Source organism: Geminocystis herdmanii PCC 6308 (genome assembly GCF_000332235.1).
Taxonomy (GTDB): Bacteria; Cyanobacteriota; Cyanobacteriia; order Cyanobacteriales; family Cyanobacteriaceae; genus Geminocystis; species Geminocystis herdmanii.
In genome coordinates this window covers 2,713-60,383 of record NZ_CM001775.1, presented here as the reverse complement: position 1 = coordinate 60,383, position 57,671 = coordinate 2,713, and the positions used below count along the sequence as shown (strand labels likewise).

The 57,671-nt window shown below is 34.6% G+C and carries 57 protein-coding genes, 1 tRNA gene, 4 pseudogenes and 1 riboswitch (1 of these 63 running past the window's edge); of the genes and pseudogenes, 28 read left to right on the top strand and 34 right to left on the bottom strand.

The genetic code is table 11. From position 1 onward, the window contains the following. Nucleotides 1–588, bottom strand: partial view of a cation:proton antiporter gene (locus tag SYN6308_RS00340; RefSeq protein ID WP_017292432.1) — the 5' portion only. Its footprint begins 1,023 nt before the window's first position; the window shows 588 of its 1,611 coding nt (coding positions 1–588); its start codon is at nt 586–588; its stop codon lies off the left edge, out of view. Between the two features lie 284 nt (nt 589–872). Between SYN6308_RS00340 and SYN6308_RS00335 the strand changes: the two genes are divergently transcribed. Next, complete coding sequence (locus tag SYN6308_RS00335; RefSeq protein WP_026101832.1) at nt 873–1,193, top strand: DUF3155 domain-containing protein; 321 nt, start codon at nt 873–875, stop codon at nt 1,191–1,193. 139 nt (nt 1,194–1,332) lie between these two features. Here the strand turns inward: SYN6308_RS00335 and SYN6308_RS00330 are convergent, their stop codons facing one another. From SYN6308_RS00330 to SYN6308_RS00320, 3 genes are all read right to left on the bottom strand, one after another. Further along, a complete protein-coding gene (locus SYN6308_RS00330; RefSeq protein ID WP_017292430.1) occupies nt 1,333–2,628 on the bottom strand; it encodes an aminopeptidase P N-terminal domain-containing protein in 1,296 nt (431 codons plus the stop codon). Nucleotides 2,629–2,800: 172 nt separating this feature from the next. Continuing rightward, on the bottom strand, nt 2,801–3,148 hold the full coding sequence (locus SYN6308_RS00325) for a carbon dioxide-concentrating mechanism protein CcmK (protein ID WP_017292429.1): 348 nt from the start codon (nt 3,146–3,148) through the stop codon (nt 2,801–2,803). A 65-nt stretch (nt 3,149–3,213) separates the two neighbouring features. Beyond that, the gene (locus SYN6308_RS00320; RefSeq protein WP_017292428.1) at nt 3,214–3,522 is read right to left on the bottom strand and encodes a carbon dioxide-concentrating mechanism protein CcmK; all 309 of its coding nucleotides are present in this window, start codon (nt 3,520–3,522) and stop codon (nt 3,214–3,216) included. 346 nt (nt 3,523–3,868) lie between these two features. On the opposite strand from SYN6308_RS00320, the gene SYN6308_RS00315 reads away from it, so the two are divergent. Further along, nucleotides 3,869–4,450 carry a DUF6272 family protein gene (locus SYN6308_RS00315; RefSeq protein WP_017292427.1) on the top strand — a complete coding sequence of 194 codons (582 nt, stop codon included), beginning with the start codon at nt 3,869–3,871 and terminating at the stop codon, nt 4,448–4,450. A gap of 59 nt (nt 4,451–4,509) precedes the next feature. After that, nucleotides 4,510–4,863 carry a slr1659 superfamily regulator gene (locus tag SYN6308_RS00310; protein ID WP_017292426.1) on the top strand — a complete coding sequence of 118 codons (354 nt, stop codon included), beginning with the start codon at nt 4,510–4,512 and terminating at the stop codon, nt 4,861–4,863. Nucleotides 4,864–4,876: 13 nt separating this feature from the next. Here SYN6308_RS00310 and hypA read toward each other — a convergent pair whose 3' ends face one another. From hypA to queA, 6 genes are all read right to left on the bottom strand, one after another. Continuing rightward, nucleotides 4,877–5,248 (bottom strand): hydrogenase maturation nickel metallochaperone HypA, encoded by a 372-nt coding sequence (hypA, locus tag SYN6308_RS00305; protein WP_017292425.1) that lies wholly within the window; start codon nt 5,246–5,248, stop codon nt 4,877–4,879. A 4-nt stretch (nt 5,249–5,252) separates the two neighbouring features. After that, a complete protein-coding gene (locus SYN6308_RS00300; RefSeq protein ID WP_017292424.1) occupies nt 5,253–5,774 on the bottom strand; it encodes a hydrogenase maturation protease in 522 nt (173 codons plus the stop codon). A 79-nt stretch (nt 5,775–5,853) separates the two neighbouring features. Further along, on the bottom strand, nt 5,854–6,438 hold the full coding sequence (locus SYN6308_RS00295; protein WP_017292423.1) for a PIN domain-containing protein: 585 nt from the start codon (nt 6,436–6,438) through the stop codon (nt 5,854–5,856). A 6-nt stretch (nt 6,439–6,444) separates the two neighbouring features. Continuing rightward, nucleotides 6,445–6,879: a helix-turn-helix domain-containing protein gene (locus SYN6308_RS00290; protein WP_017292422.1), complete on the bottom strand. Its 435-nt coding sequence runs from the start codon at nt 6,877–6,879 to the stop codon at nt 6,445–6,447. 123 nt (nt 6,880–7,002) lie between these two features. Then, a complete protein-coding gene (locus SYN6308_RS00285; RefSeq protein ID WP_017292421.1) occupies nt 7,003–8,295 on the bottom strand; it encodes a Glu/Leu/Phe/Val family dehydrogenase in 1,293 nt (430 codons plus the stop codon). A gap of 110 nt (nt 8,296–8,405) precedes the next feature. Then, a complete protein-coding gene (gene queA, locus SYN6308_RS00280; RefSeq protein ID WP_017292420.1) occupies nt 8,406–9,446 on the bottom strand; it encodes a tRNA preQ1(34) S-adenosylmethionine ribosyltransferase-isomerase QueA in 1,041 nt (346 codons plus the stop codon). Between the two features lie 353 nt (nt 9,447–9,799). Between queA and SYN6308_RS00275 the strand changes: the two genes are divergently transcribed. From SYN6308_RS00275 to SYN6308_RS00255, 5 genes are all read left to right on the top strand, one after another. Then, nucleotides 9,800–10,285, top strand: a complete 486-nt coding sequence (locus SYN6308_RS00275) for an allophycocyanin subunit alpha (protein ID WP_017292419.1) — start codon at nt 9,800–9,802, stop codon at nt 10,283–10,285. 98 nt (nt 10,286–10,383) lie between these two features. Further along, entirely contained in the window at nt 10,384–10,869 is a 486-nt protein-coding gene (gene apcB / locus SYN6308_RS00270; RefSeq protein WP_017292418.1) for an allophycocyanin subunit beta, read from the top strand. A gap of 228 nt (nt 10,870–11,097) precedes the next feature. Continuing rightward, complete coding sequence (locus SYN6308_RS00265) at nt 11,098–11,301, top strand: phycobilisome linker polypeptide (protein ID WP_026101830.1); 204 nt, start codon at nt 11,098–11,100, stop codon at nt 11,299–11,301. A gap of 145 nt (nt 11,302–11,446) precedes the next feature. Further along, the gene (locus tag SYN6308_RS00260; RefSeq protein ID WP_017292416.1) at nt 11,447–11,662 is read left to right on the top strand and encodes a hypothetical protein; all 216 of its coding nucleotides are present in this window, start codon (nt 11,447–11,449) and stop codon (nt 11,660–11,662) included. Beyond that, nucleotides 11,659–11,943 carry a type II toxin-antitoxin system RelE/ParE family toxin gene (locus SYN6308_RS00255; RefSeq protein WP_017292415.1) on the top strand — a complete coding sequence of 95 codons (285 nt, stop codon included), beginning with the start codon at nt 11,659–11,661 and terminating at the stop codon, nt 11,941–11,943. Before SYN6308_RS00260 ends, SYN6308_RS00255 begins: the two co-directional genes overlap by 4 nt. A 5-nt stretch (nt 11,944–11,948) precedes the next feature. On the opposite strand, the gene SYN6308_RS00250 is transcribed toward SYN6308_RS00255, so the two are convergent. After that, nucleotides 11,949–13,073 (bottom strand): THUMP domain-containing class I SAM-dependent RNA methyltransferase, encoded by a 1,125-nt coding sequence (locus tag SYN6308_RS00250; protein ID WP_017292414.1) that lies wholly within the window; start codon nt 13,071–13,073, stop codon nt 11,949–11,951. A 233-nt stretch (nt 13,074–13,306) separates the two neighbouring features. On the opposite strand from SYN6308_RS00250, the gene mreD reads away from it, so the two are divergent. Further along, on the top strand, nt 13,307–13,849 hold the full coding sequence (mreD, locus tag SYN6308_RS00245) for a rod shape-determining protein MreD (RefSeq protein WP_017292413.1): 543 nt from the start codon (nt 13,307–13,309) through the stop codon (nt 13,847–13,849). Here the strand turns inward: mreD and SYN6308_RS25940 are convergent. From SYN6308_RS25940 to SYN6308_RS00235, 3 genes are read right to left on the bottom strand one after another with little or no spacing between them, the layout of a single operon-like run. Next, nucleotides 13,841–13,993 (bottom strand): toxin-antitoxin system TumE family protein, encoded by a 153-nt coding sequence (locus SYN6308_RS25940; RefSeq protein ID WP_390091403.1) that lies wholly within the window; start codon nt 13,991–13,993, stop codon nt 13,841–13,843. The genes mreD and SYN6308_RS25940 overlap by 9 nt on opposite strands. Beyond that, entirely contained in the window at nt 13,993–14,229 is a 237-nt protein-coding gene (locus tag SYN6308_RS25235; RefSeq protein WP_017292412.1) for a hypothetical protein, read from the bottom strand. Before SYN6308_RS25235 ends, SYN6308_RS25940 begins: the two co-directional genes overlap by 1 nt. Then, nucleotides 14,226–14,435: a hypothetical protein gene (locus tag SYN6308_RS00235; RefSeq protein WP_017292411.1), complete on the bottom strand. Its 210-nt coding sequence runs from the start codon at nt 14,433–14,435 to the stop codon at nt 14,226–14,228. The genes SYN6308_RS25235 and SYN6308_RS00235 overlap by 4 nt, the downstream gene beginning before the upstream one ends. Before the next feature lie 389 nt (nt 14,436–14,824). On the opposite strand from SYN6308_RS00235, the gene SYN6308_RS00230 reads away from it, so the two are divergent. Both SYN6308_RS00230 and SYN6308_RS00225 read left to right on the top strand, forming a co-directional pair. Then, nucleotides 14,825–15,310: an allophycocyanin subunit alpha-B gene (locus SYN6308_RS00230; RefSeq protein ID WP_017292410.1), complete on the top strand. Its 486-nt coding sequence runs from the start codon at nt 14,825–14,827 to the stop codon at nt 15,308–15,310. Nucleotides 15,311–15,384: 74 nt separating this feature from the next. Continuing rightward, nucleotides 15,385–15,918 carry a hypothetical protein gene (locus SYN6308_RS00225; protein ID WP_017292409.1) on the top strand — a complete coding sequence of 178 codons (534 nt, stop codon included), beginning with the start codon at nt 15,385–15,387 and terminating at the stop codon, nt 15,916–15,918. Between the two features lie 99 nt (nt 15,919–16,017). Here the strand turns inward: SYN6308_RS00225 and SYN6308_RS00220 are convergent, their stop codons facing one another. The 5 genes from SYN6308_RS00220 to SYN6308_RS25055 form a co-directional block, all read right to left on the bottom strand. After that, a complete protein-coding gene (locus tag SYN6308_RS00220; RefSeq protein WP_017292408.1) occupies nt 16,018–16,548 on the bottom strand; it encodes a DUF4330 domain-containing protein in 531 nt (176 codons plus the stop codon). Between the two features lie 104 nt (nt 16,549–16,652). Then, complete coding sequence (purF, locus tag SYN6308_RS00215; RefSeq protein ID WP_192816143.1) at nt 16,653–18,128, bottom strand: amidophosphoribosyltransferase; 1,476 nt, start codon at nt 18,126–18,128, stop codon at nt 16,653–16,655. Nucleotides 18,129–18,616: 488 nt separating this feature from the next. Then, nucleotides 18,617–20,215 (bottom strand): 2,3-bisphosphoglycerate-independent phosphoglycerate mutase, encoded by a 1,599-nt coding sequence (gene gpmI / locus SYN6308_RS00210; protein WP_017292406.1) that lies wholly within the window; start codon nt 20,213–20,215, stop codon nt 18,617–18,619. A 418-nt stretch (nt 20,216–20,633) separates the two neighbouring features. Next, the gene (gene pirA / locus SYN6308_RS25060) at nt 20,634–20,786 is read right to left on the bottom strand and encodes an arginine synthesis PII-interacting regulator PirA (protein WP_017292405.1); all 153 of its coding nucleotides are present in this window, start codon (nt 20,784–20,786) and stop codon (nt 20,634–20,636) included. Between the two features lie 230 nt (nt 20,787–21,016). Continuing rightward, a complete protein-coding gene (locus SYN6308_RS25055; protein ID WP_017292404.1) occupies nt 21,017–21,154 on the bottom strand; it encodes a hypothetical protein in 138 nt (45 codons plus the stop codon). A 39-nt stretch (nt 21,155–21,193) separates the two neighbouring features. Then, nucleotides 21,194–21,253, bottom strand: a riboswitch (Glutamine riboswitch). Between the two features lie 173 nt (nt 21,254–21,426). Here SYN6308_RS25055 and SYN6308_RS00195 point away from each other — a divergent pair. Then, a complete protein-coding gene (locus tag SYN6308_RS00195; RefSeq protein WP_026101828.1) occupies nt 21,427–22,584 on the top strand; it encodes a glycosyltransferase family 4 protein in 1,158 nt (385 codons plus the stop codon). 256 nt (nt 22,585–22,840) lie between these two features. On the opposite strand, the gene SYN6308_RS00185 is transcribed toward SYN6308_RS00195, so the two are convergent. Beyond that, a complete protein-coding gene (locus tag SYN6308_RS00185) occupies nt 22,841–23,188 on the bottom strand; it encodes a hypothetical protein (protein WP_017292402.1) in 348 nt (115 codons plus the stop codon). Nucleotides 23,189–23,320: 132 nt separating this feature from the next. Then, nucleotides 23,321–25,588 carry a phosphoribosylformylglycinamidine synthase subunit PurL gene (gene purL / locus SYN6308_RS00180; protein ID WP_017292401.1) on the bottom strand — a complete coding sequence of 756 codons (2,268 nt, stop codon included), beginning with the start codon at nt 25,586–25,588 and terminating at the stop codon, nt 23,321–23,323. A gap of 292 nt (nt 25,589–25,880) precedes the next feature. Between purL and SYN6308_RS00175 the strand changes: the two genes are divergently transcribed. Beyond that, nucleotides 25,881–25,954 (top strand) — tRNA-Arg (locus SYN6308_RS00175). 157 nt (nt 25,955–26,111) lie between these two features. Here SYN6308_RS00175 and SYN6308_RS00170 read toward each other — a convergent pair. Further along, a complete protein-coding gene (locus SYN6308_RS00170; RefSeq protein ID WP_017292400.1) occupies nt 26,112–27,308 on the bottom strand; it encodes a VapE domain-containing protein in 1,197 nt (398 codons plus the stop codon). A gap of 225 nt (nt 27,309–27,533) precedes the next feature. Here SYN6308_RS00170 and SYN6308_RS26065 point away from each other — a divergent pair. Continuing rightward, nucleotides 27,534–29,968, top strand: a pseudogene (locus SYN6308_RS26065) (Tn3 family transposase). 91 nt (nt 29,969–30,059) lie between these two features. On the opposite strand, the gene SYN6308_RS23660 reads toward SYN6308_RS26065, so the two are convergent. The 3 genes and pseudogenes from SYN6308_RS23660 to cas12k form a co-directional block, all read right to left on the bottom strand. Next, complete coding sequence (locus SYN6308_RS23660; protein ID WP_083879508.1) at nt 30,060–30,209, bottom strand: tyrosine-type recombinase/integrase; 150 nt, start codon at nt 30,207–30,209, stop codon at nt 30,060–30,062. A gap of 161 nt (nt 30,210–30,370) precedes the next feature. Continuing rightward, nucleotides 30,371–31,654, bottom strand: coding sequence for a site-specific integrase (locus SYN6308_RS00160; RefSeq protein WP_144051360.1), 1,284 nt, complete (start codon nt 31,652–31,654; stop codon nt 30,371–30,373). 823 nt (nt 31,655–32,477) lie between these two features. Then, nucleotides 32,478–34,304 (bottom strand): annotated as a pseudogene (cas12k, locus tag SYN6308_RS00155) (type V CRISPR-associated protein Cas12k). Nucleotides 34,305–34,503: 199 nt separating this feature from the next. On the opposite strand from cas12k, the gene SYN6308_RS00145 reads away from it, so the two are divergent. After that, a complete protein-coding gene (locus SYN6308_RS00145) occupies nt 34,504–37,635 on the top strand; it encodes a type I restriction-modification enzyme R subunit C-terminal domain-containing protein (RefSeq protein ID WP_017292396.1) in 3,132 nt (1,043 codons plus the stop codon). Between the two features lie 29 nt (nt 37,636–37,664). Here SYN6308_RS00145 and SYN6308_RS00140 read toward each other — a convergent pair whose 3' ends face one another. Beyond that, a complete protein-coding gene (locus tag SYN6308_RS00140; protein ID WP_017292395.1) occupies nt 37,665–38,141 on the bottom strand; it encodes a hypothetical protein in 477 nt (158 codons plus the stop codon). Between the two features lie 75 nt (nt 38,142–38,216). On the opposite strand from SYN6308_RS00140, the gene SYN6308_RS00135 reads away from it, so the two are divergent. The 3 genes from SYN6308_RS00135 (at nt 38,217) to SYN6308_RS21275 (ending at nt 42,178) form a co-directional block, all read left to right on the top strand. Beyond that, nucleotides 38,217–39,638, top strand: coding sequence for a class I SAM-dependent DNA methyltransferase (locus SYN6308_RS00135; protein ID WP_017292394.1), 1,422 nt, complete (start codon nt 38,217–38,219; stop codon nt 39,636–39,638). A 172-nt stretch (nt 39,639–39,810) separates the two neighbouring features. Then, on the top strand, nt 39,811–41,322 hold the full coding sequence (locus tag SYN6308_RS23175; protein WP_017292393.1) for a restriction endonuclease subunit S: 1,512 nt from the start codon (nt 39,811–39,813) through the stop codon (nt 41,320–41,322). Nucleotides 41,323–41,530: 208 nt separating this feature from the next. Next, nucleotides 41,531–42,178: a Panacea domain-containing protein gene (locus tag SYN6308_RS21275; RefSeq protein ID WP_017292391.1), complete on the top strand. Its 648-nt coding sequence runs from the start codon at nt 41,531–41,533 to the stop codon at nt 42,176–42,178. On the opposite strand, the gene SYN6308_RS21270 is transcribed toward SYN6308_RS21275, so the two are convergent. The 3 genes and pseudogenes from SYN6308_RS21270 to SYN6308_RS21265 all read right to left on the bottom strand — a co-directional run. Next, nucleotides 42,175–42,468, bottom strand: coding sequence for a hypothetical protein (locus SYN6308_RS21270; protein ID WP_017292390.1), 294 nt, complete (start codon nt 42,466–42,468; stop codon nt 42,175–42,177). The two genes, SYN6308_RS21275 and SYN6308_RS21270, sit on opposite strands and share 4 nt — an antisense overlap. Nucleotides 42,469–42,545: 77 nt before the next feature. Beyond that, nucleotides 42,546–43,037: a TniQ family protein gene (locus SYN6308_RS00115; RefSeq protein WP_017292389.1), complete on the bottom strand. Its 492-nt coding sequence runs from the start codon at nt 43,035–43,037 to the stop codon at nt 42,546–42,548. Between the two features lie 146 nt (nt 43,038–43,183). Then, nucleotides 43,184–43,627 (bottom strand): annotated as a pseudogene (locus SYN6308_RS21265) (TniB family NTP-binding protein); the annotation flags it as partial. 88 nt (nt 43,628–43,715) lie between these two features. Between SYN6308_RS21265 and SYN6308_RS25925 the strand changes: the two are divergent. Next, nucleotides 43,716–44,881 (top strand): annotated as a pseudogene (locus SYN6308_RS25925) (ISKra4 family transposase). Between the two features lie 847 nt (nt 44,882–45,728). Here the strand turns inward: SYN6308_RS25925 and mazG are convergent. After that, complete coding sequence (gene mazG, locus SYN6308_RS00095; RefSeq protein ID WP_026101825.1) at nt 45,729–46,544, bottom strand: nucleoside triphosphate pyrophosphohydrolase; 816 nt, start codon at nt 46,542–46,544, stop codon at nt 45,729–45,731. 253 nt (nt 46,545–46,797) lie between these two features. On the opposite strand from mazG, the gene SYN6308_RS00090 reads away from it, so the two are divergent. Further along, nucleotides 46,798–47,418 carry an SMI1/KNR4 family protein gene (locus SYN6308_RS00090; protein ID WP_017292383.1) on the top strand — a complete coding sequence of 207 codons (621 nt, stop codon included), beginning with the start codon at nt 46,798–46,800 and terminating at the stop codon, nt 47,416–47,418. 30 nt (nt 47,419–47,448) lie between these two features. After that, nucleotides 47,449–48,900, top strand: a complete 1,452-nt coding sequence (locus tag SYN6308_RS00085; RefSeq protein ID WP_017292382.1) for a M16 family metallopeptidase — start codon at nt 47,449–47,451, stop codon at nt 48,898–48,900. A gap of 174 nt (nt 48,901–49,074) precedes the next feature. On the opposite strand, the gene SYN6308_RS00080 is transcribed toward SYN6308_RS00085, so the two are convergent. The 3 genes from SYN6308_RS00080 to SYN6308_RS00070 all read right to left on the bottom strand — a co-directional run bounded on the left by SYN6308_RS00080 (nt 49,075) and on the right by SYN6308_RS00070 (nt 50,825). Next, nucleotides 49,075–49,956: an alpha/beta fold hydrolase gene (locus SYN6308_RS00080; protein ID WP_017292381.1), complete on the bottom strand. Its 882-nt coding sequence runs from the start codon at nt 49,954–49,956 to the stop codon at nt 49,075–49,077. 97 nt (nt 49,957–50,053) lie between these two features. Further along, on the bottom strand, nt 50,054–50,326 hold the full coding sequence (locus SYN6308_RS00075) for a hypothetical protein (RefSeq protein ID WP_017292380.1): 273 nt from the start codon (nt 50,324–50,326) through the stop codon (nt 50,054–50,056). Nucleotides 50,327–50,378: 52 nt separating this feature from the next. Further along, entirely contained in the window at nt 50,379–50,825 is a 447-nt protein-coding gene (locus SYN6308_RS00070) for an SRPBCC family protein (RefSeq protein ID WP_017292379.1), read from the bottom strand. Nucleotides 50,826–51,015: 190 nt separating this feature from the next. Here SYN6308_RS00070 and SYN6308_RS00065 point away from each other — a divergent pair, with 190 nt between their 5' ends. Next, on the top strand, nt 51,016–51,345 hold the full coding sequence (locus SYN6308_RS00065) for a nucleotidyltransferase family protein (protein WP_017292378.1): 330 nt from the start codon (nt 51,016–51,018) through the stop codon (nt 51,343–51,345). Beyond that, complete coding sequence (locus SYN6308_RS00060) at nt 51,329–51,682, top strand: HepT-like ribonuclease domain-containing protein (protein ID WP_017292377.1); 354 nt, start codon at nt 51,329–51,331, stop codon at nt 51,680–51,682. The genes SYN6308_RS00065 and SYN6308_RS00060 overlap by 17 nt, the downstream gene beginning before the upstream one ends. A gap of 61 nt (nt 51,683–51,743) precedes the next feature. Here the strand turns inward: SYN6308_RS00060 and SYN6308_RS00055 are convergent, their stop codons facing one another. Further along, nucleotides 51,744–52,994 carry an RNA-guided endonuclease InsQ/TnpB family protein gene (locus SYN6308_RS00055; RefSeq protein ID WP_017292376.1) on the bottom strand — a complete coding sequence of 417 codons (1,251 nt, stop codon included), beginning with the start codon at nt 52,992–52,994 and terminating at the stop codon, nt 51,744–51,746. 237 nt (nt 52,995–53,231) lie between these two features. On the opposite strand from SYN6308_RS00055, the gene hetL reads away from it, so the two are divergent. From hetL to SYN6308_RS00025, 5 genes are all read left to right on the top strand, one after another. Continuing rightward, on the top strand, nt 53,232–53,927 hold the full coding sequence (gene hetL / locus SYN6308_RS00050; RefSeq protein ID WP_017292375.1) for a heterocyst differentiation pentapeptide repeat protein HetL: 696 nt from the start codon (nt 53,232–53,234) through the stop codon (nt 53,925–53,927). Nucleotides 53,928–53,971: 44 nt separating this feature from the next. Next, complete coding sequence (lipA, locus tag SYN6308_RS00045; RefSeq protein ID WP_071590968.1) at nt 53,972–54,856, top strand: lipoyl synthase; 885 nt, start codon at nt 53,972–53,974, stop codon at nt 54,854–54,856. A gap of 13 nt (nt 54,857–54,869) precedes the next feature. After that, the gene (locus SYN6308_RS00040) at nt 54,870–56,096 is read left to right on the top strand and encodes a BaiN/RdsA family NAD(P)/FAD-dependent oxidoreductase (protein WP_017292373.1); all 1,227 of its coding nucleotides are present in this window, start codon (nt 54,870–54,872) and stop codon (nt 56,094–56,096) included. 2 nt (nt 56,097–56,098) lie between these two features. Continuing rightward, nucleotides 56,099–56,995 carry an ABC transporter ATP-binding protein gene (locus SYN6308_RS00035; protein WP_017292372.1) on the top strand — a complete coding sequence of 299 codons (897 nt, stop codon included), beginning with the start codon at nt 56,099–56,101 and terminating at the stop codon, nt 56,993–56,995. A 343-nt stretch (nt 56,996–57,338) separates the two neighbouring features. Then, nucleotides 57,339–57,671 (top strand): pentapeptide repeat-containing protein (locus tag SYN6308_RS00025; RefSeq protein ID WP_017292370.1); only part of this gene is annotated, 333 nt, incomplete at its 3' end.

Genomic DNA, 57,671 nt, shown 5'->3' with positions numbered 1-57,671 from the left:
CTGAAATGGTAATAATTGTAAAGCCGTAAGATGAAAATTAGCGAAAGTAAATCCTTCGCTAGTATTAGCAAAAAAAGCTAATAACAAACTAAAAACTAATAACAACATTACATCCGATAAAGCGCTCCCCGTCAAAATCGCATCACTAATGCCTTTTTCTACCCCCCAACCCAAACTTTTTAGCCGTAACATCCCCGGTACAATTACCGCCGGAGATTCTGCACCAATAATACACCCCAATAATAAACCCGTAGCGAAATCAAAATCTAAAAGCCACATTGAAACTAAAGCCACCACGATCGATTCACAACTAGCAGGTAAAAATCCTAATCTGAGTGCCACTGTACCTTGTTTTGATAGTTTATCCGCATCTAATCCTAATCCAGCCTTCATGAGAATAACCATAACAGCAATAACCCGAAAAGAGTCGGCGGATTCTAACATACTCTCACTAAGAATATTGCCGACTTGAGAGCCTAGAATAATACCAATTAAAATCATCCCTACTAAGGGGGGTAACTTTAATCTACGGGCAATTTGTCCTGCAAAAAAGCCCATAAATAAAACCCAAATTAAACTTATTATCATCAGATTTAATCAAAAATAATCAGCAGTATATATTTAGGAATGAGAAATGAGTAATAGGCAATTAGGCAATAGGCGTTAATTAATAACCCACCGTGTAATTCATTACACGGCTAATATTTAACGTTCAATAAATTGAACTAAAAATTTTTGAAAAGGTTTAATTCGCCATTCTCCATTTTCCATTTTCCATTTTCCATTCTTCTATTGACTTTTCAAGCAAAACGTTATATAATTCTCGAAAATGTAGTAAATATGGCATTTAACTTATGAAGGAGGAAGTAAGGTTGGCACGGAAAAGGAAGCGTAAAAGTCGCCGCCGCCTTGAGGGTCGAAAAATTTTAGAACTTGTACCTCACTACTATATCGAAAGTGGAGAAGATAAGCCCGTTACTGCAGCTCGAAAACATATTCGAGCGAACGGAATTACCCCTCCTGCCCTTTTAGTAGTTAAAAGAAATGAGCATACTACCGATCGATATTTTTGGGCTGAAAAAGGACTATTTGGAGCTCAATATGTAGAGGAAAATCATTTTCTTTTCCCTAGTTTAAGAGTAATTAAACCTCAAGTAAAAGTGACTACGCCGTCTTTATCCACAAGTCATTAGATTAGGATAGGTTTTTTTAGGTGTTAGGTTCAGTAACTTCAATGTTTACACAAAGTCTCAAAACCTTGATTTTTCAGTCTTTAACCTAATACCTAATACCTCCCCTTCGCCAAAAAACTTTTTCAGCAAACTCTCAATATTATTTCTCAATCCCACTGGTTAAAACTTCATTACCAGATTCGGTAACTAACACATCATCTTCGATTCTGACACCGATACCTTTCCATATATCTGGAATTTCTGGTTGCCCTTCTACTGGGGTAATGTAAGGTGAAATATAAATACCCGGCTCAACGGTGACAATATTACCCGCTTGAAATTTTACCCAATTATCTTTATCCTGTTTGTATGTCCCAGCGTCATGGACATCTAGCCCTAACCAATGCCCTGTACGGTGCATATAAAAGGGTTTATACTTTTCTTGTTCAATAATTTCTTTACTGTCACCCTCTAATAGTTTAAGCTCTTTTAAGCCTTCCACTAACACTTCTACGGCTTTATCATGAAATTGATTATAGGTATTTCCCGGTTTTACTTGCTCTATGGCTTGGGTTTGAGCGGATAATACTAATTGATAGATGTCTTTTTGTTGAGATGTAAATTTACCATTTACGGGGAAAGTTCGGGTAATATCACCGTTATAATAACCGTAGCAACATCCTGCATCTATTAATAATAAATCTCCTGCTTCGATTTTACGATTATTTTCGATATAGTGCAAAATACAAGAATTTCCTCCTGATGCTACGATCGAGGGATAAGCAACCCCATCACCTCCTAATTGCCTAAAGGTATGTTCTATTTCCGCTTGAATTTCATACTCATAACGCCCCGGTTGGGCAAATTCCCTTGCCCGTTGATGTCCTTTTACTGACAATTCCGTAGCTTTGCGTATCATGACAATTTCCGCTTCACTTTTGATCGATCGTAAGGGATGCAAAACAAAGTTACTATCTTCTAAGGCTTTTGGTCCTCGTCCATTTTTGGGATAACTACCGATTAACTTTCGCCAATGATAAATAATTTTTTCATTGAAAGAGACATCTCGACTTAAATGATAGTAAATTCGATCGCCCGTAATCAGATATTGAGGTAATTTTTCATCTAATTCGTTGATAGGATAAACCACATCAGCACCATAAACATCTTTAGCCCCTTCCACTCCCACTCGATAACCTGTCCAAATTTCTGAGGCTAAATCTTTTGGTTGTACAAAAAGAATGAATTGATGTTCTTCATGGTTAGGAGCAAAAACTGCCACCGCTTCCGACTCATTAAAACCCGTCAAGTAATAAAAATCGCTATCTTGACGATAAACATATTCTACATCGTTGTGCATAACGGACTGGGGCGCACTGCGAAAAACGGCGACTCCCTTACCGATAACACTCATAAATTTTTGGCGACGTTGTTGGTATTCTGTAAAAGTAATCATCAATAATTAAGTTAGGGAAATTAGGGGATTAGGGAATTGGGGAATTGGAGATTTAAGCAATAAATCACTGTGTAATAAATTACACGACTAATATTTACATTCAATAAATTGAGCTCAAAATTAGGACAGACAGTTTAATTACTCATTCTTCATTCCTCATTCCTCATTATTTTTAACGTGCAGGAGGTAAGGCGACACCTTCCACCGCTAGGCGATAAGGTTCAACGGAATCTGAGTAGTCGATCGGCAACACAGCACAAACATTTTCATGGGGGCGAGGAATAATCACCCATGATTCGAGAGCGGCACCTTCTACTTTTGCCACCGCCTCAATACCAGCAGCCATAGCGGTTTTAACTTCGGAAACATCTCCTCTAATATTGACGTTGAAACGGGCGCTTCCCACCCGAATATAACCCACAAGAGTAACTCTACCAGCTTTTACCATGGCATCGGCGGCGGCTAAAACCCCGGGAAATCCTTTTGTTTCAAGAGACCCTACGGCTGATTGTGAAGGCATAAAAAAAATTCTCCTAAAATAATAATTTAAGTAATAAAAATAAAATAATTTGTCAAAAAAAATCCTTAAAAACGATAAGGTTGAGACTTTTCTGTATATTCGATCGGCAATACATCTACCACATTCGGAGGCGGATTAGGAATAATATAGTGAGTTTGCACTATACCACCGAAGACATTTCCTGCCTCTCGGATGCCTTCAGCCATAGCCCGTTTAACCTCAGAAACCGGACCACGAATAGCGATGACAAAATCACCTTTTTCTGCTTTATCAAAATAAACTAAAGTCACCCTTGCCGCTTTAACCATGGTATCGGCGGCTGCTAAAATAGCGGGGAATCCTAAAGTTTGAATAACTCCTACTGCTTCAGGCATGGATTTTTAAAAAGAATAGCTAATCAAAGGCAATTTTATCATCTCTTGGCTACCAATAATCATTAGACACCAACCACAATTTCGATAGAGACGTTAAATTTTATGTCTCTACGATAGTTTTAGGTATTCAAAATTTAATTTTTTCCAGAAATCTATTAGTAATTGAGAGTGAGTAATATATATTGAGAGGTTTATTGTACCAAAACATCTGTATAATATTTGTTAGAGGAAAGGTAATTAACCTCCGTAAAAACCTTCAATGTCATCATAGTTCATCGAACGAAAATACTCCATCATTCAATGATTGGAGGTGTCAAAATAGAGTAAACCTGACTAACATAATGAGATGCAAATTTTTGGTGATTTTATTCAACAATTTCCCCCAGAAAAAGATTCTTTAGAATTGACTTTTACTCCAACTTCTATTCCTTTGAAAAAACGTTGGCGAAATAATCGTTTATCCGCTTACTTTATTGCGGATTATTTTACGACTTTTTTACCTTTAGATGATGGAGATGCCGAACAACAAAAACGCATTGAAGAAAGTAAAAGTGCTGTTTCTTATATTGCTAATGAGTTGTTAGAAAATGCTATGAAATATAATGACGAAAATAGTAATTCTCAAATCGAATTTGGAGTACATTTTTTAAATAATAACAATTTAATTGCGGTTATTTTTGCTACTAATAGTATTAAATTAGATGATAGAAAAAAATTACAAGATTTTATTGCTAGATTATCTTCTGAAGACACAGAATTTCTTTATATGGAGCAGTTAGAAAAAAATGCTTTGAGTGATGTGGAAGATGATTGTTCAGGATTGGGTTTTTTAACTATAATTAATGATTATGGTGGTAAAATTGGTTGGAAGTTTGACTCGATCGAACCCTTTAACATTGTAACAACAATGGTACAAATACAAGTTTAAATAACATAATTTTAACAATAATTAAAAATATTTAAGATAAAAATATCAACAATACTAACATGGAAAATAAAACAGTAAAAGGAGAGGATTACTTAGTAGAATTAAATGAAAGTAATAAGACAATTAAATTTGTCGGAGAATTAAGTTTAGGAGGACCTCAAGAATATAGTTTAATCAAAGACTTATTAGAATTAAGTACTGAAAACGAGCCTAAAAATATCACGATCGATCTTAGAGAATTATCTTTTTTAAATAGTTCTGGTATAAGTATGTTATCGAAATTTGTCATCGGTTTAAGAAAATATAAACTATTGCAATTAATTATATTAGGTTCAGAGCAAATTCCTTGGCAAAAAAAATCCTTAAAAAATTTACAAAAATTTCTACCCGGTTTAAAATTAGAAATTCATTAATACAAATTATTGCCTATTTCTCATTTTCAATTTGCATCGATATTAACTTAATTTCCTTTCCTTGAATAATTTTATTACTAAATAAATTACATTGAGGACATTGAAAAATCCATTCCTCTGGAGTAAATCTTTCTTGACAAGAATCACAGTAACAAATAATTGGTAATAACTCTATTTTTAGTTGAGCATTTTTCACATTTATCGACTGGTTTTGTTCGATCGAACTGTGTTTAATAACATCAAAAGCGAATTGTAAAGCCGAAGGTACAACTCCCGACATTTTACCAATCGCCATGGTAATTTCAGTTATTTCCGTTGCCTTTTCTTCCATTGCATAGTCAATCGCAAGATTTAAAGTTTCTTCCATGATGCCGATTTCGTGCATTTTTTTACTCTGTTTTTAAAATCATTTCTTTGATAATTTCGATCGCTTTTTCCATACCTTTTTGAGCTAAGATAGATAATTCTTCTCCCAAATTCAGATTTTCAATGGGAATAGTTATTAAAAAACTTTCAGGATTTTTATGATAAATTAAGTTAGTCAAATATAACAAGTATTCAGGATTACAGTAATGCCCATAATCCTGAGAATTATCAATATTAAGTCTTGGTAATTTTATCAGCTTTACTTCAGTTCGATCACGAAGTGGCACTGTGCGATCGTGAAACGGCGCTGCGCGATCGTGACTAGCATCAATGAAAAATACTTGATAAAAGTCCTTAATTTTTTCTACTAATTCAGGAGTTAATTGATGTTGATAAATACATTCTACATTATTTAAACTCAATTCTTCTACTTTTTTCGCTACAATTTGCCCAACCCCATCATCATTTCTTAAAGTATTTCCATAACCAATTATTAAACATTTATGATCATTTTCTTTATTATTTTTAATATTATTAGACAACATTTTATTCTAATTTATCGAATAATTTTTAATACTTTTGTTTTTTTTTCAATACCTCAATCAATCACAGAAAAGTTATTTATTATAATAAAATTTCTTTTAACACTTCCACTGTTTCAATTAATCCTTGGTTAGAAAGACAATTGAGATATTCTTGTATCGTTAAAGGAGGATTTTTTAAATTCATTCTATGTTGACTTATTGCCTGAATAATAATTGTTTCAGCAATATCAATTAACTCTAAAATAAATTCGTCTGGATGAATGGCATAAATTTTGTAATTAGTGAGAATAAAATCAGGAAAATCTTTAAGATTGAAAGTAAGAATCAAGTCTGCTTTTCCATGAATTGCTGTTGCTAAAACATGAATATCATCAGCATCTGGAAGAGTTAAACTAGGAATAAGATATTCATATCCTGTCACTAAAGCATCTTTGATATGACTATTCATTAATTGTTTAGTGCGATCGTGAAACGGCGCTGCGCGATCGAGTTGTGCTAAAGTCAAATCAGGACGATTTTTAAGAACATTTCTCATCCATTCTTCGTGAATTTTATTTGTCCATTTTGCTTGAAACAAATCTGTCATCGCTAACCACATTAGCAAATCTCGCAATGGTGCAGGATATAATACACAAGCATCATAAACAACCGTTAATTTTTTCACTACCCCTTAATATCCCATGTTTAATTCTTGTGCTTGGGCCGTTAATTTTTCTAAAACATATCTTCTTTGAGCTTGTATTTTCTCTTGATAAATCATTAAATCTTGAGCTAAAATTCGGCGACGCACCCCCACTTTCCGAAAAGGAATTTCACCCGATTCTAATAACTGTACCAGATAGGGACGAGAAACATTGAGAATTTCCGACGCTTCAGAAGTAGTTAATTCTGATTTAATAGGTACAATATTTACTTTATCACCCTTAGCTAAATAACTTAAAATTTCTGCTAATTGAGGCAAAACACTGGTAGGAATAATAATATTTTCCCCGTTACTAAACTTTAACTCACAGTTATTATTATTTGGAGAGTGCATAGCTAAAAATTGACTAGCTATTTTTGCAATTTCTTGTTCTGTTGTTATTTGAGGAGGAGATAAAATCATAATCACAAATTATTTACTTATTCTTCATATCATAAAACGAAATAAACGAAATAAACAAAACAAAAGAATAAAAATTAAGTAGGGTTTGCGGAAAAAGTACCAACCGTAAACCCTAATTAACGATTAAGAATGAATAGCTTGATAAAAGTCTCTTGTACCTTTTGCCGACATCGCCTCATTTAAACGGTTTAGGGCGTGAATATAAGCCGCAGTGCGAGGAGAAACTCCCATTTTTTGGCTGATACTCCAAATTGCTTCGGTTTCTTCAATCATTCTCACTTTTAATTTTTCTTGAACTTCTGTTAAACTCCAGTATAATCCATTACGATTTTGTACCCATTCAAAATAACTCACTGTTACTCCTCCTGCGTTGACTAAAATATCAGGAAACACTTTAATACCTTTAGATTCTAATATTTTATCTGCTGAAGATGTAATTGGTCCATTGGCTACCTCAAAAATATATTTAGCTTTGATTTTATCCGCATTTTCTTCAGTGATTTGTTTCTCTAAGGCAGCAGGAATTAAGACATCGACATCAAGGGTTAATAATTGTTCGTTGGTGATAACCTCATGTTCTATGATATTGCAAACGCTATCTTTACAATAAACTCCTGTTACGGTGGGATGATTTTTTTTGTATTGACGAATACTTGGTATATCTAACCCCTGACTAGCATAAATTCCCCCTTGGGAGTCACTGACGGCGACTACTTTATAACCTGATTTTCCTAATAATTCGGCAATTTCTGCCCCGGCATTACCAAAACCCTGTACTGCGATCGAAGTTTTTTCGGGAATTTGGTTAAACTTAGGTAAGATGGTATTAATGACATAAAATGCGCCCGTAGCCGTGGCAGTATCCCTTCCTTTACTTCCCCCCATTGTCTGAGGTTTTCCTGTGACAACTCCCGGAGAAATACGGCGACGAATGATACTATATTGATCCATCATCCACCCCATGATCATCTCATTAGTATAAACATCAGGCGCTAATATATCAATATCAGGACCGATAAAATCGGCGATGGCTTCTATATATCCTCTACTTAATCTTTCTAATTCAGCCTTGGATAATTCTTTTGGATTAACGGTAATACCGCCTTTTGCACCGCCAAAGGGTAAATTTAATAAGGCACATTTGAAAGTCATCCAAAACGCTAAGGATTGCACCTCATCCAGACACACTGAGGGATGATAACGCACTCCACCTTTACCCGGACCTCTGGTGTCATCATAGCGCACTCGATACCCTTGAAAAATTTTTAATGAACCGTCATCCATGCGCACGGGAATAGATACGCTTAAACTTGCTTTGGGATATTTCAGTCTGGAAAACGCATCATCAGAGATTGAAACATATTTTAACGCTTCTTCTAATCTGACGTTAGCATCGGCTAATAAAGACACTGACATAATTTTAAGCTCCTTTTGAACAATGAACAATGAACAATGAAGAATTAAGAATTAAGAATTAAGAATTTCCTTATCACCCTATCACCCTAACACCCCAATTCCCCAACATCCTAATTCGTGATAAACATGGCATCTCCGAAGGAATAGAAACGATACTTTTCTTCTATGGCTTCTTGATAAATACTCATTAATCTTTCCCTACCAATCAAAGCACTAACTAGCATCAATAAACTAGATTTAGGTAAATGAAAATTAGTGATTAAACTGTCTATCACTTTAAATTCATAGCCCGGATAGATAAATAAATTTGTTCTTCCTGAAAAAGCCTTTAATTGTTGATGGTGTTGATATGCACCTTCTAAGGTTCTAACTACTGTTGTGCCGATCGCAATTACTTTTCTTCCTGCTTTTTTTGTTTTCTCAATTAAGTCAACGGTATCTTGATTGAGTTCGATCGATTCGTAGTGCATATCATGGGTTACAATATCTTCTACTTCTACAGGGCGAAATGTGCCAATACCGACATGGAGGGTTATTGTCGCAATATTTATTTGTCTTTTTTTTAACTCGGCTAATAATTCTTCAGTAAAATGTAATCCTGCTGTGGGAGCGGCGATCGCACCTTGTTTTTCAGCGTAAATAGTTTGATATTGTTCAACCTTAGCTTGAGATTCCGTGACATAGGGAGGAAAAGGAATATTACCTACCCTCTCCAAAATTGTCCAAAAAGACTCCGATTCTGGCACATGAAATTGTAAAAATCTGCCTCCCGTTGCCTCATCTTTCCCCATAACAGTGGCTTTCAAGTCGTCACTAAAAATAATTTCACTTCCCACAGAAAAGCGCTTCCCCGGTTTAACTAAAGCTAACCAACAATTATCTTCTTTTTCTTCTACTAATAAAACCTCAACTTCCGCCCCCGTTGACTTTTTACCATACAAACGGGCAGGAATAACCCTAGTATCATTTAACACTAACAAATCCCCCGGTAGTAATAAATCAGGTAAGTTACAAAAAATGCTATGCTCGATCGTGTTATCAGGTTTGACAACTAACAAACGTGAACTATCCCTAGGGGTAACAGGGTTTTGGGCGATTAACTCTGGGGGTAAATAATAATCATAACTAGATAAAAGTCGATCGAGATTCATAGATTTTAGGTGATAGATGATAGGTGATAGATTTTAGGTTAACATGGCTAATTCTTCATTTTCCATTCTTAATTCTTAATTCTTAATTCTTAATTCTTAATTCTTCATAAGTCAATTGTTAAAAAGTATTAAGAAAATTAAGCAAAAGTGGACTTGATACGGCACAATAATTTGCGAAGACAAATAAAACCTCTTCAAAAAATAAATCAGTGAATATACCCCTTGTGGTTTATACTGATGAAAAGAAAAAACTATCTTAATGATAGGAATTTCTAAACTTCCTGAACAGTGAAGTCAAAAAACTGGTCAAATTAATAAATACTATTTAATATTTTGTTTGGAGGAATCCATCAATGAGTATCGTCACGAAATCGATCGTGAATGCTGACGCAGAAGCACGTTATTTAAGCCCCGGCGAATTAGACAGAATCAAAGGATTTGTAGCCTCTGGTGAAACTCGTTTGCGCATCGCTGAAACCTTAACTGGCGCTCGTGAACGTATTGTTAAAGAAGCTGGTGATCGTTTATTCCAAAAACGTCCCGATGTAGTTTCCCCCGGTGGAAATGCTTACGGTGAAGAAATGACCGCTACCTGTTTGCGCGACATGGACTACTATCTACGTCTAATCACCTATGGAGTCGTAGCTGGTGACGTTACTCCCATCGAGGAAATTGGTTTAGTAGGCGTTAAAGAAATGTACAAATCTTTAGGTACTGACGTAGGTGCAGTAGCTCAAAGTGTGCGTGAAATGAAAGAAGTTGCAACTGGCATGATGTCTTCTGATGACGCTGGTGAAGCCGCTTCCTACTTCGATTATGTTATCGGAGCTATGCAATAGGTTTTAGCTAAAAATCCCTAAACCCTATTTGGTGCTAAATAATTTTAGTCCTGCAAAAACAATAAGCAAAACTTTATTAAGTAGAAAAGGAAACAACAATGCAAGACGCAATTACTGCTGTAATCAACTCCTCTGACGTACAAGGCAAATACCTTGATGCTAACGCTTTAGGCAAATTAAAAGGATACTTCCAAACTGGAGCTCTCCGTGTTCGTGCTGCTAGTGTTATCAGTGCTAACGCTGCTACCATCGTTAAAGAAGCTGTAGCTAAATCCTTATTATATTCAGATGTAACTCGTCCAGGTGGTAATATGTACACCACTCGTCGTTACGCTGCTTGTATTCGTGACTTAGATTACTACCTCCGTTATTCCACCTATGCTATGTTAGCAGGTGACGCTTCCATCTTAGATGAGCGTGTATTAAATGGTTTAAAAGAAACCTACAACTCTTTAGGTGTACCTGTAAGCTCTACCATTCAAGCTATCCAAGCTATGAAAGAAGTTACCGCTAGTTTAGTCGGTGCTGATGCTGGTAAAGAAATGGGTGTTTACTTCGATTACATCTGCTCTGGTTTAAGCTAATTTATTGACGCTTAAAACTTAACTAAGGTTAGGAATGTCTGGAGTGAGTGCTAGTTTGGTAAGACTGTTTAACAGTTTGATTGATTTAGTATTGACTCTCGACTCCTAACCGTTGTCATAGAAATTTTTAAAATAAATTTATTTTAACAGGTTCGATCGAGGTAGTTTCGTTACTCGATGGATAAAAAAATTAAATACGAGATTTAATCATCAAGGAGATAAATCCCCATGAGAATGTTTCAAGTCACCGCTTGTGTGCCTAGTCAAACCAGAATTAGAACCCAAAGAGAATTACAAAATACTTACTTCACTAAATTAGTTCCTTATGATAACTGGTTTAAAGAGCAACAAAGAATCCAAAAAATGGGCGGTTCTATTGTTAAAGTAAAGTTAGTAACTGGTCGTGCTGGTACTAATACTGGTTTATTATAATTAATATTCAGATCATGTCTGAGAGAAAATGAGGGTAGAAATTCAAGATTCTGCTCTTATTTTTTTTGCAAATTTTACAGTGTTACCTAGACAAGAAAGATTGCTATAATGTTATAATTTCATTAATCAAAATAAGATTAAATGTATGAATAAAACATCCTATTTTCAAGAAGCGATCGATACTGTAGAAAATCTTACTTGTGAAGAACAAAAGATGTTAATACAAATTATCCAAAATAGATTGCATGAAGAAAAAAGAGCAGAATTAATCGAAGAAATTAAACAAGCAGAAAAAGAATACAAAGAAGGGAAATTTAAAAAAGGTTCAGTGAAAGATTTAATGGCAGAGTTAGATTTATGAATAATTTGATTTGGAGTGATAATTTTAGCCGTAAAATAAAAAAGTTACTACGCCAAAATCCAAAATTACGTTCTTTAATTGAGCAAAAATTAGAAGAAATTGCAGAAAATCCATTTAATGCGAATCTAAGAACACATAAATTAAAAGGTGAATTATCTGATAAATGGTCATGTTCTATTGATTATAGTAATCGAATTATTTTTAAGTTTATAGATCATCCTAATTCTGAAGAAAAAGAAATTTTATTATTAACTATTGGTTCTCATGATCAAGTATATTAAATAATTTAATACATTTCGTACTTCAATAATGTGCAAGAAATACCACCGTTATTAATGGGAATACGGCGAGAAGTGCGCAAACCGACTTTTTTACTTAATTCTTTATTCCCCGTTAAAACATAAGCAGTCCAACCTTTAAAACGTTGCTTAAACACATCTCCTAATAACTTATATAAGGGAAATAAGGCTTCTACTTCCGAGATGCGTTTGCCATAGGGAGGATTACAAATGAGAATGCCTGATTCCGCAGGGGCGACTATATCCACTAAATGTTGTTGATAAAATTTGACTTGATCTGAGATATTACAGGCTTTAGCGTTACTTTGAGCTTGTTTAATTATGTCTGCATCCGCATCTGTGCCTATCATGGGGGTTAAATGGTCTTTTTGACTCATTTTTGCTTCTTTTAACAGATTTTCCCATAATTGAGGATCATAATCTGTCCAGTTTTGAAAACAGAATTTTTGACGATACAATCCGGGCGCGATATTTAATCCCATGAGAGCCGCTTCTAATATAATTGTACCAGAACCGCATAAAGGATCGACAAGGGCTTGATCTGGTGTCCATTCGGTGATGTAAAGTAAGGCGGCTGCTAAGGTTTCTTTGAGGGGTGCTAATCCCATGGCTGGGCGATAACCTCGACGATGGAGGCTGTCTCCTGTGGCATCAAGGCTCAAAATGCAGTTATTTTCTTGAATATGGGCGTTTATAACTATATCTGGTTCAATAGTATCTACGTTCGATCGAACTCCTTTTTTTTCTTGTTGTTGATCTACGATGGCATTTTTGATTTGAATAGCGGTAACATGACTATTATTGAGTTGTGGGTTTTTGCCCGTGCAACGAACTGCTATAGTTTGATGGGGTTGTAAATATTCTGACCAATCGATCGATCTCACATTACGATATAATTGCTCTGGATTATTACTTTGGATATTATGTATCGGTTGCAACACTCGAAAAATAGTTCTACCCCAGAGGTTAACTTTATATAATAAGGCTCGATCGCCTTCAAAAGAAACCCCCGTAAATTCAGGTTCAACATTTTTTGCCCCCAACTTAATTAATTCTTGGGCGGTAATTTCTTCTAAACCTCTGGCGGTGGTAGCAAAATAAGATATAGTCACGATGAAAAAAACGATAAAGTATTAAGTATTAGATGTTAGGTGCTAAGTAAAGAATTGATAAAAAACTTCAAATATTTAACTGTTTCCTATTTTCTATGTTTAATAATATATCATATATTTTAGGTTATGTTCGATCGAAATAGTCAACCCATGAATAAGAAATCGTGATTGCTATTTTAAAGGTAAATTTCTCATCAATTATAACATTTTTAATTATCAATTAAAATAACTTAATGTTAAAAAAAGTCGATATAAGTTGGAAATATAATTTTTGGTTACGGACATTTTTTATTATCATATCCCTGATTATTTGTTGTTTATTATTATTAGTAAGAATAGCAGGATTAGAGCTAATAGGTATTACCCCTAATTGGTTATTAATTTGGTTAATCACTTGGAGTGTGAAACGTAATTTATGGCAAAGTCTCGTTGCTGGAATTTCTTTAGGGTTAATTTGGGATAGTTTAACAGGATTTTTTCCCTCCCATATTTTGGGCTTAATTATTGTTAGTTTATTTACCCATAATGTTTATAAAGATAAGTATGTCAAAGAAGACGTAATTTCTCTTACTTTAATTGTTTTTGGTATGGCAATTATTAATGAAACAATTATCGCTTTACAATATAGTATTCAAACTCAAATACCTTTGATAGATATATGGTTAAATTATCAAAAAAATTCTTTAACTTCTGCTATTATTAGCAGTTTATGGACACCTTTAATATACTATCCCCTTAATTATATTCTCAGTCCTTTACCCTTAATTTTAAGATGAACTAATTTGAGCAGAAATCAACCTTAAAATTTCTTCCAATGAAATAGGAGTATAGGGAAAAACAGAATCTTCTGTGTCATCATGTAGATGATGAGGAAAAGTCTTTATCCCAGGATGATGAGGTGCATTATCCCAACGCTTAATCAGTTTTCCTTTTTTTGTTTGCCATGAAAACTATACTTAATGATGTTTATTTCTGTTAATTGAACTTCAAAAAACTCAAACATCTCTAAAAAACTGTTATCTTTTAAGGTGAGTCGGTATCGCCAGAATCCTTTGTTTCCCTGTATTTCTTCCCTCAGAATTTGAAAGGTAATTATCTCTGGACAAAGTGCAATAAAAGATTTTACTAAAGCTAAATAATCTTCAGGGTTGATCATAATCCTTGTTGTAATTTACTGATCTTTTTTAAAATATCCTTGCGTAATTCCCAGAGACTAAACCATTCAAAGAAATCTATATTATCCCCTAATATTCCTGCGTTAAATTCCTGCAAAAACTGCTCGGAGTCCAAATGATAAAGCTGCTCAAATTTGCGAATGTCTTCATCATAAATCGCCAATTTTTTCTGATGACGAGTTAACATTACACCAAGAATTTGCCCCAAGATTCGATCTAATTCTGTGGAATCACTACAATTTTCACTCAGTAACTCTAAAATTCACAAAATTTATCCTAGCACATTATAATTTTACAATAACTTATTGTCGGCGATCGCTAATACTATTGTTGATGCTGGAGAGGTGAGTGAATCTGAGTAAAGTTAACTTTTGATAACGGTGGAGGTGTCTTTTTGAGTTGAGATGAACTTGCACCAATAAAGTATAATTAATTTTAAGTTGGGGTTGGCATCACCTAACGATCAAACCCTTTGGTATTCATGCCAAAGAAACTCATGGCATAATTTTAATGCGGATGAGGGTATGCCACAGTGATATAATCGTTAAATTTAAGAAAATAATACTCGTTAATAAAATGAGCATAGTTAGTCAAGTTATTCTCAAAGCTGATGATGAATTACGCTACCCCAGTAGCGGTGAATTACAGGGAATTAAATCATTTTTAGATTCTGGTTTACAACGGTTGAAAATTGCTGAAACTCTAGCAGAAAACGAGAAAAAAATCGTCGAGAAAGCTAGTCGGGAGTTATTCAGAAAACGCCCTGATTTCAGAGCCCCCGGTGGTAATGCGTCAGGTCAAAAACAGTATAATCAATGTATCAGAGATTTTGGTTGGTATTTACGTTTAGCTACCTACGGAATCTTAGCTGGAGATAAAGAACCCATCGAAAAAATTGGCTTAATTGGGGTCAAAGAAATGTATAATTCTTTGGGAGTTCCTTTGAATGGAATGATTGAATCAATTCGTTGTTTGAAAGAGGCTTCTTTAGCTTTACTCAGCAAAGAAGAAGCCCTAGAAGCTGGGGCTTATTTTGATTATATGGTTCAATGTATGGCTTAGTTTTTTAACGAGCTTTTAGTAAGGGCTTCTGCCCTTAATATTTTCATAATTAAAAGTATTGAGAGTTAGTTGTTATGCCAAAATCTTTCAGTAAAATAACGGAAAATATTTCTTGGCTCGATACAAATTTACTGCTTTCTTTTAGTCTTTTTTTCTGTACTTATGGTGTCGTAGGATGGACGATCGCTAAACCGGCTAATCATTGGGCGATCGTAATTAGAGAACAAAATACTATTATTAATTTACTGATTGAAGAGAATTTTTTACCTTTAATTATTAAATTATTAATACTCTTAGCAACAGTTTTTATTTCTTTAATTTTAAGCAGTCCTTTAGTGTTAATTACTTTTATTTTTGAAGAAAGTATTAACTCTGATTTAAAGGCTTTTATTGCTATTTTATTCTGGTCGATCGTACTGGTATTTGTTTTTTGTTCTTTTGATTATTTTTCCCATTTATTAGTAATCGTATCTAGTAATATTTTACTGCGTTTAGATTTACAAAAACTTAAATATAAAAATTGGCAAATCGTTACTTTTATTTTTATTGTCGCTTCTACAGCCTTTTCTTTGGGCTTTATTTTATTCAATTTTTTTTATCCATCTTAACTATTCGTCAACCTCACTGAATTATAAAATTAATCGATTAGTAAGGGGCGTTTTTGTTGGGTTTCGTTTCCTTAACCCAACCTACACATTGGTTAATTGTTAGCTTCTTTTATTGACTCCAATAACACTGCCTCTGAAATTATAGTTAGTACCGTCAAGTTCTAAAACCGTACCAATTTTGATTTTTTGGTTAGCTAATACTGCACCATCATTAGTCATTTGTCCTTTTCCACTGGTTAACATTAACATATCGGTACTGAATGCTACAATAGGACGAGGATCAAGTACCGCTTTTACACTACCGTCAGGTTGACTGGCGATGATATAGTTAGGTAATTCTTCTACCGATTCTATATTTAATGTGCCTGAAGGTTCATTTCTGACAATAATCTTGACAGTACTATCTTTGAGAGAAGCAAGAAATTCGGGAGCATTTTTGACACTTAAACCCCTTACTAATACATTTAACTCGATCGTGTCACTTGCTCCACTTCCCACTTGGGCGATCGAACCTGTAGGACCGGGTACAATAAAGATACCGATCAAAACTAAAAGAATAACTGCGATCGCACCTAAATCTAGTATATTTACTTTACCGAATAAACGACCTTTAGAGTCAATAATCTTCATAGAAATTCAATTATAAAAACAAACTTTTCCAAATATAACTTAGAACTTGCCTCAAGAGAAATGAGGAATGATTTATTAATTATGAATTCTCAATTCTCAATTCTCTAAGATGCTGTTTCGAGGATTAATTTCGATCGTTTAACATCTTCGGGAATATCTATAGGATAATGACCATTAAAACAAGCAGTACAGAAATTTTGAGGGTTTTCGTTAGTAACTTTTAACATCCCTTCTTGAGATAAATAAGTCAAAGTATCCACTTCAATTTGTCTTCCTATTTCTTCAACTTTTTTCGTCGCAGCGATCAAATGATCTTGACTATCGGTATCAATACCATAAAAACAAGGATGAGTTACAGGAGGAGAAGAAATTTTCATATGTACTTCTTTCGCCCCTGCGTCTCTCAAGGCACGAACTATTTTACGACTTGTTGTACCTCGCACGATCGAATCATCAATAATAATGATCCGTTTTCCTGCTAAAACATCCTTGAGAGGGTTTAGTTTCATTTTAATTCCATGTTCTCTCATGTGCTGAGTCGGTTGTATAAAAGTTCGCCCCACATAGCGATTTTTAATTAACCCTTCTTGATAGGTAATCCCTGTATAACGAGAATAACCGATGGCGGCAGGAATCCCCGAATCAGGTACACCCATTACCATATCCGCATCAACTAAAGACTCTTTCGCTAATTGTTCCCCTAATCTTAAACGATAGGCGTAAAGACTATCATTACCCATAATACTATCAGGACGAGCAAAATAGATCATCTCGAATACACATAATTTATGTTCGGTTTTTTCTGCCCACTGAATGGAAGTTAAACCATCTTCAGTAATCCAAACTAATTCCCCCGGTTCAACATCCCTGATATAATCAGCACCAATAATATCGAGGGCGCAGGTTTCAGAGGCTAAAACGTAGCGAATGGGGTTGCCTTCTTCCACCATTTTACCAATTACTAAAGGACGAATACCATAAGGGTCTCTTGCCCCAATTATACCCACAGAAGTACCAATTACTAAACTATAAGCTCCTTTACACCATTTAAAGGCACTAATGGCAGCTTCCACCCAATTTTTACCTGTATCGACTTCTTTGCCCATCATTAAGGCAATCATTTCTGAGTCTGTGGTAGTGATAAATTCACAATTACGCTTGTTTAATTCTTCTCGTAATTCTACGGTATTAACTAAGTTTCCATTGTGGGCAAGAGCCAGTTTTCCTAACCTTGTGTTAATAACAGCCGGTTGCGCATTTGCTTGTAAACTAGAGCCTGTGGTAGAGTAACGGGTATGTCCTACGGCAATTTTACCCGGTAAATTATTTAAGATGGACTCATTGAAAACCTGAGATACTAAGCCCATATTTTTATAACAGTAACAGGCTTCTCCGTCAAAGGTGGCTATTCCTGCGGATTCTTGTCCTCGATGTTGTAGTGCATATAAACCAAAGTATGCTAATTTGGCTACGGTTTCTTCTGGTGCATAAACACCAAAGACTCCACAGGCTTCTTCTGGTTTATCTCCTCTTTGACTGAGGGAATGTCGATCGATCATATTGTATTGATTGTCCTTCATATTTTGTCCGAGATTTTTCTCTACCTGCTCAGTTAAATATTTTTATTTTGCACAAGGTCAATCTTAACAGACTTTAAGGGTATTATTTTTATTTTCTTTAACCAATTCTTAAACAATCCGATGACTTCTCCTTATAAATCAGCAGGGTTGTTTCAAAGTAAGTTGATAAAAATGTTGGGGAGTTAGGGGATTAGGGGATTAGGGGATTAGGGAGATTTTTTACTTACACATTTTAACTAATAATAAATCTTGAAATAATCAATTGATGATAGTAAATTATCAAAACTTATTACTTATTACTTATTACTTTCTCTTAACCAAAAATTTGAGACACAAATCTTATGTTTATGGATACAAATCTTATGTTTATGGACACAAACCTTGTGTTTATGGACACAAACCTTGTGTTTATGGACACAAACCTTGTGTTTATGGACACAAACCTTGTGTTTATGGACACAAACCTTGTGTCCCTACTTTCTAATTTTTTAAACAGAAATACTCACGGGAGTACGACTTTTTTTCACTTCGTATTCAGATTTTTTGATTAAAGATTCTCCTGTCATTTCTTGGGGTTTCGGTAGTTGCAAAATTTCGAGAATTGTGGGTGCAATATCTGCTAGTTTACCGTTTTCTCTGAGTTTGACGTTACCACCATGACCAACTATTTTACGCCCTTCTCCTTCTACTAAAATAAAAGGTACTTGATTTGTGGTGTGGGCAGTCCAAGGATTACCGTTTTCATCCTTCATGTATTCTGCGTTACCATGATCGGCGGTGATCAATACTGTACCACCAACTTGGTTAATGGCTCTGAGGAGTTTTCCTAAGCAATGATCAACGGTTTCGATCGCACTCTTAGCGGCTTCTAATTTGCCTGTATGACCTACCATATCTGGGTTAGCGTAGTTGATCACCACAAAAGAGTAAATACCCTTAGTAATGGCTTTAGAGGCTACCTGCGTTAACTCTACTGCCGACATCGCAGGAGCTTTGTCATAGGTTGCAACCATAGGACTTTGTACTAATTCTCGATCTTCTCCTTCTAAGGGTTGCTCTAATCCACCGTTAAAGAAGTAGGTAACATGGGGATATTTTTCTGTTTCTGAGGTACGAAATTGTTTTAATCCTGCGTTGGCAATCACTTCCCCTAAAATATTGGTTAATAATTGAGGCTCAAATACCACTTTTACGGGTAAATTAGGATCATATTGGGTAAAGGTGACAAAATGAAGGTTTTTAATTTTTTCCCGTTCAAAACCGTTAAAGTCATCCATGGTGAAAGCATAACATAGTTCTCTGGCTCGATCTGGACGGAAGTTGTAGAAAATGACTCCATCTCCTGATTCTACTGCACCTTGGGCGATGCGTGTCGGTTCAATAAATTCATCATTGATGTTTTCCTTGTAGGTGTCTTCCATGACTTGTACTGCGGTTCTACCATCTCCTGTACCGTCTATGGTATATAAATCATAGGCTTTTTTGACTCGATCCCAACGGCGATCTCGATCCATCGCATGATAACGTCCGCAAATAGTGACAATTTTACCTAAGCCAATTTTAGCAATATGTTCTTCAATGATTTTGACATAATTGATACCATCATTAGGGTTCGTATCTCTCCCATCGGTGATAACGTGAACACAAACCTCAGAAACACCGTGTAATTTAGCTAAGTCTAGTAAACCGAGCAAATGATCTATATGAGAATGGACTCCGCCATCGGAACATAATCCCATAAGATGTAATTTACCTTGAGACTTGATTACATTCTGACAAATTTCCTTTAATGTGGAGTCTTGAAAAATTGAACCATCTTCTACAGCGTCGGATATTCTTACTAATTCTTGGGGAACGACTCGTCCTGCTCCTATGTTCAAGTGTCCTACTTCTGAGTTGCCCATTTGTCCATTAGGTAAGCCAACGGCTTTGCCTGATGCGTTGATAAGAGTCTGAGGATAAACTTCTAATAAACTGTCCATCACTGGGGTTTTTGCCAGTGCGATCGCATTATCCTCTGAATCTTCTCGATAACCCCAACCATCTAAAATTACTAATACGACGGGAGAAACTGCTTGTGGAGTCATAATATTTACTCTGTATCAAATATTTATAGTATAAACTGTAAAAATAGTTGCAATTCGATACTAGAATAATAACATTGACCTTAGTTACTGTAAAACATTTTTCAAATTTACCTGACATTATCTGAGAGTGAACTATAAAATTTATTGATTAAAGACAAGGTGTTAGGTATTCGGTATTAGGTAAAGAACTGATAAAAAACTATCCTTTCGATTGACTAGGACACTCAGGGCAGTAATAATTGATTTTCACCAATTATACTCAGGAAGGGAATAAAAGATACTGGTGAAGGTGGGCAACGGGCAACAGAGGTTTTTGAAACACTCATTACGAACTTAAACAAAAAAAGAATTAGCCATATTTACTAAGACTAATTCTCGATATTTTTTATCTTCAATTAAATAATATTAAGCAAATTTTTTATTTGAGATAATAACGTTTTTCTGCTTCTAATTGATTCACTAATGCGGTTTGCCCTTTGGATTTAGCTACTTCTAAACGACGTTCTAAAGTTTCTAATAAAGAGTTTCTGTGGGCTTGTCTGGCACTTTCTACTGTTTTTGGATTAATCATATTCTCACCTCTAATGTAATTATATAAATGATTTATTTTGTTTGGGATATTTTTAGATCAACCGCAACTTTACTGTAACGGACGCAAACCTTGAGTTTGTTACTGGACGCAAACCTTGGGTTTGTTACTGGACGCAAACCTTGCGTTTGTTACTGGACGCAAACCTTGGGTTTGTTACTGGACGCAAACCTTGCGTCCCTACTAAAAATATCAATGATACGGAAATTTAATTATTCGAGTCCAACTTGTTTCGCTGATCTTTCTAACATACTAGCTTGACGATTTTGTTTGCGTTGACGATTATCAACCATTAACAAACGTGCTTGTTGACTTATTGAACCGAGATTGTTATTTTGTTTAGCGTTCATAATGTCGCCTCCTCTAATTTTTGATGGGTTTAGATTTGAGGCGCGTTCCTTCAAAAGATTTGAGCTTTTTACTTCCGTCTGTGTAAACAGATGAACGATTTATCCTTACTCTTTAAATATAACGAAAAAGTATCCAATTTGACAACTCTTTTTTTCAAAAAGTGCAGAATTTCTTAATTTATCTCAAAACTGAAGGTTAAAACCCTGTTTAGTACTCCATTTCAGCTATTGTTAAGAATGATTAATCATAGAACGATCGAGATAAATATAAGATAATGAAGATATTAGTAGATTGTAGTTCAATGCGGGATTGTCCTAGTGGGGTGGGATACTATACCTATAATTTGATTAAGGGTTTAAAAGCCTTAGAGGATGAGACAAATTACTCTGTTAATATTTATCGACAGCCTTCCATGTCTCAGTGGTTAAAGTTAGATCGTACACTACCTGAAACTTTGCGAAATATTAATCCTGTCAAGTTTTTGCCGTTTCCCGTGACGGTGAGTAATTGGTTGGGTAAATCCGCAGGGTTGTTTATACCTCAGCACGATGGATTTTGGCAGGATGTGGATATAATTCATGGTACTGATCATTATGTCTATCCTTTTCCTGATGCAAAAAAAGTGATGACAATTCATGATTTAACTTTTCTTAAATTTCCTTTTTATAGTAGTAAAATTGTTAAAAGTTACACAGAAAGAATTAAAAAATGTTTGCAGTGGACAGATTTAATTATTACTTTTGCTCAAAGTACCCAACAAGATATTATTGACTATTTCGGTATCAAAAAAGATAAGATATTTATTACCTCAGAAGCAAGTCGATATAATACTAATTATTTAGATAATAAAAATATTGAGGTTATTAAAACTAAAATAAATTATGATTTTAGCGAACCTTATATCTTATTTGTCAGCACGATCGAACCGAGAAAGAATATAATTAATTTAGTAAAAGCCTTTAATTTACTCAAGAAAAAATATTTGATTCATCATCATTTAATATTAGTGGGACAAAAAGGCTGGAATTATGAAACAATTTTTACAGAAATCGAAAACTGTGAATTTAAACAAGATATACACCATTTAGGCTATTTATCTGATGATGAAGTCGCCGTTTGTTATCATTTAACAGATGTGTTTGTCTATCCTTCTTTTTACGAAGGTTTTGGTTTACCCGTATTAGAAGCCATGACGTTAGGCGCGCCTGTTATTACTTCTAACACATCATCATTACCTGAAGTTGCGCGAGATTCTGCTTTGTATGTCAATCCAGAAGATTATATTTCCCTCGCAGAAACTATTTATCAAGTTATTAGTCAACCAGAATTACGACAAGAGTTAATTATCAAGGGAAAAGCTCGATCGAAATTATACTCATGGCATAGAGTAGCACAAGAAACCCTCCAAGCCTATCAATCAATTTTGTAGAGAAAATTGTCAATATTAAAACCTCCCATTCCTTCGGAAGAAGGATGTCTCAAAAGACTGGGAGGCTAGTTGATAGTTGACTTATACGGGTTAAAAGAATTAACCCAAGTTGACAGTTGATAGTTATATTATAACTAATCTTCAGACAAAATATTCTAGTGAGGTTGGTATAGCAAAGGGTGTTAGGGGATTCGGGAGAGGGGATTCGGGGATTCGGGAGAGGGGATTCGGGGATTAGAGGATTAGGTAAAATTTGTTAATTGTTAAGATTTTGTAATTCTTCTCTTAATATAATAATTTCGTTGGTAAGTTCATTGATACTACCATTTGGATTATTTTCTAAGGTAATTTCTATGTTTTGGGGAGATTGATTTTTATGATGGTAGCCTTTAAAGAATTGTTCTATAATTTTTTTAGCTTCCTGTTCTGTCATTGTACCTTTTTCAGACCATGTTTGAGATTTTTCTTGCCATTGAACATTTAAGTCTGATAAAATTTGACTGCGTTTCTGATTATCCTGTAAGGTTTCTATGGCTTCTGCCGTTGCACCAAGGGCTGTTCTAAAACCTTGTTGGACTATATTTAATAGAGTATTGTTTTCCATGTTGTTCTATTTTTAGGTTCGATCGAGTAATTGTCAATATATAGTAATGCTATCTCAATTTTAAGAATTGCTACTGAAAATTAGTAGGGTGGGTATTACCCACCATTTGATGACGAAAGTCATGACTACGAACTATAGTCTATTTTCGATCGAATTTGCCCAAGTATCAGTAATAATTTTAACATCTAAATTAATGAGATTATGGATAGTTAAATTAGAGCCTTTTACTTGTCCTATTTTATGCCAATTATTGCCCAATTTACTATGTAATAAGGCTTCCCAATTAGCTTGATTTTCAGGATTAACAGAGACAATAATTAAACTCGCTAATTCTCCAAATAAAACACTATCTAAACGAGAGTCAATACTTGGTAAATTCACCTCACAACCTAACTTACCACTGATACAAGACTCCCCTAAGGCAACGGCAACTCCCCCCTCACTGACATCATGGGCAGATTTTACCATGCCCTGACTAATGCCTTCCCGACAAGCCTCCTGCACTTGTTTTTCTAATTCATAGTCTAACTCAGGAGGTTTTCCTGCGATGGTATTGTGAATCGTAGCAAGATATTCTGAAGCGCCCAAACTAGGTTTAAACTTCCCTAGCAAATAAATCAAGTCGCCCTCTTTTTGCCAACCTTGCCCACAAATTTTGTCGATGTCGGGGATTAAACCCACCATGCCAATAACGGGAGTGGGATAAATTGGTTGGGGATTGCCCTCAGAGTCGATCGTCTCGTTATACAATGAAACGTTACCACCAGTAACAGGGGTGTCAAACTCTCGACAAGCCTCCGCAATGCCTTGACAAGCGTGGTGTAATTGCCAATAACCGATGGGTTTTTCTGGACTTCCGAAGTTGAGATTATCGGTAATGGCGATAGGTTGCGCCCCGACACAACTCAAATTACGAGCGGCTTCGGCAACCGCTAATTTTGCCCCTAAATTCGGCTCTAAATAGACATAACGGGGGTTACAATCCGTTGTAGCGGCGATGCCAGTCTTGGCTAACTCAGGTTTACCGTTAACAGGGCGCACTCTGATAATAGACGCATCCGCTCCCCCGGGCAACATTACCGTATTGTTTTGCACTTGATGATCATATTGACGATAAATCCACCGTTTTGAGGCAATACTAGGGGTATCTAACAAAGTTAATAAAATTTGCTCCCAATTTTGCCCATTGACTCCTTTCTCCTCAACTTCTGGTAATTCTGCTTCTGTCCATGCCCATGCTGACGTAGCATATTCTGGAGGATTTGTCAAGACTTCATGGTGATAAATTGGTGTATTATCAGCTAAAGCGGTGGAAGGCACTTCGGCTGCGATCGAACCTTGATGTAATATGCGAACGATGGGTTCATCGATAACAGTACCTGCGACAACGGCATGGAGTCCCCATCTTTCAAAGATTTCGATTAATTCTTGCTCTCTCCCTTTATGGGCTACAAAGAGCATTCTTTCTTGGGATTCCGACAGGAGATATTCGTAAGGTATCATACCTTTTTCCCGTGCTGGAATTTTGTCTAAGTCTAACTCAATCCCCACTCCTCCTTTTGCCGCCATTTCTGAAGTGGAGCAAGTAATACCTGCTGCCCCCATATCTTGGGCAGCTACTACCGCCCCCGTTTTAAAGGCTTCTAAACAGGCTTCAATGAGGGATTTTTCGAGAAAAGGATCGCCTACTTGTACTGCGGGTCGATCGTCCAGTGATTCATCCGTCAATTCGGCACTGGCAAAACTAGCCCCCCCCATGCCGTCTCTCCCCGTAGTTGATCCCACATACAGCACGGGATTCCCAATACCTGAAGCCCCTGATTTAACTATATCATTGGTTTCCATAAGTCCGATCGCCATAGCATTAACAAGGGGATTGCCACTGTAAGCAGAATTAAAATAAACCTCTCCCCCAACGGTAGGTACGCCCACGCAGTTACCATAATGTGATATACCCTCTACAACTCCTTTAAAAATGCGTTTGGTGTGAGGATTGTCTAAGTTACCGAAGCGTAAGGAATTGAGAATGGCGATCGGACGCGCACCCATAGTGAAAATATCTCTAAGGATACCGCCCACCCCTGTGGCTGCTCCCTGAAAAGGTTCGATCGCGCTAGGATGGTTATGGGATTCAATTTTGAAAGCAACTCGTAAACCATTACCGAAATCCACTACCCCTGCATTTTCTCCGGGTCCGACTAGAATTCGATCGCCTTCTGTGGGAAACTGAGATAAAAGAGGCTTAGAGTTTTTATAACAACAATGTTCTGACCACATTACCCCAAACATACCTAATTCTGCTTTGTTGGGATGTCTGCCTAATCTTTTGACGATGTCTTCATATTCAGCAGGTTTAATGCCTTCGGAGGCGATTTCTTGGGGGGTAAAGGGTACTGACATATTTTTTCTCATTGATTGACTTAATAACAATATACCAGTACGATCGGCAATGAGCAAGATTGTTAAGGGGTAAAATTATTGATAAAATACAAAAAATATTGTACTATTAATAATTGTTCAAATTAATAACGGTTAATATACTCATCAAGGTTATAATCTGATGTTGCAAAATGTATAGTTGCCTCTTGCCTACTTGCCTTTTGCCTACCTTCACCAAACTCAAATTATGCCCTCGCCAAGTATAGTTGCAAAAACAACAGATAATGAGTTATGATAGTAAAGCGTATTTTAAGGGTGCGTAGCTCAGATGGATAGAGCAACTGCCTTCTAAGCAGTCGGTCACAGGTTCGAGTCCTGTCGCACCCGTGTTTTTTTATGCCTATTTTTCAAGGCTTTCATTTTCTGTCAACTATTTTTTAACTAACCTTATTCTCATTTTATTCTCAATTTATTCATAATCACTATAATTTTATTAGTAATCAAGTAGATTTGTATCACTTGATAGACAACTAACAAAATGAAATTAACCTTTTTCTTCCAAAATATTTTCTATACCTCTTAAGTTATTAATTAAATAACAACACTGATCGATCGACAAATCATAAAATGAATTAATAGAGTTATTGCCTAAACCTTTACGAATATAGGTCAATATTGATTCTTTATCAGCAATATTATTAATCTTTAATTCTTTATATAAAAATTTTCTAGCATCTTTTAATTGCTTTTCATCATTTTGAGTTTTGTCATCTTCATTTGGGGGGGCATTTAAGTTGTCTTGATTTTTTTCAAGTTCATTACTGTTTAGTGATGATTCATCATTTTTTGCAGAAATTTGTAAAGTGTGCGATTTTAATTGATCCGTTTGATCCTTTGATCCATCTATTGATTTATAAGGGTTTGAGCTTGGATCAAATAAAGGATCATTTAATGATTTTAATTGATCCATACTTTTCTCCAATGGATCAAACTCTTTTATTTGATCCGTTTGATCCTTAGTTTGATCCTTATTGTACCCATTGCTGTATAAGGTTTCTAGTTTTGGATCAAATGGATCAATTAAATTCTCAAACCTTACAGAAAAATCAGAAGTAAAATCTTTGACCCAAAGTCTGATCGTTTTTCCATCTTTTTTTATTGGTTTATTTTCCCATCCTTTTTTACGCAAAATTTGACCTATTTTAATCTCATGACCACGATTAATATCTTTCAATTCAAATTGAAAAACTTGTTTTAAAATATCTTTACCACTAATACCAATTGTTTCAAAACCTTGTAAGTAATTATCAAGTTCTGGACAATCCCATGTACTCTGATATAAATACTCTTTGTTTAACTGTTCACTTTGTTTTTGATACTTTTCTTCTAAGTACCAAAATTCACCTTCCAAAAATGCTTTTTTAGCTTGATACCAGATAGCATCACGAAATTTAATTACCTTATCCGTATCAATTTGGGTGTTAACTGGAATAACCCAAAATCTTCTATTACCAGTAGTATCCACTAAAAACTCACATTCATTAACTGAACCGACCATGACACATTGACGTTTAATACTACGACTTGATCGTGCATAAGGTTCTCTGAAAGTGTCCACTGACTTACTTAAAAAGGCTTTTAATTCACCACTTGCCTTTTTATTGGTGATTGTCTCAAATTCTGCTAACTCACAACACCAATTTTGATGAGCGATTAGGCGGAAACATAGGGTTCGTGTCATGAGGGGCAGTGAGAAGCTCAAAGCTATACTTAGCAATAGTTTTAGTCTTTTTTCTTCCTTGACTGTTAAGAGTCTTTTTTCCTCTCAAATGATAAGTTTTACAAATATGTTAATAAATAACCATTTGACAAATATTAAATAGTATGCAGTTATAAATATTTTTGAAGATAGACCTTTTCCGACTATTGTGAGATTTGTTAGATCTGCAAATTGTGAAAATAATTAATGCTCAAGAAAAATTGGCAAACAGAAGAGCTAATCGAAAATTGGACACTTATTCCCCAAGAATTAAAATTACTAACTAATAAGATTGGTGGAAATAAAATAGGTTTCGCTATAATACTCAAATATTTTCAACTAAGGGCTCGTTTTCCTGATACTTCGGAACAAATACCTGATTTAATAATATCTTACATTGCTAATCAACTTAATATTCCTGTTAGCTCTTACTCAGACTATAATCCTCAAGGACGTAGTGCAAAAGTTTATCGAGCTGAAATTCGGACTCTATTTAACTTTAGAACAGCAACAACACAGGATAGTGAACAAATAAGCAATTGGCTGATAGCGGAAATTATTCCCAACGAACAAAAAATTGAGTCCATCAAAGAAATTGTTTATCAAAAGTTTCGTGAATTACAAATTGAACCACCTACCGTCAATAGAATAGAACGCTTAATTCGTCATGCTTTATCAGTATCGGAAAGTCAATGGTGTAATCAGGTAACATCAAAATTAACCACGATAATCAAAGAGCAAATTGATATTCTTCTCAAAACGGATGACAATAATGAAGATGAATCAACATCTTCTCCAAAACTAAAAACCTCCGACTTTGCCTTTATTAAAACAGATCCAGGTCCAGTGGGCTTAGATACCTTTCTCACAGAAATTGAAAAACTAAAACGAATTCGAGCCGTAGGATTACCCACAGATTTATTTCAAGGAATATCAGCCAAAATCATTCAAAAATACCGTCAAAGAGCCGCCACAGAATCTCCCTATGACTTACGACAACATCCCGAACCAATACGCTACACACTAATGAGCGCTTTTTGTCACCAACGTAGTCAAGAAATTATCGATAATCTAATTGAAATTCTCATCTCAATTATTAAACGCATTGGCACAAGAGCTGAAAAACGTATTCAAAAAGAAATGATTGAAGACTTTAAACTCGTAAATGGAAAAACTAATATCCTTTTTCGTATTGCCGAAGTAGCCCTAGCTAATCCTGAAGGAGTGATTCAAACCGTAGTTTATCCTGTTGTTAGTCAAGAAACCCTGAAAAACCTAGTCAAAGAATATAAATCCACCAATACAGCCTATCGCCAAAAAGTTCATACTGTGATGCGTAGTTCCTTTGCTACCCATTATCGTCGGATGATACCCCAACTATTAGAAGTGCTGGAATTTCGCTCTAATAATGACATTCACCGCCCCATAATTTTAGCCTTAGAACTGCTTAAAAAATACACTGATAGTAAAGCTAAATATTATGACTTGGAAGAAAAATACCCATTGAAGGGGTATTAAAAACAGGTTGGAAAGATATTATTATTGAAAAAACCGATGACGGCAAAGAAAGGATTAACCGCATTAATACGGGTATAAATAGCGAAAATTATCATGATTTACTTTATGTACGCCGTCGCTACATTCAAAAAGACCAACTTAGAAGTGCTATAGCCTCGGTAGTTAATGCTATTTTTGAGATTCGTAATCCTGAAATCTGGGGGGAAGGAACTACCACTTGTGCGAGTGATAGTAAACATTTTGGTTCATGGGAGCAAAACTTAATGAGTCAATATCATCTGCGTTATGGTGGACGTGGGGTAATGATTTATTGGCACGTTGAAAAGAAATCTACTTGCATTTATTCTCAGTTAAAAACTGTATCTTCATCGGAAGTGGCAGCAATGATTGAAGGGGTTTTACGTCATTGTACTGATATGGATGTCAAGAAAAACTATGTTGATAGTCATGGACAAAGTGAAGTAGCGTTTGCTTTTAGTCACTTACTAGGATTTCAGTTAATGCCTCGACTCAAAAGGATTAAGGTGCAAAGGCTATATCTTCCCGACTTGGGTCAAAGTAATAGCTATCCTCATTTACAGCCGATTCTGACTCGCCCAATTAATTGGGATTTAATTCGCCAACAATATGACCAGATGGTAAAATATGCTACAGCCTTAAGATTAGGTACAGCAGAGACTGAAGCTATTTTAAAACGATTTAATCGCTCAGCCTTGAAGCATCCTACTTATTTGGCGTTGTTGGAGTTGGGTAGGGCAGTGAAAACCATTTTCCTGAGTGAATATTTGAATTCAGAAGCTATCAGAAGGGAAATTAATGAAGGTTTGAATGTGGTGGAAAGATGGAATGGTGTTAATGATTTTATCTTCTACGGTAAAGGTGGTGAGTTTGCCTCTAATCGCCTAGAAAGTCAAGAGTTATCCGTATTGTCTTTACATTTATTACAAATTAGTTTAGTCTATGTTAATACTTTAATGATTCAACAGGTTTTAGCTCAATCTCATTGGCATTCAAGGCTTAATCAAGGGGATTTACGGGCAATTACCCCTTTGATTTTTAGTCATGTTAATCCCTATGGTACGTTTAAGTTAGATCTTAATGAACGTATAGAATTACTTTTTTAGTACTGAAGGGCAACTATAAAATTTATTGATAAGGAAAAAAGCCATATTAAGCGAGTGCAACGCATCTAAACCTTATTATCACTAATTTGTGTTAATCCATCCAGAAACCTTGAAAACGTTTTGGTGAAATTTCAGTATAGCGAACTGTATGCTGAATGTTTTTATGCCCTAAGTAAGCCTGAATTACTCTGGTATCATAACCTTGACTCGCTAAATAAAAACCACAGCTATGACGTAACATATGAGTTGGACTCTATTCAGGGACGAAAAATTAACTCCTCATACTACCTATTTTAAATGACTTCCCCATAAATAGGCGAAAATGGGCAAGTTTGATTCAAATAACTTATCAATCAAGCCTTAAAACTAATTTATTTGTACTATTTTTTTGAAGACTGCCCCTCATGACACGAACCCTATGTTTCCGCCGATACTATCAGGAATACCCGCCGCTATTCCATTAGCATTTCCTAATTTTCTATTCGTATGTGTTTGACTTATTTTTCTTTGTAAATATTTTTCTGACCATTTTTCTAAGTTACTTTTCCCACGATGAACAAATTGTCTATAACCATAATTTTTTAATCGATTTATAAATCTAGGAATATTTTGTTTTATCTCTAATACTTCTAATAAATTAGGGTAATTTGGATGTATAAAAGGTAAACAAATTTTATGTCCTGTTTTAGCGGTTTTATTATCGTCATCAGTATAGTTTCCAATATACAAATAATTATTGTAATTATCAGGATCAGAAATTGCTCTAAATATTGTATGGTCATCACTTTGTTCTGATAAATCTTGTGAAGGAATATAATCTTTATCTAAATTTTTAGCGGATAACAATTCACCAATTCTTAATCCGAAAAGAACTTGCATTGAAAAAATAAATGCCCAAAATTCTCTTTCTTCTTGATATTGATTATCTTCATTTATTATTTGTTGTCTAAATAGGATAAATTCGTCAATAGTTAAAGGTGATTGTTTTTGATGTTTATGATTAGGATTACGTTTATTTTTACTAACTTTTAACTTACTTAATTTTTTATGTATTGACTCTAATTCATTATATTCACATAGTCGAAGAAATGCTCTTAAACAATCTTGAAATTTTCTTTCATTTTTATTATCACAATATCCAAATAAAGTATCATAAAGTATTTGATAGTTAACGGTTTTGTCTAATGGTAATTTATTAAAGTATCTCCCATTTTCCCGATCATAGCTTTTCTGATCGGACTCACGATCCTCTTTTCTAGGTAAACCTCTTTTATCAGGAACGCTAAAAAATCCTTTTCTAACTTTCTCTATAGCATCTTGGAAGGTAATTAAATCATTAAAAGCCTTTTGATTAATACCCTTGATATTTTGTTCATACCAATCCCAAAAATCAATTTCCGACTCATAATTCTTTAATTGTTGATCAATTAAAATTGCTTTTTCTAAGCAACGATTTAATCCTAATATAGTATAGTTTTCACCAGTCGCATATTTACTTCTTGATTTATATTTGGTGCTAAATTGAAAATATAGCCTTTTGCCATTGACTAACAAAGATATTCCTTTTGGCATTTGACTTTTGATAAATTTACAATAATCAATAATTTCCTGATAACCTTTATATTCATTATTTTGTTTTTTGCTCATTTCTTGCTCAACGATAATTAGATAAAGATTTGAAATCAATATAAACTAAAAAATTAAATAGCTATAGTTTAACAAAAATGTTATCATTTGAGTTCGATTCCCCTATACTCCATAGCTGTACAGTGCCAAATTAATTGTCATCGATGACAAATTACTGTCATTGTGCCAAATTAAGTGTCGTGATGACAAATTCATGTCGTTGAGGTGGTAGTGACAAATTAATGTCGTTGAAGAAATTATAAGGTGAGATCGCAGCACTCCTTTCAATCTATCCTAAGTTAATTATACTGTATTCATTTAGTTTATATTGCGATCGTAACTAATATTTGCAATCAGTGACATGGACAAACATTGATTGAAACCTCCCTGTACATCGTTGAAACCCAAAAATCATTAACTTTCAATCAACCCCAGAGGGAAACATTGATTGAAACCCCTATGGTTCAGAAGCCTTATAACAATGCCTACTTGCGGAAGGCTCTGGGTAAAAGTTCATTTCAGCCAAGACACGATGATTTTTGATTGAAAAGAAAATCCCAAAACAATTGATATACATAGCTTCTATCGATCGCATAAGGGGTAACTTTTTAATTTCCCATCAAGACGTAAACAGAATACAATCTCAAGGATAGATTCCTCCTTGATCGGAGGTGGTTCAGTGCCATCACTATAGTACGTCTATCCCCTTTTTGCTGGGTGCACACCTTATTCCCTACAGAGTAGGCAGCATCAGGGTGGACAGTCACTAGGGTCAGAAAGCACATCTGTTATGATACAGACAAACTAACCCTCATTTTACATAGCACAGAGGTCGAAACATGAGCTACGGTGCGATTGATATTCAATTTTCAAGGTTCTATAATCATTCCAAAGTTAATATTGCCATTTGTTTGGCTTTTTCTTGGGGGCTACCTCGAATGGGTTGTTTTACTTCTTGAATCAAAATATCTAACTTCAAGGCTTGAAGTTGAATACTATCGATTAAACGTCCATAACTCCAATGGTGAATATTGATTCGATAATTCTTCAAATATTTTTTCTGAGCTTCTTTACAATTTGGAATCTTCGCCTCGGCTTTTGCTTCTATCTCAGCTTGAATGGAATCTCGAATATTTTTCAAGTTTGGGAGAAGTATTGTACTAGCTTGATACTGCGTGGCTATTGAAACAATACTTTGAGCTAATAAACGATCGAGATACTGCCCTAACTCCGACTCTTGTTGAGTGAAAAAATCAGAAGAATTTTGTCTCTGGGTTTTATGTCTTTGATGAGAAAGTCTTTGCTTTTGCTTACGTTGACGATTAAGCACTTGATAATTATTATCTAATAGTTGTTTCGTGCTTCGATAAGTTAAAACTTCTTGCGAAGACATATTGAACACAGCAATAGTTGCAGGGTATTCTAAACTCATGGAAACAGCAACCACAATATTTTGATTCCCTTGATATAAAGGTTTACTTGGACGGGGGAAAGAATTATCAAGACGAGCGAGAGTCGATTGTTTGCGTTTGATAAAAGCATCTTGAGTTTTAGTTCGCTCACTTTTATTATTCATAGCATCAATGAGATTAACAACCTCTTTCACCTTCTTCTGTCGAACTAATTCCGTACCTTCTGCCGTCTCAAAACAAGTATCTAAAGCGCAATATAGAGTCAAATGATTATTTTGCCATGGTTCTTGTTTGCCCTCATGTTCTTGCCAGAGCAACATTCCTGAGCGTAGAGTAAATAAAGAGCTAGAGTGTTGATTTTTTCCTTTTCTTTTGACTTCCTGATCCTCATAAAAACGCTCAAACCATTTTAACTGCCGTTGATCACAATAGATTTCAAAAACAAGTTTACCCAAGCCATTAAAAGTAACACACAAACGTCCTTTTTTGTTCTTACTCCATCTTAAATCTTCATTGGTATTGAACATAACAGGATAAGGTACAGACTTGGATTGTCTAAGTAATTGATCTTGCCATTGTTTTGCTTCCTCATCAGTTTGTGGAATTGTATCAGAAACGAAATTTAGTATTTCTAACCATGAATCATTAGTAAGATTTCTTCCCATTGGGGGGTTAGAATCTATCTTATTTTGCAATTTCTCGATCTTAATCCGTAGTTTACGGCGACGTTTCTGAAATTTTTGATAATCTTCGGGTTTCTCAGGAAGTTTACGTCCATTTTTAAGTAAGTAAGATATTGCCGATCAAGTTAGTAAATCTGATGTCGATTCATAAGTCTTAAAATAGTCATCGGGAGAAGAATCTTTTAAATCTTTATCGAACAATTCTCTAGCCTTGACTCGAATATCCGTTAAGGAAAAATTAGTTTCATTCTTCAATTCTGTATCACTCTTAAACATCTCAAACCATCTTTGCTGTCCTTGCAACTGAAAACGTAAACGTCTCTGGGTTCGCAAGTAAGATTTATAAATATAATCAACAAGAGTTATGGCACTATAATAAAAACGAGATGGTTGTCCTTCAAATTCGGCTCTTTGTTTTAATTGATCACATAGTTTACTAATTAAACCTGATGGTAATTTACCTAATTCGCACCATTGTTCCAAGTCTTCATGTTGAGATAGTTCTAATAGTAACTCACTGATCAAGGGTGTATTCTTCTGCGACATCAAGTTCCAGAGTTGATGACGATTCGATTTACTACTAATTAGACGACAATGAATAGTGATAACAGCCATTTCCAGAATAACCCTAGTTAGTATTTTTGTTCGACCTTAATGTTTGAATCTGATTCTAACAAACTTTTTTCAAACTGTCTAGTATTTGTTTAAAAATAACATAATGTTATCATTAAAATAATAATAACGTAAAAGTCTGCTTTTAGGTACAATAAAAATCTAGTAAAAATGATTCCTTGTTAAAAAACTACTTAAGTTGATGTTTCTTACCACTAAAACAGCTTCACAGATAACTGGTTGTACTTTGCGTCAATTGCAATATTGGCGAGAACAGGGATTAGTAGTACCAGAGGTAGATGCAACAGGAAAAGGACGTAGTGTATTTTACACCAGAGAAAATTTAGTAGTTTTAATGGTGATGCAGAAATTATTGTCTGGGGGCTTAGATTATTCTCAGGCTTGTGCTGGATTGGAAGCTCTTAAAGAACGAGATCCCCATTTTACGGATTCAAATATTCAAAGTCGTTATCTCTTATCCCATGATGATGATCACAAAATTGTCATTATGGATTTTGAGATCAGTAAGATAGAGCAATGCTTAAAACAAGGGTATCCTGTCATACCGATTTGGTTAGATGAGATTCATTCTTCCTTAACAGAAAAGCTAGATCAGGTTTCTCATAAACAAATTGATCCTGAGAGAAAAAGCAAAAAAGCGGAGAAAAGAGAATCGGAAGCTATAACAAGAAAGAATCGTATTGAGCAGATTTTATCGGCTTTAGGATGGAATATAGTGGACTATACTCCTGATCTTGATAGTTCTCAATTAGTCAGTCATGGGGTAAGGGAATATCCTTTAACTACGGGGAGAGCAGACTATGTTTTATTTGTGAATGGTTTATTAGTAGGAATTATTGAAGCGAAGAGAATCTCGATCGAACCATTATCAGCATTAGAACAGGCAAAACGTTATTCAAAAGGGGCATTTGAAGGAATAGGAAATTGGGAAGGTTATCGAGTGCCGTTTCTGTACTCTAGCAATGGACAGTTAGTCTATTTCCTTGATGTGCGAGAAAAATCGAATTTAGCTCGTGAAATTAGCACTTTTCATACTCCTAGTGCTTTGACAGAATTATTAAAAAGAAAAGTATCTTTCTCCGTTGAGTGGCTTGAAAATAATCCGATCGAACAAAATGAGCATTTAAGACCATACCAAGTAGAGGCGATCGCATCCATTGAAAAAGCTATAGCCGAAGGGCGACGAGAGTTATTGGTGGCGATGGCAACAGGTACAGGAAAAACTTTTACGATCGTTTCTTCTATTTATCGTCTATTGGTTTCTAAAAGGGTGAAACGGGTATTGTTTTTAGTCGATCGTCGAGCATTAGCGGCACAAGCTGTCAGGGCATTTGCGTCCTTTTCGACTCCTAATGGAAAGAAGTTTGATCAAGAGTACGAGGTTTATAGTCAACAGTTCAAAAAAGAAGATTTTGGAGAGGAAGATAAATTTAATTCTAAAGTATTGCCCAATAAATATTTAACTGATCCTTCAGAAGCTCATACTTTTGTGTATGTATCAACCATTCAGAGGATGAAACTTAATTTGTTCGGTAATTCTTCTTCTGATGATATGGAAGATCGTGGAGATTCTGAATTTGAAGATAATGTGGAGCAGTTGCCCATTCCTATCCATGCCTTTGATTTAATCATCTCTGACGAATGCCATCGGGGTTATACAGCTAGTGAAAATGGTTATTGGCGTAGGGTTTTGGATCATTTTGATGCGATTAAGATTGGCTTAACGGCTACTCCTGCCATTCACACTCTTAATCTCTTTCGAGAAGTTGTTTTTCGATATTCTACTGAACAGGCGATCGCCGATGGTTATTTAGTGGATTATGAACAAGTCAATATTAACTCAGATGTAACAATTAACGGGACTTTCCTTCGACAAGGGGAGGTCGTTATCAAAGTCGATCGAGAAACAGGAGAGAAGTTTTATGATCAATTGGAAGATGAAAGAGAATTTAATGCGACTGCCATTGAAAATGAAATAACAGTCCCCGATCGCACCCGTAAGATTATTACAGAGATTGCTAAATATGCTTATCAACATGAGCAGGAAACAGGACGTTTCCCCAAAATATTAATCTTTGCTTGTAACGATTTAGAACATATCTCCCATGCAAATCAAGTGGTATCGATCTGTAAGGAGGTGTTTAACAGGGGAGATGATTTTGTTCAAAAGATTACAGGAAAGGTCGATCGCCCCTTACAAAAAATAAGGGAGTTTCGTAATCGCCCTAATCCTGCCATTGCCGTTACAGTGGACTTATTAACTACTGGTATCGATATACCTGCCATCGAGTTTGTGGTATTTATGCGATTTGTTAAGTCTCGTATTCTCTGGGTGCAGATGTTGGGAAGGGGTACAAGACTATGTAAAGACATCGATAAAACTCATTTTAAGGTGTTTGATTGTTTTAATGGCTCTCTAGTAGAATATTTTGCGGATACTACTGATTTTCGTTTTGTGCTTCCCCGTCAACAGTCTATGCCTTTAAGTCATGTTGTAGGTAATATTGTTTATGATGTCGATCGAGAACGCCATTTGGATATGTTAAATCGGCGGTTACACAGGGTCGATCGCAGTATAGCACCAGAAGCCAGAGAGCAATTAGATTTGTATTTAGATGGTGCTAGTAACAAAGGGTTAGCTAGAACTTTTCATGATTTATTTGATGAACAACCAGAAAAAGCCCTTTCATTATTACAGGATGAAGAATTTATAGATTTTCTGGAAGACTATCCCCGTCGCAGAGCTACTTTTTTAATTGCGGAGGAGGTTGAGGATACTGTTACATCGGAAGTGGTGGTGCAAGGGCAAAAGCCAGAGGATTACTTAACTGCTTTTTATCGCTTTGTCGAGGAGAATAGCGAACAGATAGAGGCATTACAGATATTGTGTCAACGTCCCCAAGATTGGGGAGTGGAAGCCCTAGAGGAGTTAAGAAGTAAGTTGAAGGAGCATCGTTTTACAGAGGATAATTTACAAAGGGCTTATAAGTTAGTCCATCAAAAGGCTTTAGCTGATATTATCTCTTTGATTCGCTCTGCTTTTGATCACTCTTATCCTGTTTATACTGCTGAAGAAAGGGTAGAAAATGCGATCGCATCTGTGACTGATGGCAAACAGTTTACCGATGAGCAATTAGAGTGGTTGGGTTATATCAAGCAACATCTAATCCAGAATCTCAGTATCGATTTAGATGACTTTGAATACGCCCCTATCTTTGAATTGCATGGGGGGAAAGGAAAGGCGAGGAGGATGTTTGGCACAAAACTAGAAAACTTGTTAAAAAAATTAAATGGATCAATTGCTCTACAATAATCCAACTATTTAATATTGAATGAAATAAACTAATTTACATTAGTTCGATCTCGATAGGGATCATGACTTCGTGGATATAATGTTGTAGGCGTTAATTGTTCTATTGAAGCAAGTATTTTTTCTAAAAGTTCTTTGGCATCTCCATTTTCAGATTCGATCAAATCGGAAACAGGATATTCTGGCCAGTAATGTTCGTCATAATATTCTCCTTCGTCAAAAATAGAGTTTTTTGCTACTGACAAAAAGTTACCATATACCTCGGCTTTTTTACAATCAAAACCTATATATATAAGAAAACGAATACAATAATCAGGAGAATCGAAAATATACCATTCTCGCCCCTCATGATCTGACAATAAGTTAATTTCTGATAGTGATTCTTTTTCAAATCCCATTTTTAATAATTCATCTCTGATCCATTTTTCTTTATTTTCTCTTTCTAATTGTTTTTGTCTTTTAGCCTCTATTATTTGAGTTAATTTATTGGTTGACTTATCTGTTGACATATTGATTCACAGTTTGCAAACATTGTAAAGAGATCTACACTTGATCATATCATTCTTAATCAAAAATATTCATTAATGAATCCTCTTTTAGAACCATCAAGTATAGTTAATCAATTATGGGAACTCTCAGAAGAAAATAATAAGGATAAAGATAATGACTATATCGAACAGCTAACCTATCTGTTATTCCTCAAAATGGCGGATGAAAAAGCGATCGACGTTCCCCCTGATTGTGATTGGAAAACTCTTAAAGCCACGTCAGGAGAAGAATTAACCGAACACTATCTCACCCTTATTCGGACGCTACAAAAACAGTCGGGCTTATTGGGTGACATATTCAATCAAGCAATACCTCGCTTTAATAATCCCGTCAATCTGAAAAAAGTAATTAATATTATCGATGAGATTGAATGGACTGCTTTAGATGTGGATGTGAAAGCCGAAGCCTTTGAGGGATTGCTAGAAAAAGCCGCTAGTGAAGGTAAAAAGGGTGCTGGGCAATATTTCACCCCTAGAGTCTTAATAAAGTCGATCGTCCGTTTAATGAAGCCCGATCCTAGAGAGAGTATTGATTTCAAGGTTTGCGATCCTGCCTGTGGTAGTGGTGGTTTCTTGGTATCGGCTTATCAGTGGTTATGTGACGAAACGGAAAAAGTATTCGACAGAAAAGACATTAAACGCATTAAAACCCAAACTTATTACGGACAGGATTTAGTGCCTCGCCCTCGTCGTTTAGCGTTGATGAATCTCTTTTTGCAGGGGTTAGAGCCGACTATCTATCTTGGAGATGCTATCTATGAGCCTGATGGTGGCGATCGATTTGACTGTATTTTATCAAATCCCCCTTTTGGTACGAAGGGAGCGAATCAATTACCCGTCAGAGATGATTTTACGATCGAAACCAGTAACAAACAACTTAATTTTATTCAGCATATCCTCACTATTTTAAAACGAGGTGGTAGAGCTGCGATCGTCCTTCCTGATAACTGTTTATTTGAGGATAAGGCTGGGGAAGTATTTAAGATTCTCATGGAAGATTGTAACGTGCATACAGTGTTAAGACTGCCGAGGGGTACTTTTACGCCCTACTCTCAAGGGGTTAAGGCAAATGTCATCTTTTTACAAAAGGGCTTACCCACCGAAAATGTTTGGATCTTCGATGCTCGTTCAAATGTACCAAGTGTAACCAAAAAGGAACGCCCTTTAACTAAGGCACATTTTGAGGAGTTTGAGCAGTGTTATGGAGATGATCCCAACGGTAGGGCAAAACGGACGGATTTAGGCATTGAGGGGCGGTTTAGATGCTTTTCTCTGGATGAAATTAAGGCTAGGGATTACAAGCTCGATATTACTTGGCTTAAAGATGAAAGTTTAGAGGATGCGGACGATTTACCAGAGCCTGATTTTTTGGCTAGTGAGGCGATTACGGAGTTAGAGGCAGTGGTTGATAGTTTGAAAGACATTTTAGAGTTAATCGAAATTAATGAGGATGAATAAATAATTTGTCATACTGAAGCACCCTCCTAATTGTCATACTGACGTAAGGAAGCATCTCTCGGAGATTCCTCGACAGGCTCGGAATGACAAACAAAAAAGGCTCGGAATGGCATAAATCAACGCTGTAAATGACAAAAAATTAATAACCAGTAAATCAAAGGAGTATGAATTAATGAATTTAAAGGAAGATGATAAGTTACCTGAAGGATGGGCAAATTGTATGTTAGACGATTTACTAATTAGCATACAATCTGGATCACGCCCAAAAGGAGGGGTAAAAGGCATCACAGACGGAATACCCAGTTTAGGTGGGGAACATTTAACTTATAGTGGAGGATTCAATTTTTCATCTATTCGATATGTTCCAGAGTCTTTTGCGAATAAAATGACTAGAGGTAATATTCAAGAAGAAGATATATTAATAGTCAAAGATGGAGCAACAACTGGAAAAACTGCTTATGTAGATCAAACTTTTCCTTTCAAAAAAGCATTTATTAATGAACATATTTTTCTTTGTCGTACTTCAAAATTAATTGATTCAAAGTGTCTATTTTACTATTTGATCTCTAAACAAGGACAAGATGAGATATTAGGCAATTTTCAAGGTTCTGCACAAGGTGGGATTAACTTATCATTTGCACCTAATACAGGGGTTATATTACCTCCTTTAAATGAACAAAAGCGAATAGTTGCAAAGTTAGAGAAATTATTAGCAAAGGTGAATGAGAGTTGCGATCGACTTTCCCGAATACCAACCATCCTCAAAAGATTCCGTCAATCCGTCTTAGCTTCCGCTTGTTCAGGGCGTTTAACCGCCGATTGGAGAAAATCACATCCAAACATCGAACCTGCTGAGGAGCTATTAAAACGTATTCAAAAGGAAAGATTAGATCAAGCTAAAACACCAGCACAAAAAAGCAAAATACAAGAGATATATTTATCTGAAGAAACAGAAGATAATGAATCATTACCAGAATCATGGAATTTTGTAACTTTAAACAAACTCTGTATATCATTTGATTATGGTACTTCGCAAAAATCTTTAAAAGAGGGCAAAGTTCCTGTTTTAAGAATGGGTAATATTCAAAATGGTGAAATTGATTGGGATGATCTGGTCTATTCTTGTGATAAAGATGAAATAACTAAATATAATTTATCTCCTAATACAGTTTTATTTAATCGGACTAATAGTGCTGAAAAAGTTGGTAAAACGGCAATTTATAGAGGCGATCGTCCCGCAATTTTTGCAGGATATTTAATTAGAATCAATAATTGTCCAGAACTTGATCCAGAATACTTAAACTATTGTCTTAACACTCCTTATGCTAAAAATTATTGCAATAGTGTTAAAAGTGACGGTGTTAATCAGTCAAATATCAACGCCCAAAAATTGGCAAAATTTGAAATTCCTTTTTGTGCGATCGAAGAACAAAAAGAGATAGTGAAAAGAGTAAAGGCATTATTCAGAAAATGTGACTTAATCGAACAAAGATACTTAAACGCCAAAGCCTACACCGATAAACTAACTCAATCAATCTTAGCCAAAGCCTTTCGAGGGGAATTAGTACCGCAAGATCCCAACGATGAACCAGCAGAGGTATTATTAGAGAGGATTAGGGAGGAGAAAACCTTAACCGAGAAATCAAGCAAAAGTAAGAAGACAATCGATCGTAAAACCACCTAACCGCCTTGTCATTCATTTCCCCCCTTTGTCATTCCGAACCTTTTTTCTTTGTCATTCTGAGTTTACTAAGAATCCCCCCCAGATGCTTCCTTACGTCAGCATGACAGTAAATAGGTTTATCATTTATTTTTACATCGATTCTTTCAAGTGTTAGGATAGGAATGAAAATGAGCAAAAACAGTTCAGATTTCACACAGGAGGTTTACAAATGGTAACACCAATAGATGTAGCTAATTACTTCATCTCAAAGAGTTTAAATACTGACGGGCAAAAACCAGATAAATTGAAACTCCAAAAGCTCGTTTATTATGCCCAAGCATGGAATGTCACTTTTTATAACAAGTCTCTATTTGATGAGCAAGTAGAGGCATGGCAAAATGGTCCTGTTGCACCTACTTTATACCGATATTGTAAAAATTACCCGTCTGGAGAGTATCCAATTCAATCACAGCAAATAAATATATTTTCAAAGTCTGAGTTATATGTTTTAGAAGAAGTGTTCAGAGTTTATGGAAATCTAAATAGTACCCAACTGAGAAAATTAACCCATAGAGAAACTCCTTGGAGTGGAGCTAGACTAGGGTTATCCAAAAAAGATTCATCGAATGAACCTGTTTTAAATGATGAGATTCGAGCATATTATCAAAACTTTGCCGATCTAAATTCTGAATCACCGAAAATTTTAGATATTGCGATCGAACCTGAAAAAGAAGTAACGGTAACAGCAAAATTTTTAGATGGAACGACTCAAGAAGTTAAACAGTCTGAAATAGTTAATTTTATTTTGAAAAATAAAGATGTATTAACTTCGGAAAAACGAAAACCTAGACGAGCTTTGCTGTCTTTACCTAGCTAAAAACAAATCTTTACATTTTGATTGGTTAAAAATTGAATTGGTCTAATTTCTCCCCCATGACTCCAATTCACTAAGTCTTCTTCGTTTTTGAAACAAGTTACCTCACAACCCGTAAAATATTTATATTCTGTCTTTGGATCATCATTAGCATTACTGTGATATGGTCTTTCTCTGCCTAATTCAATATATACATGAATACTCTTCCCTAACCTTATAACTCCGTAAACTTGCCCATCTGATTTTGCATCTTTGGACTCTTCTTTTGTAATGCTTACAGTAATATAGCTCATATAAGTTATTAATAGACTAAAAAGAATACTATATATGGTGTTAATTATAAATTAATAACACTATATATAGTGTAAAACTAATTTCGAGTATTTTTCATTTCACAAAAACCAAGTCCACATCGATCGCACTTACCAAAATCCCAGAGAGAAGGAATCTTAAACTTAGCACCACAGTTAGGACATTTACACAAGAGTTTTAAATCATGTCGATCGCACTTCCAACGAGACTTATATTGCCATTCAATACGATGGAAAGGGGATTCACCATAACAAGCCCCACAAAGGCGAATAGGCTCTAATTTCATCGGTTCGGAAGGTAGCATAGCCTTTAATTGAGACAACTCTAAACCCAATAAATTACCTAAAGCAGTCAACTCCTGATCAGATGGGAAAGGATTATGTCTGAACTTCTCCCAACGAGTAACAACGCCCCTAATTCCTGCCAATTCACCTAAAGCACTGGTACTAAGATAATTTCTTCTTCTTACCCTTCCTAGAAAATGACTTAAACTCTCCCCCTCTAAAGGTTCGATCGGTAGTAACCAAGTCTTAATATCCGTATCCAACATGAATAAATAACCTCCTTAATTTGCCTTCCTTGTTGTCATTCTCCGCCTTCCTTGTTGTCATTCCGAGCTTGTCGAGGAATCTCTCCCAGATGCTTCCTGTCGTCAGCATGACAGTTAAAAGCATTACCTCACTATGACAAATTGAATCATGAGTATTCTCTTGCTACCTCCTGTAAAATATCCTTTTCAATGCTTTTTTTGCCCCTTGAAAGAGATTTAATCGCTGCCTCTCGTAAAAGTTCATCCAATCTGCCGATATAACCCTCCGTTGCTTTTGTAATAATTTTCAACATATCGGTTTTCGTTAAATTAGAGGCAACAGGCAATTTTAGAACCTTCTCCTCCCAGATAAATACTGTTTTTTTGAAATCCTCTCCTGTTAATTTACCGAATCTACGATGCGATCGAAATCTGTTGTAAACCTGTTCATCTCTTTTAATGACAGCCTCTAGCCGATCAGTTCCCACCAATACCACCGAAATTTCTAACTTATCACTAATATCTCTCACATCAGGAAAGGTATCAGGTTTTAGGCGATCGGCTTCATCCACTATCAACATTTGTACGTCACAGGCTTTTAATACTGGGAGCAGGTCAAACTTGCAGAACAAAAAAACTACTTGACTAAGAAATATAGGTAGGTTACATTAAATTAATCATAATCCTTTTTTTTTGACAATGACACCAGAACAACAAGCAGAAATAAATTTATATCTTCAAGGTATTGCTCGTATTCTTTATCAAGAATGTGATCCCTCTCAACTAGATAATTTAGCAGTTATCGAAGAAACTGTTAGACAACAAACTCTTGAATATATTACCCCACAAATAGGATTTTTTTTATCCAAAAAATCACCGAAACTCAATCAGGACGACTCAGATACATCAGAAGTATTCTAGGTAAATTACCCATAACAGAAAAACAAGCTATCAGATTAAATTTAAACACAAATCAACGAATTAGTCCTTATTTAGAAAAATGTTGTGTCAGAGCTAGTGCCAATGTTTCTTATGAAAATGCGGCTCGGGATGTGGAATATTATACGGGGATGAAAATATCTGGGAGAACCCAACAACGAATTATACATCGTTATCAATTTCCAGAAATAGCTACGGAAGAACAAATCGAAGAAATTAGTCTCGATGGTGGCAAGGTAAGATTAAGAACAGAAGAAAAAGGAGAAAGTTGTGTTTGGCGCGACTATAAAGCGATTTGTGTTAATCAACAAGAAAGAAAAGCGTGGTTTGCACAAAATGAAGAATTAATCCATTGGGTGAATCAACAAAAACTATCAGAACCGTTAACCTGTTTGGGGGATGGACATTCTGGAATTTGGAACATCATTAAACAATTAAATCCAGATGGTGAAAAAAGGGAAATATACTCATCAAGGTTATAATCTGATGTTGCAAAATGTACAGTTGCCTTTTGCCTACTTGCCTTTTGCCTACCTTCACCAAACTCAAGTTATACCCTCGCCAAGTATACTTGATTGGTATCATTTGATGGAAAATTTAAACAAAGTTGGGGGGAGTAAAAAAGATTAAAAGAAGCGGAAAATTTACTTTGGAGAGGAAAAGTAGATGAAACAATCACACTAATATCTGGGATGAAGAAAAAACAGGCAGAAAATTTCTGTAATTATCTCAAGACTCACCGACATCGTATCATCAATTACGGCTATTATCAGGAAGAACAAATTTGTTCCATTGGTTCTGGGGCAGTGGAGTCAACGGTAAAACAAATAGATCGGCGACTCAAAATTTCTGGTGCACAATGGAATAAAGAAAATGTCTCTCAAGTACTCAAACATAGATGTGCATATCTCAATAATTGTCTTTAAGCACTCAATAGTACTTTTGTTTCGCAGAACTGACCTGCTCCCATTGGAAGTGAGTTAATGACGCTTAATAAGACTAAATCTTTGTAGTTTGATTTTTCTATTGTTAAAATGCTTCTATGATTCGGGTTCGTTTAGCGGAGATCCATGGTAATTAGCAAAACATCGAATTATATAATCTTCTGAAAATTACACCTGAAACCTGCAACCTGAAACCTGCCCTTATCAAACATTCTTGCATCGAACTGAGGTTAAATTAATAGTTCCACTACAGATAAGTACATAAACCATCCAAGCCAGAGTTTTAAGATGACGTAAATTTTTGTAAGTGGTATGTTGACGAAACAAATTAAATAGTTGATGATAAATAGGAGCTTTTAACTGTTAACTAATAGTTTATTATAGTTGTTTATACCTACTCACGGGATAAAGATTGACATTTTTTTTAAAATATGTTAGCTTTTAATGAAGTCGATAACCAAGACTGTTAAAACTATTTAATTTAAAGATTAAATTAAATAAAAAATTAGTTATTATTCAAGATTAATCAATTAATTAGAATAATAAAAGTAGGGTGGGTTACACCCGAATCAACGCTTGTGGACAGTATCAAGCCGACTTGACTGGTAGAAGCAAGAAGTAAACGTCATAGGTAACTATGAGTAAGTTTTATATAACAGTACAGATAGACATAATTTGTTTAATTCTGAATTAAAAAACAAATTTTAGTGTGCCATAAATTATGACACTTTTTTCGTCTATTCACATTGATTTCTCTGGATTTGAGATAATTGTGTCAGTCAGTCAGATTAAAGACTATAACTTGCTTAAAAACTGTTCACACTTTTATTTAATTAAGTTGTTTTTTTGCTTTTTGCCAAAGAGATTCTAATTCTAAAATATTATATTCTTCTAAGGGTCGATCGACATATTTTTCCATTAAAGAAAGACGTTTAATAAAGCGATTATTTGTACCTTGTAAAGCGATCGTTGGATCTAGTTTATACCATCTAGCAATGTTGACGATCGTAAATAATAAATCTCCTAATTCTTCTTCGGCATGAAGCATATTTTTTTGTTCAATAGCTTCTTGAAATTCGGCTAATTCTTCCCTAAATTTATCCCACACACCCTCAGCATTTTCCCATTCAAAACCAATTTTAACGGCTTGTTTCGAGATTTTTTGACTAGCCATTAAAGGAGGTAAACTACGGGCATAAGTTTTGAGTTTATCACTAAGTAAATTAGACTCATTTTTATCTGCTTTTTCCTGTTGTTTAATCACCTCCCAATTATGATGAATTTCGGCTTCGGAAGTCACTTCTAAATTATCAAAAACGTGGGGATGACGGCGAATTAATTTAGCGGTGATAATTTCGGCTATATTTTCTAAATTAAAATACTCTTTTTCTTGAGCTATTTGGGCTTGTAAAACAACTTGCAATAATAAATCACCTAATTCATCGGCAATGGCTTCTTGATTTTGGGAATGTAAAGCATCAACTACTTCATAGGCTTCCTCAATGATATAGGGTATCAAAGATTGTTGGGTTTGGGCTAAATCCCAAGGGCATCCTCCTTCTTTCGATCGAAGTTGTGCGACAACTTGAATTAATTTATCCAAAGCCTTGAGAATTTGTTGATTAACGGATTCACTGATATTCATAATTAGGGGTTGCGTCATCGTCTTGACATGAGAGTAGGATTTAAAAGACAGGTGGAGTAATTTAATAAAATTTTGTATCTTTAACAAGTTATTATCTGATGTTATCATGTAATCAACTATTAGGAAATTATCCTTACATTTGTCGAGATATTTTTTTACCTTGAAGATTACAATTAATAAAAATTTTCGCCCCTAATCCCCAAAGTTGAGGGAATTAAAGAGGGATTGTCCACAAATCATTTAGGATTGCTATATGTTATCTTTTGATCAAAAAATTTTTCAACTTTTAGATAAAATTATTGAATATACTGGAGCAAATAATAACTTAAAATCAAATTTAGAGAAAGGACTTTCTTTTACTGAAATGGAAAAGATGCTGGAAAATTTTCCTTATCAAATTCCCGAAGAAATTGAACAATTATATCATTGGCATAATGGCATAAATTATTATTGTGAATTAGAATTATTCCACTATCATACATTTTTACCGTTAGAAAATGCTTTAGCTATTCGTCAAGATTGGTTAAAATTGAATCAAGAACAATATCTAATCTATCCTCCAGAATTATTACCAATTTTTGCATTTGAAGGAGAATACTATGCAGTAGAGTGTAGTTTTGAAAAAGAAAAAACAGGTAAAATTTGGTTTATTTATCATGAAAATCTTTGTGTTTATAATAGTCTTGAAAGTATGTTAACTTCTATCTTAGAATGTTATCAAACTCATGGTTATAAAATTGTTAATATAGCTGGAGATTTTGAGACGGAAATTAATGAACAAAAAGTTGCCCAAATAAAACTAAAATACAATTCTGTTAGACAAGAAATATATGATCAACTAATTAATTATAATGAATTTTATGTTCATCCTTAAGTAAAAAAACAATTTATTTTTATATCAATTATGACAATCAAGTTAAATAAAATTTGGCAATGGGTAGGATTTGCTTTAATTACGATCGTACTCATTATTGGCAATCGTCAAGGGGTGTTAGCAGACGTTACCCCTAGTTATAAAAATTTACAGTATCCTCCTTTACCAGAAATCGTCATCCCAGATTATGAGCGGTATCAATTAAAAAATGGTATGGTAGTTTATCTGATGGAAGATCATCAATTACCCTTAATTAGTGGTAGTGCGATCGTGCGTACTGGTTCTCGTTTTGAGCCTTCTAATCAAGTCGGTTTAGCTTCCTTAACGGGGGATTTGATGCGTTTAGGGGGTACAAATAATCATACACCAGATCAATTAAACTCTATTCTCGAACAAAAAGCAGCAGCCATTGAGACTTCTTTTGGTACAACTTCAGGCAGTGCTAGTTTTTCCTCTCTGAGTTATGATTTAGAAACGGTTTTCCCTCTTTTTGCGGAAGTGTTAAAATCTCCCGCCTTTGATAATCAACAATTTGAGTTACAAAAAACCAGAGTTAGAGGAGGCATCGCCAGAAGAAATGACAACCCCGGACAAATTGCTAGACGAGAATTTCCTAAACTAATTTATGGGGAAAATAGCCCCTATGGTCGTACTATTGAATATGAAACTCTTAATAATATCGATCGACAAGATTTAATTGATTTTTATGGTAAATATGTTCGTCCTGAAAATATCATTTTAGGCATCGTGGGAGACTTTCAACCCGAAGCAATGAAAGCAACCCTAGAAAAAACCTTTAGTGATTGGCAAGTTACCACTCCATCTCCTAACCTAGTAACCACTTTACCCCAACAAAAAAATAGTAGCGGAATTTTTATTGCAGATCAACCTCAATTAACCCAAAGCAACATTTTATTAGGGCATTTAGGGGGTAAATTAAAAGATGCCAATTATCCTACCCTAAGCGTTATTAATGGGGTTTTAAACGGTTTTGGAGGGCGATTATATAACGAAATTAGATCACGGCAAGGGTTAGCATATTCAGTATATGGTATGTGGAGTGCTAACTATGATTTTCCGGGGGTGTTTATCGCAGGAGGGCAAACTAAAAGCGAAACTACAGGACAATTTATTAAGTCAACCATAGCAGAGATCGATCGATTAAGGGAAGATTCCATCACAGAAGATGAGTTAAATTACGCCAAAGATTCTATTCTCAATTCCTTTGTTTTTCAGTTTCAAAATCCCACTCAAACTCTCTCTCGATTGATGACTTACGAATATTATGATTATCCTTCAGACTTTATTTTTAACTATCAAAAAGCGGTAAAAAATACCACCATTAATGATGTGTTAAAAGTTGCCCAAGAATATTTAACTCCTGATAAAATTGTTACCTTAATTGTAGGCAATCAAACAGTGGTAAAAGAGCAATTTAAGGACTTTAATCAACCTATTAATACCGTTGATATTTCTATTTAGGGTTTGGTTTGTAGTTTTTTGTTAGGTAAGGGTTGAACAATGTTTAACCCTACATTTCATAGAATTTTGCGTCCTTGTCTCTTTGCGTCTTTGCGTGACAATTTTACTATAATTATTTAACCGAACCTGATATAAATTTTCTTTATTGAAAATTTGATAGTCAACTGAGATAAATTAAGTAAAATTCAGAATATGATTAGCTGTTATTTCCGCTTGTTCCAAGTGCGGTACATGACCACAATTTTTAATCCAAATTAGTTTATTCTCAGGGATTAATTCTTGAAATTCAGTGGCTGATTTTGTGCCTAAAATCTTGTCATTTTCACCCCAAATGGTTAAACAAGGTTGTGGAATCTTAGGTAATTCAGAGGCAAATGAGCCATAACCGCCACTTTTCGTAAAACTAATTAAGGCTTGATTCCAATACTGACATTCTAGGTGTAATCCTGCACAAGTTAAGGCATCTTCGTGGGCAAAAGTTCGATCGAAATATGCCGTCTCACTAATACTCTGTCTAACTTTTAAATTGCGTAAAAATTCTGTGGCTAAAAATCCTAAAGGGGGAAATAAGAATTTGCCGATGATGGGTTGTTTAAGTAATCCTCCGCTATCGAGTAACACTAATTTTTCTACAGCTTGAGGGTAAGATAGACAAAAATCTATGGCTGAAGCTCCTCCCATAGATGCACCTATAAGAATCACTGGTTTTTGAATCATCTTGAGCCAAAATTGATAGAGATGCTGTTTAATAGTATCAGGGGAATAGTCGATCGAACTCTGACGATTAGTAAAACCGAATCCGAGTAAGTCTAAAGCCCAAACTTGATGATTATGGCTCAAAAATGGCATTAAACGGCGAAATTCTAGCAAAGAGCTATCAAAACCGTGTAATAAAAGTATGGGTGGTTTTTCTTTTCCTGTTACGGCATAACTTGTATTAATAGGTAAGGGAGAAAAAGCCACTTCTACAGGGGTAAATTGTATTTGTTGAAAAAGATTAATCGATGTTGATTCTGTGAGTTTTTGCGATCGATCGAGGATAATTTGAGATAACATTAAAATCTAATAAGTACAGTATAAATCAAAGTTAAATCTTGACAAAAAACCTACTATCTTCGTCATCAGAGGTAGCTAAATTGTCAAATTTCAATAATTATTTTTGTTTTTCTAATTCTTCCAGAACTTTGTCACTTTTTTTATTGTTATACTTATCATTTTGCAACATATCTTCGTTAAATGCTCCCATCAGAGTACCATTAATCGTGTTTCTTGTGTTAGCACTAAAATCACTTAAAGGAGAGGGCAAAAACTTATCACCATAAGCGACAAAAACGATCATATAAACGGGGAAGAATTGAACTAACTTGATACTAATATTCTTTAACAATCCCCCAAAACCATTTAAAAATTTAATATTAACGTTCATTTTTTTAGTCCTTAATATAGATATTTTTTCGTATTCTTAATTTAACAAAAATTTACGATTTATTTTGTACTTTTAGTGCGTAATCTTTAAATCTATTTAAATCAGCTTGAATGGTGGACTCTACGATTTGTCCTAAAAAGAGATTATCCATTAATGCTCCGAGTATTCCGGGTATGCGATAGGCAATAGTTAACCGAACAATACTACTATTATGTCGATCGTAAAAACGTACCGCCCCCCGATTCGGTAAACCATCCACGGATTCCCATTGGATAATTTGATTGGTTTCCAGCTTCACAATACGAGATAACCAACTAAACTCAAAACCACCACTAGCTAATTTCCAACGAGACAAATCAGGATCATCGGGTAAAATGGAAACAGATTCAATCCATTTCATCCAACGAGGCATTTGTTCTAAATCTGACCATAAACTCCATACTAGCTCGATCGGGACATCAACTTCAACTTGTACACTATGTTCTAACCAATTACTCATTATGATAAATAGTACCCAAAATATATCTCTCTATCAATAATAACCGAAGATCAGGAGTTAGATATTTGATGTTCTTATTATCGATGCTTGAAACGTAAAATTTTACGTCTCTACCTAAAATATAGTCGATGTCTATTATAAACAAAATAAGTAAAAATTTTAAAACTTGAGAAACAAAAATAGATTAACTATGAAAAATACTATAAAAAATCAAAATCAAATACTAGATAAAGAGAAAGTATTAGAAGTGATCAAAATACAAAAGAATTTGTTTGAAAAATATCAGATAAAAACTTTTGCTTTATTCGGTTCAACTGCTAGAAATCAAGCCACAGAAAACAGCGATTTAGATTTTTTAGTGGACTTTGATAAATCTCCTACTCTGAGTATGTATATGAACTTAAAATTTTATTTAGAAGAATTATTTAATAAACCTGTGGATTTAGTAACCATTAAATCCATAAAACCTATAATTAAAGAATCAATTTTAGCAGAAGCAGTCTATGTCGAGAACCCTTAAACTATACCTTGAGGATATTGATAATTGTATCGATAAAATCAATAAATATATCAAAAATATTAGTCAAATAGAATTTTTAGGGAATGAATTAATTTATGATGCCGTCATTCGCAACCTTCAAATTATAGGGGAAGCGACTAAAAATATTCCTGACACCATTAGGATTAAATATCCCCATATTGATTGGCGAAGTATTATTGGACTAAGAAATATTATTGTTCATGCTTACTTTTCCATTGATGATGATATTTTATGGAATACTATCAAAATTGATTTGTTTTCCCTACAAGAATGTATTAAGATTATTACAAAAACTGAGAATTTAGATATTAAATAGATTAACAATTGTTATAGTTCCAAAAAATATAGTCAAATATCACATTGACTTGGAGTCCATTTCAGGTACTCCCCTTCATCTTTTGTTTCGTTGATGTTACCAACCGGGGGTGAACTACGCACCTCTCTATCCCTTCCACAAATGCTTTAGGGAATGCTTTTCTCAATATGTTATAACTTGCATTTACATCAGCATTGATCAGTTTTCCACTGCCACTACGATATAAACCTCTTTTTATTCTTCTGCCACTAAATTTTACTTTTTCTTCCTCTCTTACAACCCCATAAGTCGGCATTTCATCTAAGTCTAAAAAACTGGCTACACTTGTATAGGATTCCTCTCTTTCTATTACTGTTATTCCCACTAATTGACATTTATATTTTATTTTTTCTATCAATTTATTATGGGGAATACTCGTAAAATTTTGATTATTTCTTTTTCCCAATTCCACTTTTTGTTTCCAGTTTTTATTTTTTCCTATTACTAAAGTATCTATTTCTGACTCTAATAACAGATTTACTAAATAACTACTTACTTTATGAAAGTAATCATTTATTTTTTCCTCTCTTTTTCTTGTTAACAAACTTAGACGATTTGACCAATATTGTCCCAATGGCAGTTGTTTTTGTAATTTAGCTTTTTTGAGATTATAAAATTGATTTATGCTCTTTAATATCCGCCCGTTAATCAGAATTGGGGTGAATCCTTGCTGATTTGATGTTAACGCTATTAAATTGTTTATGCCTAAATCTATAGCAGCTATTTTTTCTGTTTTATCTTTTGGTTTTACCTCCTCTTTTTCATAAATTACCTCTATGATATAGTAGTTATTTTTGGGAATTACTCTCACTTGATGTAACTTTTCTCCCCGAATTTTAGTAGGAAAATAAAAGTCTAAACCCGATAATTTAATTAATCCTTGTTTTAAACTCTTTTTACTTACAGCTTGAGCGGTATAAATCACTAAATGTCGTCCATTTTTGTCTTTATATTTAGGTAATTTAGGTTTTCCTAAAAACTTTTCTGGATGTGATTTATACTCTTTTATACCTGCAAAAAAAGAACTCCAATTTTGTTCTAAGTTTCTCAGGGTTTGTTGAGCGACTTTAGCTGGTAATGCTCGATATTCAGGAGTTGATTTTAAGACTTTATCAAGGAGATTATAGCTCGAAAATTCTCCACAAAAAATCAGGCTTTGTCGGATATTATAGTTAGCTTTATTGTACAGATTTTTAGAAGCAAAACACACTTGATCTAGTGATGACCAAAAAGAGTGAATTTTTGTAATAATATGTCTTTCGACTAACTGCATAATCCAATCAAGGGGAGTAATGATAATTTAATGTTACTATAAAATGAAGGAAATTAAGAACAATTCTCTTTTTTTATCAGATTTTCAGCTAATACTTGACATTATTTGTCTATATTTGTCTATATTTTCATTAAAGTTTTATCATACTATGCTATTTTCAAAAAAATTTTAAGGGAAATTTTACGCCCAACAAGATACAATTGATAGCATAATCTACAGATCATTCAAAAAATTAATATGGAAGTAGAACAGATTTTAAAAGCATATAGTCAAGGAGAAAGAAATTTTAGTCATATTAAACTCATTGAAGGAGAAATTATTAAACAAAATTTATCCCAAGCTGATTTTTCTCAAAGCGATTTGCGTCAAGCCAGATTAGGACGGACAGATTTTACTTTTTGTAATTTTAATGAAACTGATTTAAGTGAAGCTATCCTTTGGGGTACAGATTTTAGTTTTGCAAATTTATCTCAAGTCGTTTTAAGAGATGCAGATTTGAGTAGTGCAAAATTGCTAGAGACAAATCTGGAAAATGCTAACTTAATTAAAGCGATGTTTTGTGGTGCGAATCTAAGTCACGCTCAATTATCTCATAGTATCATCATAGACGGGGATTTTCGTCCTAATTGTGATCACCGCACCAATCTTTCCCATACAAATTTTCGTAAAGCGAATTTAAGTTATAGTAATTTATCCCAAGTATTGTTCTATCAAGCTAATCTACAGGAAGCTAAATTATGTCGATCGCACCTAAACACTACGAGCAAATATGATAACCTCCCCACAGATTTGACAGAAGCAGACTTAAGGGGTGCAGATTTAAGTTATGCAGATTTAACAGGTGCTATATTAGTTAAAGCAGACTTAAGAGGTGCAGACTTAACAGGCACAATCTTAAAAGATGTCAATTTTCTCGATGCTATCTTCGAGTAACTTTTAGGCTTCCTCATTTTCAACATAATTATTTCAAAAAGACGATGACAACATTAAATACAGTGACAGTAAAACCAAATTGGCTAAGGGTAAAAGCACCCCAAATTCAAAGAGTGGGAAGTGTGAAAGATATTTTAAGAGATTTAAACTTAAATACCGTGTGCGAGGAGGCTTCTTGTCCTAATATTGGGGAATGTTTTAACGCTGGTACTGCTACATTTTTAATTATGGGTCCAGCTTGTACTCGTGCTTGTCCTTATTGTGACATCGATTTTGATAAAACACCAAGAGGACTTGATGATACAGAGCCATTACGATTAGCCGAAGCAGTAAACAGACTCAAATTAAATCATGTTGTGATCACTTCTGTCAATCGAGATGATTTACCTGACGGTGGTGCGAGTCAATTTGTGGCTTGTATTCAAGAAATTCGTAAGATTTCTTCTCATACTTCGATCGAAGTCTTAATTCCCGATTTATGCGGAAACTGGGAAGCCTTAGGGGTTATTATACAAGCTCAACCAGAGGTTTTAAACCACAATACGGAAACCGTAAAAAGATTATATCGAAAAGTGCGCCCCCAAGGAGAGTACGATCGATCTCTAATGTTGCTCCAAAAAACTAGAGAATTATCCCCTAAAATCTATACAAAATCAGGGATTATGGTAGGTTTAGGAGAAACTGACACAGAAGTAAAACAAGTAATGAAAGACTTACGCGCCGTTGACTGTAATATTATGACGATCGGACAATACCTACAACCTTCCCCCAATCATTTAGCCGTGAAAGAATTTATCACTCCTGCCCAATTTGATTCGTGGCGTGAATACGGAGAAAATTTAGGATTTGTACAAGTAGTTTCATCACCTCTCACTCGTAGTTCTTACCATGCCGAAGAAGTCAGGAAATTAATGGAAAAAGGGAAATAGTGATAAAATTTTCATGATTAATTACTCAGATGTTATCATTATCGGCGGTGGCGCTGCTGGTTTCTTTGGGGCGATAAATACCGCCCAACACCATAAAAATTTTAAAATTACCATCCTAGAAGCCACACCAAAAGTGTTAGGAAAAGTCAAAATTTCTGGAGGAGGTAGATGTAACGTTACCCATCATTGCTTTAATCCCAGTGACTTAATTCAGAATTATCCTCGTGGTGGAAAAGAATTAAGAGGTGCTTTTTCTCGTTTTCAACCTCAAGATACGATTAATTGGTTTGAAAGTAGAGGAGTTAAATTAAAAACCGAAGATGATGGGAGAATTTTTCCCGTTACCGATGACTCTCAAACTATTATCGATTGTTTAGTCAAAAATGCTCAACAATTAGGTATCAAAATATTAACTAAAACTCCCGTAAAAGATATTCAAAAATCAGAATTAGGCTTTAATGTGATACTTAAATCAGGAGAAATATTAACCACAAAAAATCTTTTAATTGCCACAGGAAGCAACCCTTTAGGATATGAATGGGCGAAGAAATTAGGGCATTCTATTCAACCTCCTGTACCTTCTTTATTTACTTTTAAAATTAATGATATAAGAATTAAAGATTTGGCAGGTGTTAGTGTCCAAAATGTACATCTACAACTAGATATTAAACAAAAGAAAAAACTCGAACAATCAGGGGCATTATTAATTACTCATTGGGGTATAAGCGCTCCTTCAGTGTTAAAATTGTCAGCTTGGGGAGCGAGAATTTTACATGATCATCAATATAATTTACCTTTAATTATTAATTGGCTTCCTGCCTACAATTTAGACTCTATAAGAGAAGAATTACAGCAAATAAAAACTACTCTTACTAAACAAAAAGTTATTAATTATAATCAGTTTAATTTACCTAAAAGACTCTGGCAAAGTTTAGTTAATTATAGTTTAGCTAATAGTGATAAAATTTGGGCTGAAATTAATAAAAAAGAAATGGATAAATTATCGATCGAACTCACAAAAGGAAATTATTTAATTCAAGGAAAAGGGATGTTTAAAGATGAATTTGTTACTTGTGGTGGGGTAACATTAAAAGAGGTGGACTTTAAAACGATGATGAGTAAAATTTGTCCTAATTTATATTTTGCTGGAGAAGTTTTAGATATTGATGGTATCACGGGAGGATTCAATTTTCAAAATGCTTGGACAACTGGATATATAGCAGGAAAGGGAATTAGCTAACTATGTTAAGTATTAAAAATTTGACTAAGTTTTACAGTAAAAAAGAGGTTTTAAGTAACTTTAATTTAGAGATTAGTTATGGAGAAATTTATGGCTTATTGGGGGCAAATGGAGCAGGAAAAACTACCACAATTAATATTATCTGTGGATTGTTAAATTATGATTCTGGAGAGATTTTAATTAATGGGCAAAAATTAAGTAAAAAATCTAAATCTTTATTAGGAGTTGCACCTCAAGAAAATTTACTTTATTCTCAACTTACCTGTGAAGAAAATTTAAGATTTTTTGGGCAAATTTATGGCTTAAAAGGCACTCAATTAAAAGCGAATATTTATGATAAACTAAAAGCCGTTAATTTATTAGACAAAAAAGATTCGATCGTATCGACATTAAGCGGAGGAATGCAAAGAAGATTAAATATAGCCATTGCCTTAATACACAACCCCAAATTATTAATTTTAGATGAGCCAACTACGGGATTGGATATAGAATCTAGGTATGAAATTTGGCAATTAATCTTAAAGTTAAAACAAGAAGGAATTACCATCTTATTAACAACTCATTTTCTCGAAGAAGCCGAAAAATTGTGCGATCGAATTGGTATCATGAAAGAAGGTAAAATCATCCAAGAAGGTACTTTAAACCAATTAAAACAAATCATTCCTGCTAAAGAATTAATTGTGATTAAAACCCTAGAAGAAGAAAAAGCCATTAGACAAGGAAAAAAACAAGGTTTTACTTATTCTTATTATCAAGATGAATTAGTCTTTTTAACAGCGGAAATATTAGATTTATCAGAAATAATCAAAGGTTTTGAGGGGGTAAATTTAACTTCTATCACCAAAAAACCCATTAACTTAGAATATATTTACCTCAAATTGACAAAAACCCAAGGTTAAAAATGAAATTTTTTTTTTCGGAAAAACCCTTGACATGACTTGACAAAAATGTTAAATTTATTATAATGGGAATATTTTAATTTTTGCAAATAGATACAAAGATTCCCATTATGATCTTTATATTTTCTATTATTACCAATTAATGATCAAAAGTCAAGGAAAAAAGCAAAATTTTTCATTGGCTTATAATCGTATCCGTTTTTCTTCTGTGTTTCCTAGTGAACAATTAATTTCTGTTACCTATATAACTTTTTTCATTTTTTTATTAAATCTTCACAAAATCTTCACAATTGTTCGTTCTAATGGAAATATCAACAAAAGATTTTAATGAAAATAAAGAGAAATGGCAAATCAAACACACTTAGAAAATATTACGTCATTATCAGCTGCGGAGTGGAATACTTGGAGACAAGAAAATCCTCATATTGTACCTGATTTAAGAGGTGCGGATTTAAGTGGTTTAAATTTGAGTCATTTCAACCTTAAAGAAACGAATTTAATCGAAGTTGATTTGAGTCAAGCGACTTTGATTGAAACTAATTTATCGAAAGCTAATTTGATGAAAGCTAATTTGACAAGAAGTTATGGTAGAGATGCCAACGTTAGTTTAGCTAATTTGCAGGATGCTAACTTTTATGGTGGTTACTTTACGGGTTCTGATTTTAGCAGATCATGT

What these genes read in the sequence shown, in the direction of transcription:
- SYN6308_RS00265 (WP_026101830.1), top strand. Translation starts at nt 11,098, where the DNA reads ATGAGAATGTTTCAAGTCACCGCTTGTGTGCCTAGTCAAACCAGAATT.
- SYN6308_RS00330 (WP_017292430.1), bottom strand. Translation starts at nt 2,628, where the DNA reads ATGATTACTTTTACAGAATACCAACAACGTCGCCAAAAATTTATGAGT.
- SYN6308_RS00115 (WP_017292389.1), bottom strand. Translation starts at nt 43,037, where the DNA reads ATGTTGGATACGGATATTAAGACTTGGTTACTACCGATCGAACCTTTA.
- purF (WP_192816143.1), bottom strand. Translation starts at nt 18,128, where the DNA reads ATGAAGGACAATCAATACAATATGATCGATCGACATTCCCTCAGTCAA.
- SYN6308_RS00085 (WP_017292382.1), top strand. Translation starts at nt 47,449, where the DNA reads ATGACAATCAAGTTAAATAAAATTTGGCAATGGGTAGGATTTGCTTTA.
- purL (WP_017292401.1), bottom strand. Translation starts at nt 25,588, where the DNA reads ATGTCAGTACCCTTTACCCCCCAAGAAATCGCCTCCGAAGGCATTAAA.
- SYN6308_RS00230 (WP_017292410.1), top strand. Translation starts at nt 14,825, where the DNA reads ATGAGCATAGTTAGTCAAGTTATTCTCAAAGCTGATGATGAATTACGC.
- queA (WP_017292420.1), bottom strand. Translation starts at nt 9,446, where the DNA reads ATGAATCTCGATCGACTTTTATCTAGTTATGATTATTATTTACCCCCA.
- pirA (WP_017292405.1), bottom strand. Translation starts at nt 20,786, where the DNA reads ATGATTAATCCAAAAACAGTAGAAAGTGCCAGACAAGCCCACAGAAAC.
- gpmI (WP_017292406.1), bottom strand. Translation starts at nt 20,215, where the DNA reads ATGACTCCACAAGCAGTTTCTCCCGTCGTATTAGTAATTTTAGATGGT.
- SYN6308_RS21275 (WP_017292391.1), top strand. Translation starts at nt 41,531, where the DNA reads ATGGTAACACCAATAGATGTAGCTAATTACTTCATCTCAAAGAGTTTA.
- SYN6308_RS00275 (WP_017292419.1), top strand. Translation starts at nt 9,800, where the DNA reads ATGAGTATCGTCACGAAATCGATCGTGAATGCTGACGCAGAAGCACGT.
- SYN6308_RS25235 (WP_017292412.1), bottom strand. Translation starts at nt 14,229, where the DNA reads ATGATCAACCCTGAAGATTATTTAGCTTTAGTAAAATCTTTTATTGCA.
- SYN6308_RS00285 (WP_017292421.1), bottom strand. Translation starts at nt 8,295, where the DNA reads ATGTCAGTGTCTTTATTAGCCGATGCTAACGTCAGATTAGAAGAAGCG.
- SYN6308_RS23175 (WP_017292393.1), top strand. Translation starts at nt 39,811, where the DNA reads ATGAATTTAAAGGAAGATGATAAGTTACCTGAAGGATGGGCAAATTGT.
- mazG (WP_026101825.1), bottom strand. Translation starts at nt 46,544, where the DNA reads ATGAATATCAGTGAATCCGTTAATCAACAAATTCTCAAGGCTTTGGAT.
- SYN6308_RS23660 (WP_083879508.1), bottom strand. Translation starts at nt 30,209, where the DNA reads ATGTTACGTCATAGCTGTGGTTTTTATTTAGCGAGTCAAGGTTATGAT.
- SYN6308_RS00135 (WP_017292394.1), top strand. Translation starts at nt 38,217, where the DNA reads ATGAATCCTCTTTTAGAACCATCAAGTATAGTTAATCAATTATGGGAA.
- SYN6308_RS00075 (WP_017292380.1), bottom strand. Translation starts at nt 50,326, where the DNA reads ATGAACGTTAATATTAAATTTTTAAATGGTTTTGGGGGATTGTTAAAG.
- SYN6308_RS00220 (WP_017292408.1), bottom strand. Translation starts at nt 16,548, where the DNA reads ATGAAGATTATTGACTCTAAAGGTCGTTTATTCGGTAAAGTAAATATA.
- SYN6308_RS00225 (WP_017292409.1), top strand. Translation starts at nt 15,385, where the DNA reads ATGCCAAAATCTTTCAGTAAAATAACGGAAAATATTTCTTGGCTCGAT.
- hetL (WP_017292375.1), top strand. Translation starts at nt 53,232, where the DNA reads ATGGAAGTAGAACAGATTTTAAAAGCATATAGTCAAGGAGAAAGAAAT.
- SYN6308_RS00300 (WP_017292424.1), bottom strand. Translation starts at nt 5,774, where the DNA reads ATGTTGTCTAATAATATTAAAAATAATAAAGAAAATGATCATAAATGT.
- SYN6308_RS00325 (WP_017292429.1), bottom strand. Translation starts at nt 3,148, where the DNA reads ATGCCTTCACAATCAGCCGTAGGGTCTCTTGAAACAAAAGGATTTCCC.
- SYN6308_RS00235 (WP_017292411.1), bottom strand. Translation starts at nt 14,435, where the DNA reads ATGTTAACTCGTCATCAGAAAAAATTGGCGATTTATGATGAAGACATT.
- SYN6308_RS00310 (WP_017292426.1), top strand. Translation starts at nt 4,510, where the DNA reads ATGGAAAATAAAACAGTAAAAGGAGAGGATTACTTAGTAGAATTAAAT.
- SYN6308_RS00035 (WP_017292372.1), top strand. Translation starts at nt 56,099, where the DNA reads ATGTTAAGTATTAAAAATTTGACTAAGTTTTACAGTAAAAAAGAGGTT.
- SYN6308_RS00145 (WP_017292396.1), top strand. Translation starts at nt 34,504, where the DNA reads ATGTTTCTTACCACTAAAACAGCTTCACAGATAACTGGTTGTACTTTG.
- SYN6308_RS00290 (WP_017292422.1), bottom strand. Translation starts at nt 6,879, where the DNA reads ATGATTTTATCTCCTCCTCAAATAACAACAGAACAAGAAATTGCAAAA.
- SYN6308_RS21270 (WP_017292390.1), bottom strand. Translation starts at nt 42,468, where the DNA reads ATGAGCTATATTACTGTAAGCATTACAAAAGAAGAGTCCAAAGATGCA.
- SYN6308_RS00065 (WP_017292378.1), top strand. Translation starts at nt 51,016, where the DNA reads ATGAAAAATACTATAAAAAATCAAAATCAAATACTAGATAAAGAGAAA.
- SYN6308_RS00320 (WP_017292428.1), bottom strand. Translation starts at nt 3,522, where the DNA reads ATGCCTGAAGCAGTAGGAGTTATTCAAACTTTAGGATTCCCCGCTATT.
- SYN6308_RS00060 (WP_017292377.1), top strand. Translation starts at nt 51,329, where the DNA reads ATGTCGAGAACCCTTAAACTATACCTTGAGGATATTGATAATTGTATC.
- apcB (WP_017292418.1), top strand. Translation starts at nt 10,384, where the DNA reads ATGCAAGACGCAATTACTGCTGTAATCAACTCCTCTGACGTACAAGGC.
- SYN6308_RS00255 (WP_017292415.1), top strand. Translation starts at nt 11,659, where the DNA reads ATGAATAATTTGATTTGGAGTGATAATTTTAGCCGTAAAATAAAAAAG.
- lipA (WP_071590968.1), top strand. Translation starts at nt 53,972, where the DNA reads ATGACAACATTAAATACAGTGACAGTAAAACCAAATTGGCTAAGGGTA.
- SYN6308_RS00040 (WP_017292373.1), top strand. Translation starts at nt 54,870, where the DNA reads ATGATTAATTACTCAGATGTTATCATTATCGGCGGTGGCGCTGCTGGT.
- SYN6308_RS00260 (WP_017292416.1), top strand. Translation starts at nt 11,447, where the DNA reads ATGAATAAAACATCCTATTTTCAAGAAGCGATCGATACTGTAGAAAAT.
- SYN6308_RS00080 (WP_017292381.1), bottom strand. Translation starts at nt 49,956, where the DNA reads ATGTTATCTCAAATTATCCTCGATCGATCGCAAAAACTCACAGAATCA.
- SYN6308_RS00185 (WP_017292402.1), bottom strand. Translation starts at nt 23,188, where the DNA reads ATGGAAAACAATACTCTATTAAATATAGTCCAACAAGGTTTTAGAACA.
- SYN6308_RS00140 (WP_017292395.1), bottom strand. Translation starts at nt 38,141, where the DNA reads ATGTCAACAGATAAGTCAACCAATAAATTAACTCAAATAATAGAGGCT.
- SYN6308_RS25055 (WP_017292404.1), bottom strand. Translation starts at nt 21,154, where the DNA reads ATGAACGCTAAACAAAATAACAATCTCGGTTCAATAAGTCAACAAGCA.
- SYN6308_RS00070 (WP_017292379.1), bottom strand. Translation starts at nt 50,825, where the DNA reads ATGAGTAATTGGTTAGAACATAGTGTACAAGTTGAAGTTGATGTCCCG.
- SYN6308_RS00090 (WP_017292383.1), top strand. Translation starts at nt 46,798, where the DNA reads ATGTTATCTTTTGATCAAAAAATTTTTCAACTTTTAGATAAAATTATT.
- mreD (WP_017292413.1), top strand. Translation starts at nt 13,307, where the DNA reads ATGTTAAAAAAAGTCGATATAAGTTGGAAATATAATTTTTGGTTACGG.
- hypA (WP_017292425.1), bottom strand. Translation starts at nt 5,248, where the DNA reads ATGCACGAAATCGGCATCATGGAAGAAACTTTAAATCTTGCGATTGAC.
- SYN6308_RS00055 (WP_017292376.1), bottom strand. Translation starts at nt 52,994, where the DNA reads ATGCAGTTAGTCGAAAGACATATTATTACAAAAATTCACTCTTTTTGG.
- SYN6308_RS00315 (WP_017292427.1), top strand. Translation starts at nt 3,869, where the DNA reads ATGCAAATTTTTGGTGATTTTATTCAACAATTTCCCCCAGAAAAAGAT.
- SYN6308_RS00170 (WP_017292400.1), bottom strand. Translation starts at nt 27,308, where the DNA reads ATGACACGAACCCTATGTTTCCGCCTAATCGCTCATCAAAATTGGTGT.